This is a genomic window from Streptomyces sp. NA04227 (assembly GCF_013364195.1).
GTDB lineage: Bacteria > Actinomycetota > Actinomycetes > Streptomycetales > Streptomycetaceae > Streptomyces.
Window position 1 is genome coordinate 1,793,029 of sequence record NZ_CP054918.1, and the last position, 56,822, is coordinate 1,849,850.

At 70.7% G+C, this 56,822-nt stretch carries 53 protein-coding genes, 1 tRNA gene and 1 pseudogene (2 of these 55 only partly in view); 27 read left to right on the plus strand and 28 right to left on the minus strand.

Annotated elements, in window-relative coordinates:
- Positions 1–1,266: the 5' portion of an MFS transporter gene (locus HUT18_RS07455; protein ID WP_176098910.1), read on the minus strand. Its footprint begins 897 nt before the window's first position; the window shows 1,266 of its 2,163 coding nt (coding positions 1–1,266); its start codon is at positions 1,264–1,266; its stop codon lies off the left edge, out of view.
- 302 nt (positions 1,267–1,568) lie between these two features.
- On the opposite strand from HUT18_RS07455, the gene HUT18_RS07460 reads away from it, so the two are divergent.
- Positions 1,569–2,561, plus strand: coding sequence for a peptidoglycan-binding protein (locus HUT18_RS07460; RefSeq protein ID WP_176098912.1), 993 nt, complete (start codon positions 1,569–1,571; stop codon positions 2,559–2,561).
- Positions 2,562–2,756: 195 nt separating this feature from the next.
- Here the strand turns inward: HUT18_RS07460 and HUT18_RS07465 are convergent, their stop codons facing one another.
- Positions 2,757–3,428: an HAD-IA family hydrolase gene (locus HUT18_RS07465; protein ID WP_176098914.1), complete on the minus strand. Its 672-nt coding sequence runs from the start codon at positions 3,426–3,428 to the stop codon at positions 2,757–2,759.
- A gap of 314 nt (positions 3,429–3,742) precedes the next feature.
- Complete coding sequence (locus tag HUT18_RS07470) at positions 3,743–4,324, minus strand: TMEM165/GDT1 family protein (protein ID WP_176098916.1); 582 nt, start codon at positions 4,322–4,324, stop codon at positions 3,743–3,745.
- Positions 4,325–4,835: 511 nt separating this feature from the next.
- Between HUT18_RS07470 and HUT18_RS07475 the strand changes: the two genes are divergently transcribed.
- From HUT18_RS07475 to HUT18_RS07490, 4 genes and pseudogenes are all read left to right on the plus strand, one after another.
- A complete protein-coding gene (locus HUT18_RS07475) occupies positions 4,836–5,498 on the plus strand; it encodes an HNH endonuclease family protein (RefSeq protein ID WP_176098918.1) in 663 nt (220 codons plus the stop codon).
- A 381-nt stretch (positions 5,499–5,879) separates the two neighbouring features.
- A complete protein-coding gene (locus HUT18_RS07480; RefSeq protein WP_254878467.1) occupies positions 5,880–7,724 on the plus strand; it encodes an alkaline phosphatase D family protein in 1,845 nt (614 codons plus the stop codon).
- A 568-nt stretch (positions 7,725–8,292) separates the two neighbouring features.
- Positions 8,293–8,778: a DoxX family protein gene (locus HUT18_RS07485; RefSeq protein ID WP_176098921.1), complete on the plus strand. Its 486-nt coding sequence runs from the start codon at positions 8,293–8,295 to the stop codon at positions 8,776–8,778.
- 319 nt (positions 8,779–9,097) lie between these two features.
- A pseudogene (locus tag HUT18_RS07490) lies at positions 9,098–9,700 on the plus strand (DedA family protein); the annotation flags it as partial.
- Between the two features lie 595 nt (positions 9,701–10,295).
- Here the strand turns inward: HUT18_RS07490 and HUT18_RS07495 are convergent.
- Complete coding sequence (locus tag HUT18_RS07495; protein ID WP_176098923.1) at positions 10,296–10,535, minus strand: DUF2277 domain-containing protein; 240 nt, start codon at positions 10,533–10,535, stop codon at positions 10,296–10,298.
- Between the two features lie 278 nt (positions 10,536–10,813).
- On the opposite strand from HUT18_RS07495, the gene HUT18_RS07500 reads away from it, so the two are divergent.
- Entirely contained in the window at positions 10,814–11,176 is a 363-nt protein-coding gene (locus tag HUT18_RS07500) for a hypothetical protein (RefSeq protein WP_176098925.1), read from the plus strand.
- A 281-nt stretch (positions 11,177–11,457) separates the two neighbouring features.
- Here HUT18_RS07500 and HUT18_RS07505 read toward each other — a convergent pair whose 3' ends face one another.
- Positions 11,458–11,700 carry a hypothetical protein gene (locus tag HUT18_RS07505; RefSeq protein WP_176098927.1) on the minus strand — a complete coding sequence of 81 codons (243 nt, stop codon included), beginning with the start codon at positions 11,698–11,700 and terminating at the stop codon, positions 11,458–11,460.
- A gap of 285 nt (positions 11,701–11,985) precedes the next feature.
- Between HUT18_RS07505 and HUT18_RS07510 the strand changes: the two genes are divergently transcribed.
- The gene (locus tag HUT18_RS07510; protein ID WP_176098929.1) at positions 11,986–12,246 is read left to right on the plus strand and encodes a hypothetical protein; all 261 of its coding nucleotides are present in this window, start codon (positions 11,986–11,988) and stop codon (positions 12,244–12,246) included.
- A gap of 102 nt (positions 12,247–12,348) precedes the next feature.
- Here HUT18_RS07510 and HUT18_RS07515 read toward each other — a convergent pair whose 3' ends face one another.
- Both HUT18_RS07515 and HUT18_RS07520 read right to left on the minus strand, forming a co-directional pair.
- Positions 12,349–12,585, minus strand: coding sequence for a hypothetical protein (locus HUT18_RS07515; protein WP_176098931.1), 237 nt, complete (start codon positions 12,583–12,585; stop codon positions 12,349–12,351).
- A gap of 161 nt (positions 12,586–12,746) precedes the next feature.
- Positions 12,747–12,818, minus strand: a tRNA-Val gene (locus HUT18_RS07520).
- Positions 12,819–13,263: 445 nt separating this feature from the next.
- Here HUT18_RS07520 and HUT18_RS07525 point away from each other — a divergent pair.
- The 3 genes from HUT18_RS07525 to HUT18_RS07535 all read left to right on the plus strand — a co-directional run bounded on the left by HUT18_RS07525 (position 13,264) and on the right by HUT18_RS07535 (position 15,668).
- Complete coding sequence (locus HUT18_RS07525; RefSeq protein WP_254878468.1) at positions 13,264–14,589, plus strand: hypothetical protein; 1,326 nt, start codon at positions 13,264–13,266, stop codon at positions 14,587–14,589.
- 248 nt (positions 14,590–14,837) lie between these two features.
- On the plus strand, positions 14,838–15,434 hold the full coding sequence (locus HUT18_RS07530; protein ID WP_176098935.1) for a DUF4383 domain-containing protein: 597 nt from the start codon (positions 14,838–14,840) through the stop codon (positions 15,432–15,434).
- A gap of 9 nt (positions 15,435–15,443) precedes the next feature.
- Positions 15,444–15,668, plus strand: coding sequence for a zinc ribbon domain-containing protein (locus HUT18_RS07535; RefSeq protein WP_176098937.1), 225 nt, complete (start codon positions 15,444–15,446; stop codon positions 15,666–15,668).
- A 16-nt stretch (positions 15,669–15,684) separates the two neighbouring features.
- Here HUT18_RS07535 and HUT18_RS07540 read toward each other — a convergent pair whose 3' ends face one another.
- A complete protein-coding gene (locus tag HUT18_RS07540) occupies positions 15,685–16,320 on the minus strand; it encodes a response regulator transcription factor (protein ID WP_217710470.1) in 636 nt (211 codons plus the stop codon).
- Between the two features lie 238 nt (positions 16,321–16,558).
- Between HUT18_RS07540 and HUT18_RS07545 the strand changes: the two genes are divergently transcribed.
- Complete coding sequence (locus HUT18_RS07545; protein ID WP_176098940.1) at positions 16,559–17,239, plus strand: DedA family protein; 681 nt, start codon at positions 16,559–16,561, stop codon at positions 17,237–17,239.
- On the opposite strand, the gene HUT18_RS07550 is transcribed toward HUT18_RS07545, so the two are convergent.
- The 3 genes from HUT18_RS07550 to HUT18_RS07560 are packed head-to-tail and all read right to left on the minus strand — an operon-like array spanning position 17,151 to position 22,017.
- Positions 17,151–17,993, minus strand: a complete 843-nt coding sequence (locus HUT18_RS07550) for an HAD family hydrolase (RefSeq protein WP_176104349.1) — start codon at positions 17,991–17,993, stop codon at positions 17,151–17,153. The genes HUT18_RS07545 and HUT18_RS07550 overlap by 89 nt on opposite strands.
- Before the next feature lie 56 nt (positions 17,994–18,049).
- Complete coding sequence (locus HUT18_RS07555; RefSeq protein WP_254878469.1) at positions 18,050–20,827, minus strand: phosphoribosyltransferase; 2,778 nt, start codon at positions 20,825–20,827, stop codon at positions 18,050–18,052.
- Complete coding sequence (locus HUT18_RS07560) at positions 20,824–22,017, minus strand: HpcH/HpaI aldolase/citrate lyase family protein (RefSeq protein WP_176098942.1); 1,194 nt, start codon at positions 22,015–22,017, stop codon at positions 20,824–20,826. Before HUT18_RS07560 ends, HUT18_RS07555 begins: the two co-directional genes overlap by 4 nt.
- Before the next feature lie 184 nt (positions 22,018–22,201).
- Between HUT18_RS07560 and HUT18_RS07565 the strand changes: the two genes are divergently transcribed.
- Positions 22,202–22,993, plus strand: a complete 792-nt coding sequence (locus tag HUT18_RS07565; RefSeq protein WP_176098944.1) for a TerD family protein — start codon at positions 22,202–22,204, stop codon at positions 22,991–22,993.
- A 42-nt stretch (positions 22,994–23,035) separates the two neighbouring features.
- On the opposite strand, the gene HUT18_RS07570 is transcribed toward HUT18_RS07565, so the two are convergent.
- The 6 genes from HUT18_RS07570 to HUT18_RS07595 all read right to left on the minus strand — a co-directional run bounded on the left by HUT18_RS07570 (position 23,036) and on the right by HUT18_RS07595 (position 27,862).
- Positions 23,036–23,782: a Tellurium resistance gene (locus HUT18_RS07570; RefSeq protein WP_176098945.1), complete on the minus strand. Its 747-nt coding sequence runs from the start codon at positions 23,780–23,782 to the stop codon at positions 23,036–23,038.
- 251 nt (positions 23,783–24,033) lie between these two features.
- Positions 24,034–25,170: a DUF475 domain-containing protein gene (locus tag HUT18_RS07575; protein ID WP_176098947.1), complete on the minus strand. Its 1,137-nt coding sequence runs from the start codon at positions 25,168–25,170 to the stop codon at positions 24,034–24,036.
- 76 nt (positions 25,171–25,246) lie between these two features.
- Positions 25,247–25,822, minus strand: a complete 576-nt coding sequence (locus HUT18_RS07580; protein WP_176098949.1) for a TerD family protein — start codon at positions 25,820–25,822, stop codon at positions 25,247–25,249.
- A 182-nt stretch (positions 25,823–26,004) separates the two neighbouring features.
- Positions 26,005–26,580 carry a TerD family protein gene (locus HUT18_RS07585; protein ID WP_176098951.1) on the minus strand — a complete coding sequence of 192 codons (576 nt, stop codon included), beginning with the start codon at positions 26,578–26,580 and terminating at the stop codon, positions 26,005–26,007.
- A gap of 112 nt (positions 26,581–26,692) precedes the next feature.
- A complete protein-coding gene (locus tag HUT18_RS07590; protein WP_176098953.1) occupies positions 26,693–27,151 on the minus strand; it encodes a peroxiredoxin in 459 nt (152 codons plus the stop codon).
- Positions 27,152–27,424: 273 nt separating this feature from the next.
- Entirely contained in the window at positions 27,425–27,862 is a 438-nt protein-coding gene (locus HUT18_RS07595; protein ID WP_217710471.1) for a DUF3052 domain-containing protein, read from the minus strand.
- Positions 27,863–28,357: 495 nt separating this feature from the next.
- Here HUT18_RS07595 and aceE point away from each other — a divergent pair, with 495 nt between their 5' ends.
- Entirely contained in the window at positions 28,358–31,102 is a 2,745-nt protein-coding gene (aceE, locus tag HUT18_RS07600) for a pyruvate dehydrogenase (acetyl-transferring), homodimeric type (protein ID WP_176098957.1), read from the plus strand.
- 233 nt (positions 31,103–31,335) lie between these two features.
- On the plus strand, positions 31,336–32,181 hold the full coding sequence (locus HUT18_RS07605; protein WP_176098958.1) for an ion channel: 846 nt from the start codon (positions 31,336–31,338) through the stop codon (positions 32,179–32,181).
- Between the two features lie 37 nt (positions 32,182–32,218).
- On the opposite strand, the gene HUT18_RS07610 is transcribed toward HUT18_RS07605, so the two are convergent.
- Together HUT18_RS07610 and HUT18_RS07615 are read right to left on the minus strand one after the other, a co-directional pair.
- Entirely contained in the window at positions 32,219–32,635 is a 417-nt protein-coding gene (locus HUT18_RS07610; RefSeq protein ID WP_176098960.1) for a peptidase inhibitor family I36 protein, read from the minus strand.
- A gap of 556 nt (positions 32,636–33,191) precedes the next feature.
- Positions 33,192–33,809 carry a carboxymuconolactone decarboxylase family protein gene (locus HUT18_RS07615; RefSeq protein ID WP_176098962.1) on the minus strand — a complete coding sequence of 206 codons (618 nt, stop codon included), beginning with the start codon at positions 33,807–33,809 and terminating at the stop codon, positions 33,192–33,194.
- 362 nt (positions 33,810–34,171) lie between these two features.
- Here HUT18_RS07615 and sigJ point away from each other — a divergent pair, with 362 nt between their 5' ends.
- Positions 34,172–35,089 carry an RNA polymerase sigma factor SigJ gene (gene sigJ, locus HUT18_RS07620; protein ID WP_254878470.1) on the plus strand — a complete coding sequence of 306 codons (918 nt, stop codon included), beginning with the start codon at positions 34,172–34,174 and terminating at the stop codon, positions 35,087–35,089.
- A 92-nt stretch (positions 35,090–35,181) separates the two neighbouring features.
- On the opposite strand, the gene HUT18_RS07625 is transcribed toward sigJ, so the two are convergent.
- Positions 35,182–36,798, minus strand: a complete 1,617-nt coding sequence (locus HUT18_RS07625) for an MFS transporter (RefSeq protein WP_176098964.1) — start codon at positions 36,796–36,798, stop codon at positions 35,182–35,184.
- 144 nt (positions 36,799–36,942) lie between these two features.
- On the opposite strand from HUT18_RS07625, the gene HUT18_RS07630 reads away from it, so the two are divergent.
- The 3 genes from HUT18_RS07630 (at position 36,943) to HUT18_RS07640 (ending at position 39,996) form a co-directional block, all read left to right on the plus strand.
- Complete coding sequence (locus tag HUT18_RS07630; RefSeq protein ID WP_176098966.1) at positions 36,943–37,593, plus strand: TetR/AcrR family transcriptional regulator; 651 nt, start codon at positions 36,943–36,945, stop codon at positions 37,591–37,593.
- A 244-nt stretch (positions 37,594–37,837) separates the two neighbouring features.
- Complete coding sequence (locus HUT18_RS07635) at positions 37,838–39,040, plus strand: alpha/beta hydrolase (RefSeq protein WP_176098968.1); 1,203 nt, start codon at positions 37,838–37,840, stop codon at positions 39,038–39,040.
- 74 nt (positions 39,041–39,114) lie between these two features.
- A complete protein-coding gene (locus HUT18_RS07640) occupies positions 39,115–39,996 on the plus strand; it encodes a DUF4429 domain-containing protein (RefSeq protein WP_176098969.1) in 882 nt (293 codons plus the stop codon).
- 187 nt (positions 39,997–40,183) lie between these two features.
- On the opposite strand, the gene HUT18_RS07645 is transcribed toward HUT18_RS07640, so the two are convergent.
- Together HUT18_RS07645 and HUT18_RS07650 are read right to left on the minus strand one after the other, a co-directional pair.
- Positions 40,184–41,194, minus strand: coding sequence for an aldo/keto reductase (locus tag HUT18_RS07645; protein ID WP_176098971.1), 1,011 nt, complete (start codon positions 41,192–41,194; stop codon positions 40,184–40,186).
- Positions 41,191–41,664 carry a MerR family transcriptional regulator gene (locus HUT18_RS07650; RefSeq protein ID WP_176098973.1) on the minus strand — a complete coding sequence of 158 codons (474 nt, stop codon included), beginning with the start codon at positions 41,662–41,664 and terminating at the stop codon, positions 41,191–41,193. The genes HUT18_RS07645 and HUT18_RS07650 overlap by 4 nt, the downstream gene beginning before the upstream one ends.
- A 128-nt stretch (positions 41,665–41,792) precedes the next feature.
- On the opposite strand from HUT18_RS07650, the gene HUT18_RS07655 reads away from it, so the two are divergent.
- A complete protein-coding gene (locus tag HUT18_RS07655; RefSeq protein WP_176098975.1) occupies positions 41,793–42,602 on the plus strand; it encodes a serine hydrolase in 810 nt (269 codons plus the stop codon).
- A gap of 106 nt (positions 42,603–42,708) precedes the next feature.
- Here HUT18_RS07655 and HUT18_RS07660 read toward each other — a convergent pair whose 3' ends face one another.
- Entirely contained in the window at positions 42,709–43,329 is a 621-nt protein-coding gene (locus tag HUT18_RS07660; RefSeq protein ID WP_254878471.1) for a TetR family transcriptional regulator, read from the minus strand.
- Between the two features lie 116 nt (positions 43,330–43,445).
- On the opposite strand from HUT18_RS07660, the gene HUT18_RS07665 reads away from it, so the two are divergent.
- Entirely contained in the window at positions 43,446–44,402 is a 957-nt protein-coding gene (locus tag HUT18_RS07665) for an oxidoreductase (RefSeq protein WP_176098979.1), read from the plus strand.
- 146 nt (positions 44,403–44,548) lie between these two features.
- Here the strand turns inward: HUT18_RS07665 and HUT18_RS07670 are convergent, their stop codons facing one another.
- The 4 genes from HUT18_RS07670 to HUT18_RS07685 all read right to left on the minus strand — a co-directional run bounded on the left by HUT18_RS07670 (position 44,549) and on the right by HUT18_RS07685 (position 48,511).
- The gene (locus tag HUT18_RS07670; RefSeq protein WP_176098981.1) at positions 44,549–45,430 is read right to left on the minus strand and encodes a hypothetical protein; all 882 of its coding nucleotides are present in this window, start codon (positions 45,428–45,430) and stop codon (positions 44,549–44,551) included.
- A 27-nt stretch (positions 45,431–45,457) separates the two neighbouring features.
- Positions 45,458–45,892: a hypothetical protein gene (locus HUT18_RS07675; RefSeq protein WP_176098983.1), complete on the minus strand. Its 435-nt coding sequence runs from the start codon at positions 45,890–45,892 to the stop codon at positions 45,458–45,460.
- Positions 45,889–47,502, minus strand: coding sequence for a hypothetical protein (locus HUT18_RS07680; protein ID WP_176098985.1), 1,614 nt, complete (start codon positions 47,500–47,502; stop codon positions 45,889–45,891). Before HUT18_RS07680 ends, HUT18_RS07675 begins: the two co-directional genes overlap by 4 nt.
- 292 nt (positions 47,503–47,794) lie before the next feature.
- A complete protein-coding gene (locus HUT18_RS07685) occupies positions 47,795–48,511 on the minus strand; it encodes a pirin family protein (protein ID WP_176098987.1) in 717 nt (238 codons plus the stop codon).
- A gap of 168 nt (positions 48,512–48,679) precedes the next feature.
- Here HUT18_RS07685 and fasR point away from each other — a divergent pair, with 168 nt between their 5' ends.
- From fasR to fabF, 5 genes are all read left to right on the plus strand, one after another.
- Positions 48,680–49,819 carry a fatty acid biosynthesis transcriptional regulator FasR gene (fasR, locus tag HUT18_RS07690; protein WP_176104352.1) on the plus strand — a complete coding sequence of 380 codons (1,140 nt, stop codon included), beginning with the start codon at positions 48,680–48,682 and terminating at the stop codon, positions 49,817–49,819.
- 89 nt (positions 49,820–49,908) lie between these two features.
- Positions 49,909–50,844 (plus strand): ACP S-malonyltransferase, encoded by a 936-nt coding sequence (locus tag HUT18_RS07695; RefSeq protein WP_176098988.1) that lies wholly within the window; start codon positions 49,909–49,911, stop codon positions 50,842–50,844.
- A 17-nt stretch (positions 50,845–50,861) separates the two neighbouring features.
- The gene (locus tag HUT18_RS07700; protein WP_176098990.1) at positions 50,862–51,893 is read left to right on the plus strand and encodes a ketoacyl-ACP synthase III; all 1,032 of its coding nucleotides are present in this window, start codon (positions 50,862–50,864) and stop codon (positions 51,891–51,893) included.
- A gap of 79 nt (positions 51,894–51,972) precedes the next feature.
- On the plus strand, positions 51,973–52,224 hold the full coding sequence (locus HUT18_RS07705; protein ID WP_176098992.1) for an acyl carrier protein: 252 nt from the start codon (positions 51,973–51,975) through the stop codon (positions 52,222–52,224).
- 85 nt (positions 52,225–52,309) lie between these two features.
- Positions 52,310–53,578 (plus strand): beta-ketoacyl-ACP synthase II, encoded by a 1,269-nt coding sequence (gene fabF / locus HUT18_RS07710; protein ID WP_176098994.1) that lies wholly within the window; start codon positions 52,310–52,312, stop codon positions 53,576–53,578.
- 348 nt (positions 53,579–53,926) lie between these two features.
- On the opposite strand, the gene HUT18_RS07715 is transcribed toward fabF, so the two are convergent.
- Positions 53,927–54,421 (minus strand): DUF3145 domain-containing protein, encoded by a 495-nt coding sequence (locus HUT18_RS07715; RefSeq protein WP_176098996.1) that lies wholly within the window; start codon positions 54,419–54,421, stop codon positions 53,927–53,929.
- A 428-nt stretch (positions 54,422–54,849) separates the two neighbouring features.
- Here HUT18_RS07715 and HUT18_RS07720 point away from each other — a divergent pair, with 428 nt between their 5' ends.
- Both HUT18_RS07720 and HUT18_RS07725 read left to right on the plus strand, forming a co-directional pair.
- Positions 54,850–55,770, plus strand: coding sequence for an SGNH/GDSL hydrolase family protein (locus tag HUT18_RS07720; RefSeq protein ID WP_176098998.1), 921 nt, complete (start codon positions 54,850–54,852; stop codon positions 55,768–55,770).
- An 85-nt stretch (positions 55,771–55,855) separates the two neighbouring features.
- On the plus strand, positions 55,856–56,822 hold the 5' portion of the coding sequence (locus HUT18_RS07725) for an aldose epimerase family protein (RefSeq protein WP_176098999.1). Its footprint extends 32 nt past the window's final position; 967 of the gene's 999 nt are visible here — the first part of the coding sequence; it begins with the start codon at positions 55,856–55,858; its stop codon lies beyond the right edge, outside the window.

Consider the following 56,822-nt stretch of genomic DNA (forward strand, 5'->3'; position numbering starts at 1 on the left):
GATGAGCACGATGACCTGCATCACCAGGCCGAGCCCGAAGCCGAACACGAAGAGCGAGGCACCGAGCGCGGCGTCGGTGCTGGACTCGTCGAGACGGCCGAGCAGCAGCAGTCCGAGCGCGGTGATCCCGCCGCCCGCGATGGGGAAGAAGCGCCAGTGCCCGGTGCGGCTGACGAACTGCCCGGAGCCGATGCTCGCGATCAGCGTGCCGATCACCATCGGCAGCATGTGCACCCCGGCCATGGTCGGCGAGACGCCCCGGACGATCTGGAGGAAGGTCGGCAGGAAGGTCATCGCGCCGAACATCGCGAAGCCGACGACGAAGCCGATGACCGCGCACAGCCGGAAGTTGCGGATCCTGAACAGCTTGAGCGGGAGCACGGGTTCGGCCGCCCGCCGCTCCACCACGACGAGCCCCGCGATCAGCACCGCGGCCAGTACGCCGAGGACGAGGATCTGCGGCGACACCCAGTCCCAGGTGTGGCCGCCGAGCGAGGCGATCAGGATCAGGCAGGAGGCGGCGCCCGCGACGAGGACGGTACCCAGGTAGTCGATCCTGTGCTTGGTGCGGTGGACCGGAACGTGCAGCACGGCCGAGATGACCACCAGGGCGAGGGCGCCGAGCGGCAGGTTGATGTAGAAGACCCAGCGCCAGTTCAGGTGTTGCGTGAACAGCCCGCCGAGCAGTGGCCCGAGCACACTCATCGCACCGAACACGGCCCCGAACAGCCCCTGGTACCTGCCCCGTTCACGTGGCGAGACCAGATCCCCGACCAGTGCCATCGACAGCACGATCAGCCCGCCGCCGCCCGCGCCCTGGAGCGCCCGGAAGGCGATCAGCTGGCCCAGGTTCTGGGCGGCGCCGCAGAGCACGGAGCCCAGCAGGAAGACCAGGATCGCGAGCTGGAACAGCCGCTTGCGCCCGAACTGGTCGCCGAGTTTGCCCCACAGCGGGGTGACGGCGGTGGAGGCGAGCAGGTATGCGGTGACCACCCAGGACAGGTGATTGATGCCGCCGAGCTCACCGACGATGGTGGGCAGCGCGGTGGCCACGATGGTCTGGTCGAGCGCGGCGAGCAGCGTGCCGAGCAGCAGCGCGCCGATGGACACCAGAACGCCGCCCCTGACGTGCTCCCGGCCCGTGTGCGGATCCACCACATAGGAGTCCGTGTGCGGATCGTCGTGCGGGTCGTCGTGCGAGTCCGAGCGCGGATCGTCCGGCACGAGCGGCGTCGACCCGCTCGCGCCCTGGGTTCGCTCCGTCATGCCACACCCCGGGGTACTCGGTCGTGGAGGGCCGCCGCACGGCCCTCCGGTGCCCTTCCATCCTCGCGGGTACCGGGCGGGACGGCCTGTTGGGGCGGGAACGCCTGGTCAGTGCCTGGTCAGCGCCGGACAGTGCCTGGTTTGGGCAGGCGGGAGGAGAGGGGGAGTGCGGCGGGTCCGGTACGCCCCTCCGGTACGGACCGTCTCGTCATCCGTCGGCCGCTTCGGCGTAACGGGGAGCCGGTGGGACGGCCACGGAGAGCGAAGGCATAATCACCGGTGTTTCCAGGGAGGGGCCCACGGTGAGTGGACAGCGGGGACCGCAGGGACCGCAGGAAGAGCGCGAAGCGCCGGCCGAGGGGCAGCCGGGACGGCAGGAGCCACACGGAGAACGGGAAGCGCCGGCCGAGGAACAGCCGGGACGGCAGGGACGGCAGGGACCACACGAAGAGCGGGAAGCGCCGGCCGAGGGACAGCGGCAGGCGCGTGCCGAAGAGCACCGGGAGGCACGGGCCGAGGAACACCGGGCCGCCCGGGCCGAGGAGTTGAGCAAGGCGCGGGCCGCCGAAGCCGCCGCGGCCTCCGACTTCACCCCGCTCCGGGTACGGCCGTACGTCTCGCTGCCGGACTCCGAGGAACCGGGCACGCGGCCGGGCGTCGTCGCCCAGCCGCTGCCGCCGCTGGCCGATCCCGCGGCATCGGAGGCGTCCGCCGTGACGGACACGATCGCCCTGCGGGTGCCCGCGCTCGCGGCGCGGGCGGGTCGACGGCCGGGCCGGGACCGGCGGTTCGTCGCGCTCGCGGTCCTCGGCGGTGTCGCCGGAGTCGCCGCGATCGCCCTGCTGACCTCCGCCCTGCTCGACGGCGGCTCGCAGGACGAGGCGCTGCCCGAGACCTCGCCGAGTGCGGCGGTGACGCTCGGACCGCCGCCGAGTCCCAGCGCCTCCACGTCGAGCCCCGCCCCGTCACCGAAGAGCCCCGGCCCCTCCCGCAGCACGGCCGCGCCCGCCGCGCCCGCGCCGCGCCCCGAGCCGACGGTGGGCCGCGACCTGAACCGGCCCAAGGCCCCGTCGAACCCTGAACTGCGCAGGGGCTCCAGCGGCCCCGAGGTGGCGGAACTCCAAAGACGGCTCCAGCAGGCCTTCGTGTACGCGGGCCACGCGGACGGCGAGTACGACGTCCATGTCGAAAACGCCGTACGCGGCTACCAGTTCACGCGCGGCGTACAAGGGGATCCGAAGGGCGTGTACGGGGCGGCCACCAGGAAGAGCCTGGAGGCGAGCACTCGGGGGTGAGGCCGTAGGGCCGGGTAGATCCGGTTCAAATGCCTTGCTCAGGCGACCGGTTCAAGCGGTTGTTCAGGCGTGCAGTTCACGTGCGCGGTTCAAGTGCCCGGCTCAGCAGGTCAGTTCAGACGCACGGTGCAAATGCGCGGCTCAGCAGGTCAGTTCAGGCACGCGAAGTGCAAGTGCCCCGTTCAAGCGCCTGGTTCAGGCACCCGCAGGGCTCACCACCAGGCGATACTCCCCGTCCGCGCCCGCTTCTACGCGTACGGCGGTGAGGTCCTCCACCACCACGTCCGGCCCGTACTCCGCCGCGCGCGGGCCCACACCGACCACGCGCATCCCGGCCGCCTTGCCCGCCGCGATCCCGGCGCCGGAGTCTTCAAAGACCAGACAGTCGCCGGGGGCGACACCCAGTTCCGCGGCGCCCTTGAGGAAGCCCTCGGGCGCGGGTTTGCTGGCGCCCACGGACTCGGCGGTGACCCGCACCGACGGCATCGAAAGCCCTGCCGCGTTCATCCGGGCGGTGGCGAGCGGGACGTTCGCGGAAGTGACCAGCGCGTGCGGCGCCCCCGTAAGCGCGGCGAGGAACTGGGCGGCGCCCGGGACCGGCACCACGCCCTCCATGTCCGCGACCTCGGCGGCCAGCATCCGCACGTTGTCCGCCTGGTTCTCCGCCGCGGAACGCTCGGGGAGCAGCAACGCCATCGAGGCATGCCCCTGCCGCCCGTGCACCACCTTCAACGCCTCGTCGCCGTCGATCCCGTGCTCGGCCGCCCAGCGCCGCCACACGCGCTCGACGACCGCGTCGGAGTTCACAAGAGTGCCGTCCATGTCGAGCAGGAAGGCGCGGACCGGAAGGACGGTGGTGGCCGTCATGAGCGGGACTCCAAGGGTGTCGGAGGAAATCGGGCCGTACAGGAGAGAGCAGCGGTGTTGCCGAGGGCGAGTGAGGCTGTTCGAGCGTGCTCGGCGGCACCATGTCTTTGTTCAACCAAGATACAAACGCTGCCGACCGCCCCGAGCCCGGGGGTCCCGCACCAAAACCACGTCCGGCCACAACCGGACGAGCGGCGGGCCGAGCGGATGACCGGGACGACCGGGACGACCGGGACGACCGGACGACGCGAGGCCGACCCGAGAGCGCGCGAGCAGCGGGCGGCTCTCCCGAGCGCGCGAGCGCGGCAGGCGACTCACGCCGCGACGGCCTCGTACAGGCTCCAGATGCCGAGGCCGAGCATCAGCAGCGCCGCGATACGGGTCACCAGACGCAGCGGAACCCGCTTCATCAGGGCCTTTCCGCCCAGGATGCCGATCGCGGCCACGGACCAGAGGGCCAGTACGGCGCCGATGCCGACCGAGAGCGGGCTGTCGTAGCGGGCGGCGAGGTTGGCGGTCATGATCTGGGTGAGGTCGCCGAACTCGGCCACCAGAATCAGCATGAACCCCGCACCGGAGACCTTCCAGAAGCTCTGGTCACCGGGCTCGCGGACCTTCTCCTCGTCCTCGCCTCCCTTGAGCATGAGCATGGCCGCCCCGGCGAGGAAGAGCGCACCGGTCAGCGCGTGCACGAGGCGCTGCGGCAGCAGGGTCAGGACGCTGCCCGCCGCGACCGCGAGGCTCACATGCACGACGAAGGCGGCGGCCACCCCGGCGAAGACGTACGAAGCGCGGTAGCGGGTGCCGAGTACGAGCCCGGCGAGGGCGGTCTTGTCCGGGAGTTCGGCCAGGAAGACAACGCCAAAGGTGAGCGCAAGGACGCTGAAGGTGATCACGGTTCCTCATATCGGTCGGGCGCTGCCCGGCCGAGAGCTGCTGCGTGCGACGACACCTCGGCAGGGCAGCACACATGGTCGGTCCGCGCCGGAGCGCGGCATGGCACTGCTTGCCGAAGGTCTCGCTGGCGGGCCACGGTCACCGTGGTCCGCTCCGGGCGCCGGCTCAGACGAGCTGAGCAGTATGTCGACGGTCCGGCGAAGAGCTACTCCCCTTCTGCGCCGTCCATCGTACGTGACCGCCCCCGGCGCCCCGCCAGGGTCTTTTGGTCCCCGGCGTACGCCGGGCAAGTGTGCGCCCCCTCACCCGCCGACCCGCCCGGACACCGGGGCTCCGCCCGCCTCTCCTCAACTCGGGCCACTCGGCGAACAGATGACGTATTGCCGTAACCCTTGAGCCTGCGCCCCGTTGACGCGACCCTGTCACCTGGCGCACACCTCCACGAAACCCCGCGCCGACAGCATGACCGGGCCCAACCGGCCAAAACCCCCCACTTCAAGGGAGTTCACAATGCCCGTGCTCTACGCGCGTGGAATCCTGACCAAGCGCCGCCTCGGTGTCCTCGGCGCGCTCACCGCCTCCGCCGCCGCCCTCGCCATGGTGGCCGTCCCGAGCGCCCAGGCCTCGCCCCCGGCCCCCGTCGACGCCGCCACCGCCCGCGCCTACCTGGCCGAGCTGACCGTGGCCGCCGAGGGTTCGCTGGACGGCTACAGCCGCGACAAGTACCCGCACTGGAGCGGCCAGGACGGTTCCTGCGACACCCGCGAGGCCGTCCTGAAGCGCGACGGCAAGGACGTCGAGACCGACTCCAGCTGCAAGGCCACCTCCGGCAGCTGGTTCTCCGAGTACGACGGCGAGACCTGGACGGCCGCCGGCGACGTGGACATCGACCACCTCGTGCCGCTGGCCGAGTCGTGGCGTTCGGGCGCCAATGGCTGGACCAACGACCAGCGCGAGGGCTTCGCCAACGACATGAGCCAGCCGCAGCTCATCGCGGTCACGGACAACGTCAACCAGGCGAAGGGCGACAAGGACCCGGCGAAGTGGATGCCGCCGACCACCTCGTACCACTGCACCTACGTGCGGATGTGGGTCCAGGTGAAGCACCACTACAAGCTGACCGTCGACGAGGCCGAGAAGAGCGCCCTGGAGTCCCAGCTCAGCAACTGCTGAGTCCGCTCTTCGGCACGTGCTGAGTCCGCTCTCCGGCACATGCCGAGTCCGCTCTCCGGCACGCTTCCGCCGCTTGTTGTGTGCGGCGGAAGGTAGGCGCGTGCGGGGCATCGTCGCTTTCGGCGGCGGTGCCCCGTCGCGCATGCCGGGCCCGTCGCGTGTGCGGGGGCTGTCGAGTGAGCGGGGGCTGTCGCGTGAGCGGGGCCCGGGGTGGGCAACCCGTGTGGCGGGCCGCTCGGCCGGGCAGGAGCAAAGCGCGGGTCGGCATGCGCATGCCGGCGCGCACGGGTCGGCACGCGCGGTATGCGGTCGCGGTGGTGGAACGGCTCGGGCGTCTGCGACGTTCCGTACGGTACGGGCCGTCGGAGGAAGGTGATCGCCGTGGCGGATCTGCGCCTGGGGCCGGTGCTGAGGTACGTCGACGAGTCGAGCGCGACCGTCTGGGTCGAGTCGAGCCGCCCCTGTGCCGCGGAAGTGCGCTGCGCCGACGGGGCGGGCGGGACGAGCGACACCTTCTCGGTCGCGGGCCACCACTACGCACTGGTCACGGTCACGGGACTGCGTGCGGGCACCGACACCCCGTACGAGGTCCTCCTGGACGGCCACCCCGTCTGGCCGCTGACCGACGACCGCTTTCCCGCGAGCACCATCCGCACTCTTCCCGAGCCGGGCGACGGCGGCGAGAGCGGAATCCGGAGCGGCAACGGCAACGGCAACGGCAACGGCAACGGGATTGTGGGGCGCACCGGGAGCGGCGGCGAGACCCAGGTGCGTGGCGGGCTGCGGGTCGCGTTCGGTTCGTGCCGGTGGGCGGCTCCGCCCGCGGAGGGGCACGACCGGGTCGGCCCCGACGCCCTCGACACGCTGGCCGCGCGTATCGCGGCCGATCCGGCGGGCGACCGCCCCGACGTACTGCTCCTGCTGGGCGACCAGGTGTACGCGGACGAGACCTCCGAACCCACCCAGGCATGGCTCGCCGCCCGCCGCGACCTCGGCGTCGCGCCCGGCACCCAGGTCGCGGACTTCGAGGAGTACACGCAGCTCTACTACGAGTCCTGGCTCGACCCCGAGGTGCGCTGGCTGCTCTCCACGGTCCCGAGCCTGATGATCTTCGACGACCACGACGTCATCGACGACTGGAACACCAGCGCCGCCTGGCTCGCGCACATCCGCGCCCAGCCCTGGTGGTCCGAACGCGTCCTCAGCGGCTTCATGACGTACTGGGTCTACCAGCACCTGGGCAATCTCGGCCCCGCCCAGCTGAAGAACGACCCGGTCTACGCGGCGGTCTGCGCGACCCCTGACGGCACCGCCGCCCTGCGCTCCTTCGCGGCCCGCGCGGACGCCCGCGTCGCACCGCACCGGGACGCGGTACGGGAAAGTCCCGCCGAGGGCCTGCGCTGGAGCTTCCGCCGCGACTTCGGCCGGGTACGCCTGATCATGATCGACACCCGCGCGGCCCGGATCCTCCAGGAGGACCAGCGCGCGATGCTCGGGCCCGCCGAGGCACAGTGGCTGCGCGAGCAGATCCTGGACGGGACGGACGAGCCGCACGGCCTGGGGGTGGAGGCGGTCGGGGCCGGTGGCTACGACCATCTGCTGGTCGCCACCTCGCTGCCCTGGCTGTTGCCGCACCTCGTCCACGACGCCGAGATCTGGAACGCGGCGCTGTGCCGCGGCGCGCGCGGCGGGCCGGACGGGCGCTGGGCCGGGTTCGGCGAGAAGGTCCGGCAGGCCGCGGACCTGGAGCACTGGGCCGCCTTCCCGGAGTCCTTCACCGAACTGAGCGAGCTCCTGCGCGAGGCGGCCGACGGCCCGGCGGCACCCGCGACGGTGTGCGTGCTCTCCGGCGACGTACACCACGCCTACGTCGCCGAACCCTCCTGGCCGGACCGTCAACCCGCCGCCCGCGTCCTGCAGTTGACGTGCTCCCCCGTACACAACTCCGTCCCCGCCTATATGAAGGCCGGTTTCCGTTTCGGCTGGAGCGCGGTCGGCCGGGTACTCGGCCGTCTGCTGCGACGGCACGGCCGCACCGCTCCCGCGACCGTCAACTGGCGCCGCACCGGCGGCCCGTGGTTCGGCAACCACCTCATGACCCTCGCCCTGCACGGACGCTCGGCCGAACTCACCCTGGAGACGGCCCGTACGACCGGCCGCAGGGGCGGGAAGGGCGACACCCCGCACACCCGGCTGGTGACGGTGGAGAAGACACGGCTTACGTGAGGGGGTCAGGGGCCCGCCGTCACTTCTCCTCCGGGGCGTGGCTCACGTGAGTGAGTGAGGGCCCCTCCGTCACTCTCGCCCGGGGGACGCGGCTCTCCGCTCAGCACATGATCCGGATCACAGGCCGGACGGCTGAACAGTCATGCAATCCATTGCGTATCCCTCGTCGCGGGCCAGGCCCGACAGCGGCACGCGCCGCGCAACCCCCGCGCGACCAGCTCACTTACCCGGCCGCTCCACGCTTGCCATCAATCACCGAGGCAAGTAGGTTGAACTTGCAAGTAAAAATTAGGCTAACCTAACCCTCGAACCCAATCCCCGAACCCAATCCCCGAGCCCCCACTCGATCCCGCTCGTCGGCAATCCCGACCTCCCCCCTCCCCCCTCCCTCTCCCCCGTGCACGGAAGCGTCGCTCGCGCTGCCCACAAGTGCACACGTTTGCGGTACTCCGCGCGCACCACACCGCGCACACCCCCGACGGCATGCCCGCCCTCTCCGCACGCCACGGGATCGCCCCCCGTTCCCTCCCGTTTCACCCCACCCCGTCCCCATTGAAGGAGCACCACCATGTCCCAGTCCCTCAACAAGGCCCAGCCGTACGCGATAGGCGCGTTCCGGGCCGTCGTCGGCCTGCTGTTCGCCTGCCACGGGGCGGCCTCGCTGTTCGGGGTCCTCGGTGGCGCGATGGGCGGCGGGACCATCGACGCGGGCACCTGGCCGGGCTGGTACGCGGCCGTGATCCAGCTCGTCTGCGGCGGCCTGATCCTGCTCGGACTCGGCACCCGCGCCGCCGCCTTCGTGGCCTCGGGTTCGATGGCCTACGCGTACTTCAAGGTGCACCAGCCCGAGGCGCTGTGGCCGCTGCAGAACGGCGGCGAGTCCTCCGCGATGTTCTGCTGGTCCCTGCTGCTCCTCGTCTTCACCGGCTCCGGCGCCTTCGGCCTGGACCGCCTGATCGCCGCCCGCCGCTCCGGCGGCGACACCTCGAACAGCAGCACCCCGGCCGACGGCTCCACGGGCCGGTCCGCCGCGAAGGATTCGGTCACCGCCTGACCCCGCGCCGCTCGTCCACAACGGACGTTCCGAGCCCCCGAGTTGCCGAATCCCCTTGATTCGCCGGGCAGTTGTGCCCGCTCGGGGGCTCCGCCGCGCTCCGCGCAAGGGCGCGGGCCCGCCCCGTCCCGCCACGCCGGGCGAAGGGACTTCCCGCCGTCGCCGGGCCCTTCGTCGCAGGTGAGTGAACGTGACGTAGCGAACAACCGACCCATCGGCGGAAGATCGGCACACGACGCGGCGTAATCTGTAGGGCGATCTGGCCGCCCCTGCCACCTCACCGAGGCAATGCGGCATTTTTGCCGAACGGGGAGTCTCGGTGCTGGAGATGGTGGGCACGCTCGTCGGCAGCCCGTGGATCTACGCGGCTGTCGCCGTCTCCGTACTCCTCGACGTCTTCCTGCCCGTGCTGCCGAGCGGCGTCCTGGTGATCACGGCCGCCACCGCGGCGGCCGGTACGACGGCGACGGCGAGCGGCAAGGTCCCGCACGACGTCCCCGACATCCTGGCCCTGCTGCTGTCCGCGGCGACCGCCTCGGTGCTCGGCGACCTGGTCGCCCACCAGTTGGCCGCGCGCGGCGGCACCCGGCTCGAAAACGCCATCGCCCGTTCCCGTCGCCTGGCCAAGGCGCACCAGAGCCTGGGCGCGGCCCTCGCCCGCGGCGGAGGCGCCTTGGTCGTCCTGGCCAGGTTCGCCCCCGCGGGACGCTCCCTGGTCTCCCTCGGCGCCGGGGCGGCCAACCGCCGGATACGCGATTTCCTCCCCTGGTCCGCGGTCGCGGGCGTCGCCTGGGCCGCGTACAGCGTGGGACTCGGCTACTTCGGCGGGCAGTGGCTCGGCGCGACGTGGCTGGCCACCGGAGTCTCCCTGTTCGCCCTGTTCGCCTCCGGAGCGGGGGCCGCGTACGTGATGCGCAGGCCGAGCCTGGCGGGCGTCGGCCCGACCGCACGCCTTGCGGAGGCGGGCGCGCGGTCCGAGGCGGGCATTCAGTCCGAGGCGGGCACGGGCGGGAGCAACAGGGGTATGAACGGCGGGGACGCGGACTCTGACGACGGGAACGTGAGCGAGAGGGGCGCGCCCGGCGCGGACACCCGCGGCACGGAGGCGGACGTCGTGGGCGCGGACGCCGCGGCGACGCGCGGCACGGGGACGAGCCCGGATGACGAGGCCGCCACCCCGCGATTTCGGCGACAGGGCGGCACTTCGCCCCTCAGGTCCATCGTCCGGGTACCGCGTCAGTCGCGGTCACGGCGCTCACGGGGACATGACCGCCGGGCGCGGCGGGTGGAAGCCGCTGCCGACAGGACAGCGCCGTCGACCCGTGGCTCGGGTGGCGGGTCGGGCGGTGGATCGGGCAGCGCGTCGGGTGGCGGATCGCGTGGCGTCCGCGATTCCGGGAGCTCGCGCTAGGGCACGCGCGCCGGCGGAACGGGGCCTACCGTTACCGGTACGGATCCCCGGGGGCCCTCCCCCCCGCCCCCTCCCCGCCCCTCCCCCTCTTCATCTGCTCAACCGCTCACCCGGCAGCCGCCTGACGAGCCGCGCCCTGCCCCCGCACCTCCAGGCCCGCGAGCAGCGCGCCCGTGGCCTCCGCGATGGCGTCGACGGCCTGGTCGAACACCTCACGGTTGTGGGCGGCCGGTGCGCGGAAACCGGACACCTTCCGTACGTACTGCAAGGCAGCGGCTCTGATCTCCTCCTCGGTCGCCTCTTCCGGGAGGACGGGCGGGCGCAGCGTCTTGATGCTTCGGCACATGCCCCCAGTGTTGCGCAGACCTCCGACAACCGGACGGCCTGTGGATAACCGCCCGCCGCCACCGCGTCCACGCATGCGCAGCGGGTCATGTGGACGACCGGCGGAGGTTCGGCCGCCCTCGACGGAAGGCCACCCACACCATCCGCGCAGGTGACCCACAACCCTTACGGGACAAGGCAGTTGACCTGCCCGGACGCTCCGCACCCGCACACCCACGTTCGAGTGACAGGGCCCAGTTCGACTCGCATCCCGAAATCGAACAGACGTATCATTAGCGCGTGGCTGCGACCTACGACTTCCCGAGCGATCTCCTCGCGGGCCAGGAGGAGCTGCACCGAGTGCGGGCTGAGCTGCTGAGCCTGCTGAAACGACTCCCCTGGTCGGTGGAGCCCCTCGACGGATTCAGCGAGACCCAGGGCTGGCGCAAGGTGGAACGCCCCGCTTCCCCCGGCTGGAGCCCCGACGAACAGGCCCAGGTGGAACTCCTGCGCAAGCGCGAACGCGAACTCGCCGTCTTCGTCACCTGCCACCACTACTGGACCGACGTCCAGGGCCCCGACGCCGTCGACGCCCGCAGCGCGCTCAAACACGCGCCGGCCGCCCCCGTCCCCCTCCGCGAGGGCGCGACCCGGGGAGACTGACCCACCGCTCGACCGGCGGCACCCCGCGCCGGTCCGGTCGAAACCGGACCGGAAACGGAAGAGGCGCGGGCACAAGCGCAGGCACAGGCACAGGCACAGGCACAGGCACAGGCACAGGCACAGGCACAGAAAACGACCGGCCCCCTCGCCTCCCACAGCCGGGAGAGAGGAGGCCGTGAACTTCCCGCCGACTCGCTCCGCACGCCCCAGATCACGCTCTGGACCGTGCAGGCGACTCACATGCGACTCACACCCTGGACCGCGCAAGCGACCCGACCACGTCAGGCAGTCGGCGTGACCTGCTCGACGAACTCCTTGGTACGTGTCGCGGTCACGGTGAAGTCGGGCGAAGTGCTGAGGTGATCCACGAACTTCTGGAAGAGCGCGGCGACTTCGGGCGCCGCCATGTTGTCGGTCTCGGCATCGCACGTGATCATGAGCTTGTACTCACCGACCGACTCCACACTGATCGCGCGTGCCCGGTAGGTACGGCGGCTGGTCTCTTCAGGGGTTCCGTAAGGCATGCGGTCTCTCCGGACATGGGAAACACCCTGGCCGGACGGCAAGGGCAACATGTGGGGGGACATGGATCATGGTACGGGGTGGTGATCAGATGTGCGCCCGTACGGAGACAGCCGGGCGCCAACTGCCTTCCACGAGCGGCCACTCAAGACTGAACCTGGCCAACTCCCCTCACCCCGCCCGATATTCGAGAGGCCGTTCGGCCGGAACCATCCCCAAGAAGGACGGGCACCACGGTCACTTTCCGTACGATGCGACCAACAGCGAGTGTCGGCAGAGGAGTTGCAGTGATCGATCACGAGTCGGACTGTCCGCTCGAAGGTCAGGCGTGGTTGCGAAATGCCGTGGCCGCCGCCGGAGTGCTCACGCATCGGCTGCCGGACGACCTCCTGGACCGACGGTCCGCCGAGATCCTCACCGACACACTGGCTCGCTTCACCGAGCAAGCGGACTGGGATTCGGTCACGTTGAGGGACATCGCGCTCGTCGCGACGTTCGAGAACCGGGAGAAGTACGCCGACGACTGCGATTGCGGCGCGTTCGGCTGAGGGTCCGGCCAGGGACACTCGGCCGGACCCGGAAGGCGGTTCATTCCGTGATGCACAGTGGACCGGCACGGGTGGCGCTTCGAGGCACCTCGGCGGCACCTCTCAGTCGCCAAGTGCCTTGGTGAGCGAGTCTCGTAGGGCGCGTGCCGCGGCAGGTGACAGGAGTGCATCGACGTTGGGGCAGCCGTCGTACAGCGCGAGCCTGATGTGGTCGTGGAATCGCGTGGTGGCGACATCGATGGTGATCGTCGGTTCGCCTTCGGCGTGGAAATTGGCAACGTCCGGGGCGCCGTTGAGCGCCTGGATGTCGGGGCCGTCGACGCTGGACCAGATGCTCATGGTGACCTCTGGGATAGTGCGACCGCAGGCGGGCAACGCCGTCGGGCAACCCGGACTCGGGACCGGCCGTGCGGCAAGGCCCACCACACCCACCGAGGAACGGAAAAGCCCCGACCCTCGCATCACGCGCGAAAATCGGGGCTCTCACCCTGTTCACCGAGTGGGCGCGGACGGTTTCGAACCGCCGACATCCGCCTTGTAAGGGCGGCGCTCTACCGCTGAGCTACGCGCCCGGGTGGCCGACAGCCTACCCTGACCTGGGCGCCACCTCGCAAACTCGTGCCGCCCCGGAGCCCTCGGACCGGTCCTCTGTACCGGCCGGATGCCGTGCTCGGTCGGGGGCGATTCGACGGTGTCTCGACGGTGGCTTGGCGATGTCTCGGCGTTGGATCGGCGCTGGGTCGACGGCGTCAGAACCCCCGCAGCAAGATCACCGCGCCCGGAGCGAACTTTTCGTCCCGTGTGTTCGTCCTTACCGGGTGGGAGAATGACTCGACAGGGCGACGAGCAGCACAGGAGAGGGAAGTGACGGCGAGACCCGGAGAGCCGTACACACCAGACAGGCCGCGCGCCCTGCGCTCCCCCGTTGTCCCGGGCCACTCGGGCCGGCCCGCACGGCGGCCGCACTCGGACCCTGCTGACCTCTCGCGATCCTCGCGGCCGTCCGCCCGTGGCGCGGTGCGGCGTCAACTGCGTGAGCTGGTCGGTCTCGCGGCGCTGCCCGTCCTGGTGGCGGCTCTGCTCCCGGCTGCCGCCGTGGGGGGCGGGAGCAGGCGCTGGTTCGGTGGGCGGTCGGAGGGGCAGCGAGCCCAGGCTCAGGCCGCCAAGGACGCCGCCGCCACCGCCTTCTACGAACTCGACACCGCGCAGCGCGACCTGCGGCTGTCGATAGAGACGATCATGGCGGTCGACGACTCCCCGGCCGCGCGTCGTGCCGCCGAGGACTTCGCCGCGCTCGGTCACCGGATCGACGAGTGCAGCCATGAGTACATCCAGGCCGTCGACAGCTACGACCTCGACCGTGACGACCTGGACGGGAGCACCGCCGCGCAGGCCCGTACGGCGCTGAGCAAGGCGAAGGACGGCCTCGACCGGGTGCGGCAGGATCTGGAGCGCTTCGGGCAGGGGCTCGGTCCGCTGCTCGGCAAGGCCGAGACGCAGCTCGCCCGGCTCGCCCCCGCCGTCGAACAGGCCAGGCAGGGCCTGCTCGCCGCGAGCAACGCACTCGACACGGTGCGTGGCAGCGGCCTGCGGGCCGACGACCTCGCGGCCCGTCTCGCCGCCCTCGGCCCGGAACTGACGCGGCTCAACGAGGGCGCCGGGCGGCACGGTGTCCCGGAGACGCTCAGTCGCGCCGAGCATGTGGCACGCGAGGCCGAGGCGGTGCGCAGCGAGGCCCAGCGGCTGCCGGAACGGGCCGCCGAGATCGACCGCCGTCTGGTCTCCCTGCGCACCCGCGCGCAGGCGCTGACCACGCGTTCCGGACAGGTCGAGCCCGTACTGAGCGAGCTGCGCCGCCGGTTCGCCGCCGCGTGCTGGCAGGACCTCCAGCCGGTCTCCGAGCGCGCCCACGACAACGTCCAGCGGGCCGAACTCAAGCTGAAGGAGGCGCAGTCCGCCCGGGACGAGCAGCGCTGGCCCGACGCGGCCTCCTTCCTGTCCACGGCGCGCGCCCTGCTCAACTCGACCGACGAGGACATCTCGGCCGCGGGCGAGAGGCTGACCCGGCTCAACGCCGTCGCGAAGGATCCCGGGCGGGAGGTCGAGCGCACCCGGTTCGCGATCCGGGACGCGCAGCGCCTGGCCATGGCCGGCCGCAACACCCCCGACCCGCGGCACGCCCGCCCTCTCGACGACGCGGTGGCCCGGCTCGACCGTGCCGTCGCCGGTCTCGAGGGACGTCACCCCGACTACTGGCACTTCCTCACCGAGACCGAGGACATTCGCAAGGCGGCGTCCCGGGTGGTCGGCGAGATCCGCGAGGAGCGCGGCGCGGGCGCCTGACCCGCTCCACGCCCGCCCCTCCCCCTGAGCACTGGAAATCCCCCCGTGCCTGGCGGATGCTGGGTGAGGAGACCCGCACGCGCGGCCGCCGTGTTGCGGCCGGGAGACGCCGGGGGAACCCGGCACCCGGAGTGGCAGGACGGGCCGCGTTGCCACGGACATACGCAACGCACGCACCAGGGGCGTTGGCACCCCCCGACGGCATACGTGCCACGGACAGGCGCTCGCGAGGTGTGAAGGAGGCTGGGATGGCAACCGCACCGCACGATCTCCATCTCAAGGCCAGGCGACGCATCCGGTTCGACGATCATCTGCCGGTCGACCACCGTCTGAACCAGTTCTACCGGGTGGGCGCCGGGCTGATGGGGCTCGCGCTGCTGGCCTTCGGGATCCTCGGCCTCATCGACAAGGTCGGGTTCTTCGACACGCACGGCGACACCGTCGCCGGGATGAACACCAACGGTGCGCTGAGCGTGCTGTCGGTGTGCGTGGGGCTGCTGCTGTTCGTCGGGATGGTGATCGGCGGGAACATCGCCTCCACCCTGAACATGGTGCTGGGCATCGCGTTCATCCTGAGCGGGTTCGTGAACATGGCCCTGCTGGAGACGGACTACAACTTCCTCGCCTTCGAGATCGAGAACGTCCTGTTCAGCTTTGTCGTCGGCGTGCTGCTGATGTTCTTCGGCATGTACGGCCGGGTCGGCAGCAAGCTCCCGCACGACAATCCGTACTGGCGGGCCCGCAACCCCGAGCAGGCCGAGCGCGAGGACCGGCTCCGGGCACTGCGCGCGGGCGGAGCCGCCCAGCCCCTGCGGGGCGGGGAGCAGCCGCCGAAGGCCCGCTAACCTGGGCCCATGCCTCGCTATGAGTACCGCTGCCGTTCCTGCGGCGACACGTTCGAACTGTCCCGGCCGATGGCCGAGTCCTCGGCACCGGCCCAGTGCCCCGTCGGGCACGACGACACCGTGAAGCTGCTGTCGACGGTGGCGGTCGGCGGCTCGGCGGCCGCTCCCTCCCGCGCGCCCGCGCCGGGCCCGTCCGGGGGCGGCGGCTGTTGCGGTGGTGGCTGCTGCGGCTGAGCAGTGCCGCCCGCCCTCAGCTCCCGAGGTAGCGCAGCACCGCCAGAACCCGGCGTGAGTGGCCCGAACTCCGGTTCAGTTCCAGCTTGTCGAAGATCGCGTTGATGTGTTTCTCGACGCCGCTGCGGGAGATGTGCAGGCGCCCGGCGATGGCCTCGTTGCCGTGGCCCTGTGCCATCTCGGCGAGTACGGCGCTCTCGCGGGCGGTGAGCCGGGACAGGAAGTCGGCGTGCTTGCTGTGGCCGACCAGTTGGCGGACCACTTCCTCGTCGAAGGCGGACCGGCCCGCGGCGACCCGTTCCAGGGCGTCGAGGAACTCGTCGACCTCGACCACCCGGTCCTTGAGCAGGTAGCCGACGCCCTGGGACTCGACGGTGAACAGCTCGCGCGCGTAACGCCGTTCGACGTACTGCGAGAGGACGAGCACGCCCACCTCCGGCCACCGGGCGCGGATCTCCAGTGCGGCCCGCAGGCCCTCGTCGGTGTGCGTCGGTGGCATCCGGACATCGGCCACGACCACGTCGGGCTGCTCGGCGGCGACGGCTTCCAGCAGCCGCTCGGCGTTGTCCACGGCCGCCAGGACCTCGTGCCCCTCGTCGACGAGGAGCCGTTCCAGGCCCACCCGCAGCAGTGTGGAGTCCTCCGCCAGCATCAGTCGCACTCTTGCTCCGCAGTGATCGTCGTGGGGCGCTTTCCGAAGGTCCGGCCGGCCGCAGGGCCCACGTCGCACCGCCCGCGTCGTACCGCCCGACGCCCCTCCGGTCACCGTAGCCCGCACGCACCGGGCACCACACTGCGGAAAACCGCAGCATCCCGATGCGGCGCTCCGCATGTGAACCGTGCGGCGCACCGCAGTGTGCGCCCGCGCCCGGATTTCTAGCGTCGGCGGCATGAGCGAAAGCACCGGGCCCCAGTGGCTCGACACCCTCATCGACGAGTTCGGCGCGCCCGGCGCGGGCCTGGCCATCGCCCTGGAGAACCTGTTCCCGCCACTGCCCAGCGAGGTGATCCTGCCGCTGGCCGGATTCGCGGCGAGCACCGGCCGGATGAACCTGTACGCCGCCCTGGTGTGGACGACCGCGGGCTCGGTGATCGGCGCCCTCGCGCTGTACGGGCTGGGCGCGGGCCTGGGCCGTGAGCGGTTGCTGCGCCTCGCGGACCGGCTGCCGCTGGTCAAGGTGCGCGATGTCGAGCGCGCCGAGGCGTGGTTCGCCCGGCACGGGGCCAAGGCGGTCCTGCTCGGGCGGATGATTCCGCTTTTCCGGAGCCTGATCTCGGTGCCCGCGGGTCTGGCGCGGATGCCGCTGCTGCAGTTCCTCGGCCTCACCACGCTGGGCAGCGCGATCTGGAACACCACGTTCGTGCTTGCCGGTTACGCCCTGGGCGAGCGGTGGTCGCAGGTGACCGACGTGGTCTCGGCCTACTCCAAGCTCGTCCTCGTACTGGCGCTGTGCGCCGCCGCCGTCGCCGTGGGCGTACGGGTCATCGGTCCCGGCCGGGGCCGGCGGCGGTCAGGAAGTGGCGCAGGATCCGCTCGCCCGCGGCCACCCCGGTCTCGGGAAGGACGGTGAGGTTCGGGGCCGTCCAGCCCTCGTCGGCCAGTTCGCCGTGTCCGGGGCGCCAGGCCAGGTCGGCCGCGAGCAGGAGGTCGGCGTCCAGCAGCGAGTCGCCCGCGGCGAGGGTGAGCCGGGCCCGGGTGCGGCGGGCGACCTCGCGCATCGCGGCGCTCTTGGTCAGCGGCCCGGGCACCACGTAGATCTTGCGTCCCTGGAGGGACACCGTCCAGCCGCGGTCCTCGGCCCACTCGCCGAGTTCCTTGACCCAGCCCTCGGGCAGCAGCGCGCGCTCCACCACGAGATAGGCGAACAGGTCCTCGGCGACACGTTCCTTGAGCAGCCACTCGGAGCCCGCGGTGGCCCGCAGGTGTGCGCGGATCTCGTCGAGTCCGGCGCACTCGTCGGCCAGGCGGCGGGCCACATGGGCCTGCCAGTCGGGGTCGGTAACGCCGTTCACCAGGATGTGGCCGCCGTTGGCGCAGATCGCGAACTCCGGGGCGGGGCCGGGCAGTTGAATACGCTGGTACTGCTCGCCGGTGCGGGTGGTGGTCGGCACGAACACCGTCGAGGAGGCGAGTTCGCCCAGCAGCCCGGCCGAGGTCTCGGTGAGGTAGGACAGCGGCTTGCTCTCGTACACCTCGACACACAGCAGCCGCGGCGCCCGGGCGTCCGGCATGGTGAGCTGAAGTGCGGCCGCGGAGTAGATCAGCGTCCGGTCGAGGTCGCTGGCCACGACGACGGGCCCGTCGGGGGATGTCGACCGGGCCATCGGCTCGGTCATCGGCTCGGTCGCCGGCTCGGTCATCGGCTTGCTCATGGGCTCGTTCACTTGGCCGCAACCGCCTTTCCGTCCACGCCCGTCGCGCCGCGCGTGAAGCGCGGGTGGATCAGGCCCACGCAGGTGTAGGGCAGGTGGTCGACTTCCTCCACGGGCACGCCGCGCTGCTCGGCGAGGAGGCGTACGTGGTCGAGGTCGGCGCCCGCGCCGGTCCTGGCGAGGATCTTCCACGGCACGCGGCGCAGCAGTACCCGGGTCGTCTCGCCGACCCCGGGCTTGACCAGGTTCACGTCGTGGATGCCGTACTCCTCGCTGATCCGCTCGACGGCTCGCCAGCCCTCCCAGCTCGGGCTGCGGTCGGCCGCGAGGAGCTCCTTCACCCGGGCGTCGACGGAGTCGGCGACCTCGGTGAAGTGGGCGGCCACCGCGTCGACGAAGTCGTGGGAGACGTCGGCGTCCGCCAGCTCCGCGTAGAACTTGGCGCCGTGGAAGTCGCCCGGCCCGACCAGGTCGGCGCGCAGGACGGTACGCGAAATCAGGCCGGAGACGGTCGAGTTGAGGCAGGCGGAGGGGATCAGGTAGTCCTCGCGGGTGCCGTAGGTGCGCACGCAGGAGCCCGGGTCGGCGAGTACGGCGATCTCGGGGTTGAAGCCGGTGATGCCCTCGGTGCGCTCGAACTCCTCCAGGGCCGCGGCGAGTTCGCGGGTGATCGCGCCCTTGCCGGTCCAGCCGTCGACGAAGACGACGTCGGCGGGGTCGTGGTGGGCGGCGAGCCAGCGCAGGGCGTTGGCGTCGATGCCGCGGCCGCGGACGATGGAGACGGCGTAGTGCGGCAGCGAGAGGCCGTGGCGCTGCTCGGCGTAGCGGCGCATCAGGACGCCGACCGGGGTTCCGGCCCTGGCCAGCGAGACCAGCACCGGGCGCGGCGTGGCGGTCGCCTCGCGCGAGGGGAGCCGCGTGCGGGGGAGCTCCGCGAGCACCGTCTCGGTGACCACGCCGACCGCCTCGGCGATACGGGCCGCCGAGGTGTCCAGCGCGGCCCGGAAGAGCTGCTGGTAGGCGGGGCTCGGCTGGTACTCGACGGGCAGCGACTCGGCGTAGTGGGCGCCGCCGCGCTGGATCGCCTCCTCCCGCTCCTCGGTGGGCGCCTCCAGTTCGGTGTGCGACAGGTCCTGCAGCAGCCAGCCCACGTCGTCCGGAGCGTAGGAGGAGAAGGCGGGGCCCCGGAGGGGTTCGGGCAGCAAGGCGGGCCTTTCGGAGGTTCGTTGTTCTGGGGTACGCCGCTTCGCGAGGGCGGGCGCCGGGGCGGCCCGGTGCGCGGGCACGACGGCGAGCACGACGCGGCCGGTGTGCGCGGCGAGTGCGTGCAGCAGACCGTCCGGGGCGTGCAGGGCGGGGGTGTCGGCGACGGAGTCGACCACGGCGACGACCACGTCGAAGCCCGCGCCCGCGACGTTGTACGCGTAGCGCTCGCCGGGGCCGTCGTCCGGATCGTCGTGCGCGGGGAAGGCGAGACGGCTGCGGATGGCGTAGCCCGGGTCGTCGATCGCGAGGACGGGCGACCTGGTGGTGGTGGAGAACCGCACCTCGGCGTCGGGCAGTTGCTCCTGAAGAGCCTCGCCGAGCCGCAGCGGCGCGTACATCAACTCCTCGAAGCCGAGGACGAGTACGCGGGGGCGGGGGCCGGGGATCGTTCGTCCCGTTTCCGGGGCGGGCGCGGACACCGCTTCGGCGAGGCGGGCAGCCATCGCGGGCAGTGCCGCTTCCAGGGCGGCACGGTGGTCGGGGGTGAAGCCGTGGCGTCCGCCGTCGGGGACTCCGGTCGGCCAGCCGAGTTCCACGCGCGCGACGGGGGCTACGGCGGGTTCGCTGCCAGTGCCGGTACCGCTGCCGGTGCCGGGCGTCGCGGCGCCGCTCGTCGCCGCGGTCGTCCCGCTGCCCGCGCGCTCGTACTCCGCCACCAGGGCCTGCCCCTTGGCGAGTACGCCGTCGGGCAGGCTGACGGTGCCGTGGGCCAGGGCCACCAGGTCGACCCGGGCCCCGACCTCGCGCGCGAACTCCGCGAGACGGAGCCGGTCCTCGGGGCCGCGCATGTCGACCAGGGCGACGACGACGTAGTGCTCGCGGGGGTAACGGGCGTGCAGGGCGCGGATGGTGTTGAGGACGGTGTTGCCGGTGGAGAACTCGTCGTCGACGAGGACCAGCGGACCGTCCGCGGCGAGCAGCTTCGGGTCCTCGGGCAGCAGCAGATGGGAGGTCGCGTGCGAGTGGGACTCCTCGAAGCCGCCCGCCCGCTCGACTCCGGGCACCGGCCGCCGCGTCGAGTGCAGATACGGGGCGGTGGCCAGTCCGTCGGCGACGCAGTGGCCGAGGCCCGTGGCCGTCTCCGCATAGCCGAGGACCACGGCGCGGGCGCACTGCTCGGGGCCGAGCAGCGCACGCACCCGCTGCCCCAGGTCCAGGCCCGACTGCCGTACGAGGGACGGGAGTTGGGGCACGTGCTTGCCGAGCACGCCGGACACCAGCAGGTGTGCGCGCTTGGGGTTGCGGCGCAGGGCGAGGCCGAGCAGATCCTTCAGCGTGCCGGGCGGGGTGGCGGTCCCGTCGGCCGCAGGTCCGTCGGCCGCGGGTCCGTCGCCCCCGTCCCCGTGGCGGAGCTCGATGCCGAGCCGCTCGGCCACCCAGGTACCGGTCCAGATGACGTCGTTGTCCGAAGCGACTTCCGCGCCCGAAGCGACCTCCACGTCCCCAGCGCTCTCGACGTCGATCTCGGCCTCCAGAGCATTGTCGTTCATACGGTTGTCGTTCATAGCGTTGTCGTTCACAGGTGTCCGCCTTCGGCCCGGTTGCCCGCGGTGAGCAGTTCGACGAAGCCGACGTCCTCGGCCGCGACCCCGAACACCTCGGCCCGCTCCAGGGTGCGTTCGGCCCAGGCGCGGTGCGGCTTCACCTCGTTCATCTTGTTCGTGTACGCCGAGCGCAGCACGCCACCGTCGAGTTCCGGCCGCAGAATGTCCCGGGCATCGCTGTACTCCTCGTGACTGACCACCGACAGCGCGTGCACCGGCAGCACATGCGAGGGGTGGATGCAGGTCTTGCCCAACAGGCCGTTGGCGCGGTCGAGTTCGATCTCGCGCAGCAGGCCGTCGATGTCGTGCTCGATGAGGGCGGTGCGCAGTTCCTCGGCCTGACCGAGGAAGGGGCTGCGGCGCAGCTGTGGCTTGAACATGCGCTGCTGGACCCGGAAGTACTCCCACACCGGGCCGCTGACGGTGAAGCCGGTGCCGTCCGCGCGGGCGAGCTGGTTCACCACGTCGGCGATGACGGAGGCGACGATCTGGACGTCGTACGCCGTCATGTCGGGGGTGCGGCGCAGGCCGTAGGTGGAGCAGAAGTCGGTGACGCCCAGGCGCAGGGCAAGCACGCGGTCGCGGTACTTGTCCACGGTGCGGGCGATGCCGGTGAGCGTCTCGCGCCGGGTCTCCAGGTGCATCAGCTCGGGCGATTCGAGGACCGGCATCGCGTAGAAGCGGTGGCCGTCGGCGGTCTCGGCGAGCGACTCGGCCTCGGCGACGGCCTCCAGGAAGGGCACGCCGCGTTCCTCGGTGAACTTCGGCAGTACGAATCCGGACAGCAGGCGCGCGGCCGGGCCCAGGCGCCGGGTCAGGTCGGGTATCTGCTCGGGAGTGCGGACGCGGACGAAGAGCAGCGGCGGGTCGTCCGAGGCCCGGGGCAGCTCCGCCAGGGCGGCGAACTGGCGCACGAGGTTCTCCTCGGCGTCGGGCACATCGGCGTCACCGATGGAGTCCTCCAGGCACAGCACCATCGACATCACGCCACGGTCCGCCTGCTTCACGACGTCCTCGGCGAGCCGAGGTCTGGTCGCGGGGCTGTACAGCGTGGCGCCCAGCGCCACGGCGAGCAGCCCGGCCGGGGACTGGGCGGAGAAGGTGCAGGGTTCGCGGTGGAACAGGCGTCGGCGAACCTCGGGGGCAATGTGCCCGAAATGACGCATGGGACTCCCTGGGTCGCCGAGAGGATGGGATGAGATGTGGCCGGTAATAGTACGTAGGGATCCATGTCGGGGGTTCCCACTGGGCATGAAGTTCCGGTAACTCGGCCGTGTCGCGGGCACGCACAAAGGGCGCGGCCGGAACCCCACGTTGTCCGTCGGGACGCCCAGCAGGCAGGATGACCGTATGACGCACGCGATGCTGAAAGGGGCGAACGTCCCGCTCGATGCCACGGCGGTGCGCGCCGTGCTGCGCTGGGCCCCCGGGCAGGGCGCGCCGGACGTCGACGTCTCGGCGCTGCTGCTCGGCGCGGACGGGCGCGTGCGCTCGGACGAGGACTTCGTCTTCTACAACCAGCCGCGCCACCCCTCCGACCGGGTCTGGCGGCTGGGCAAGAAGCGCGCGGGCGACAGCGTCACCGACACCGTGCAGGCGGACCTCGCCCAGATGGGCAGCGAGGTGGACAGGATCCTCCTGGTCGCCTCCGCGGACGATGTGACCTTCGACCGGGTCCGCTCCCTGCGTATCCAGGTACACGACGCGACCGTGGACGGCGAGCCGCTCGCGTACTTCGACATCACCCCGGAGACCGGCGCGGAGACGGCGCTGATCTGCGGCGAGATCTACCGGCGCGGGCCGGGCTGGAAATTCCGCGCGCTCGGCGAGGGGTACTCCAACGGTCTGGTCGGTCTGGCCACCGACTTCGGCATCTCCGTCGACGAGTCCGAGCCCTCGGCGCAGCAGGAGAACCCGGCGCCCGAGCCCGCCGCCCCCACGGCGGCGCCCGCCTCCGGCTACGCCCACCCTCCGGCCCCGCAGGCACCCCCACCGGGGCCCGCCTACGGCTATCCGCCCTCGGCACCCACCAGGCCCGGGCCGCCGCTGGGCGCGCCCGCGGGCTACGGCTATCCGCAACCGGTGGGCGCCGACCCGACGTTCACGCTGCCGCCGCAGGGGCCGCAGTTCATCGGCCGCTGACACGGTGCGCGCGAGCGGCCCGGCCGGTGCTCTGGTCAGGGCCTATCGCCCGGACTTGCTCTGCTTGTAACCGCGGCCCCACTGCAGGCCCCAGCCGTACAGGCGGTCGAGTTCGGACTGGAAGCCGTAGACGAACTTCACCTCGCGGCGGACCATCAACTCGCCCTTGACGTTCTCGATGAGGACGACGGCGCAGGAACGGGCCTGCGGCGCGTGCTCGTCGAGGCTGATCTCGATACGGGGGCCGTTGCCCGGATAGAGCGTCACCTTGGCGTGCGTACGGTCGAACGCGGGCGTCTGGTCGTAGATGTAGACGAAGACCAGCAGCCGCTTGATGGACTCGCGGTGGTCCAGGTTGACGTAGACGGTCTCGCCGGACCCGGACCCGAAACGGTCGTCGCCGCTCAGCTTCACGTACGGCGGGGCGTTGAGGTCGCCGAAGAAGTTGCCGAGCGGCTGTACGACGCCCCGCTCGCCGTCGACGAGTTCGTACAGGCACCCGAGGTCCAGGTCGACGTTGACCACGCCCTGGGTGTGCCCCTGCACCACCTCGGGCTTGAACAGCGACAGCGGGTTGCGTAACAGGCTGCGCCCGCTGCGGGAGCGCCTGCCGAAGTCGGACGTACGCATCTGCCAGGACAGGTTGATCCGCAGATTGCCGGTGGCCGCGCCCTGTTTGGTCAGCGACACCGAGGGGTGCCGCTTGGTCAGTTCGATCGCGTTGCTCGACGCGCTGCCCGACTCGAACTGGTTGGCGCGCCCGCGCCACAGACCGTCCCAGAAGGACATGTGGCCCCCACTCTCCCCGTCATCGGTGACTGCTGTCGGCAAGCCGGCTCGGCTGTCGTGAAGTCGGCTTGTCCGTCGTCAAGTCGGCTTGCCCGTCGTGTCCTTCGATTGTGCCCGCGCGGCGGCCCGGCGGGCACGGCTGCGGGGCGGCCCGAGGAACCATGTCCTCACGACCGCCCCGCACACATCTCTTCCCTCACCGCGGGCCGGATCACACCCGCGGCGCTCGGATCAGGCCGAGACCGCCCGGGTCAGACCGAGACCTCGGCCCGGTCGTCGGAGTCGCCGCCGCCCTCGGCGGCGATGGCCTTGTTGCGGCGCACCGAGGACCAGAACGACCAGGCGATCAGGAGGACGCCGATCGAGCCGGTGATCAACTCGTGGATCTCGTACTGGATGGTCACGAGCAGGATGACCGCGAGCGCGCCGATCGCGTAGTGGGCGCCGTGCTCCAGGTAGACGTACTCGTCCAGGGTGCCCTGGCGGACCAGGTAGACGGTGAGCGACCGGACGTACATGGCGCCGATACCGAGGCCGAGGGCCATCAGCACGATGTCGTTGGTGACGGCGAAGGCGCCGATGACACCGTCGAACGAGAAGGAGGCGTCCAGGACTTCCAGGTACAGGAACATGAAGAACGCGGCCTTGCCGCTCAGCTTGAGGACCGAGATGTTCTTGCCCTCGCGCTTGGCCTCTTCCTCGGCCTCGTGCTCGCGCTCCTCCGCCTCCTCGAGACGGTTCTCGAAGAAGCCGGACAGACCGCCGACGATGAGGTAGGTGATCAGACCGGCGACGCCGGACAGCAGGACCGTCTCCGCCTTGTCGACGTGCGTGCCGCCGTGCTGGTGGGCGTTGGTCGCGAAGGTCATCGCGCTGACGAGCAGGACGATCAGGGCGATGCAGACCGACAGCATGTCGACCTTGCCGAGCTTGGCCAGCGGCCGCTCGATCCAGCCGAGCCACTTGATGTCACGGTCCTCGAAGACGAAGTCGAGGAAGATCATCAGCAGGAACATGCCACCGAAGGCCGCGATCGCCGGGTGGGCGTCGGTGACCAGCTCCTGGTAGTGGTCCTTGTCGTTGAGCGCCAGGTCGACGGCATCGATCGGGCCGATCTGGGCGCTGATCGCGACGATGACGACGGGGAAGACCAGCCGCATACCGAAGACGGCGATGAGAATGCCGATCGTGAGGAAGATTTTCTGCCAGAAGGCATTCATCTTCTTCAGGACTCCGGCGTTCACGACGGCGTTGTCGAAGGACAGCGAGATCTCGAGGACGCTCAGGATCGCGACGAGCCCGAAGGCGGTCCACCCGTCGTAGAGCACCGCCGCGACCAGACCGAGCGCGGTGACCGCGAACGACCAGCCGAAGGTTTTCAGAATCACTGGCTACCCAATCCTGTGTTCGGGGAGAACCCCGGACCGATCCGAGGGGGGATCTTCCCCCTCGCCGTACTCGGCTTTACGAAACGTTGACCCCGAAGTCTAGAGCGATGCCCCGAAGGCCCGACGCGTACCCCTGGCCGACGGCACGGAACTTCCACTCACCGCCGTAGCGGTAGAGCTCGCCGAAGATCATCGCCGTCTCGGTGGAGGCGTCCTCGGACAGGTCGTAGCGTGCCAGCTCCTGACCGTCGGCCTGGTTCACGACCCGGATGAAGGCGTTGCTGACCTGACCGAAGGCCTGGCCCCGGTTGTCCGCGTCGTGGATCGAGACCGGAAAGATGATCTTGTCGCAGTGGGCCGGGACCCCGGACAGGTCGACGAGCAGCGACTCGTCGTCGCCGTCACCCTCGCCGGTCAGGTTGTCGCCGGTGTGTTCGACCGAACCGTCCGGGCTGGTCAGGTTGTTGTAGAAGACGAACCACTCGTCGCCGAGCACCCGGCCCGACTGGCACAGCAGTGCGCTGGCGTCCAGGTCGAAGGGCGCTCCGGTGGTCGAGCGCGCGTCCCAGCCGAGTCCGACCATCACCTGGGTGAGATTCGGTGCGACTTTGGAGAGGGAGACATTGCCTCCCTTGGCGAGCGTGACGCCCATGGTTCGTGGTCCTCCCCGCGTGGTGGTCAATTCCCGTCGCGGCACTGCCCCGGACTGTTGCGAGGCCGCCCTGAACGGTCGCATGCCGCCTTGGTCATGACGGGCTGCTGCCTTGGACAAGCACGTCCGGCGCCGCAGGAGCACGTGCGGCGCCGGACGTCGGTCGTGCGTACGGCTCTGGGTCAGACGTTGACGCCGAAGTCCTGCGCGATGCCACGCAGGCCCGAGGCGTAACCCTGGCCGATGGCGCGGAACTTCCACTCCGCACCGTGCCGGTAGAGCTCACCGAAGATCATGGCGGTCTCGGTGGAGGCGTCCTCCGAGAGGTCGTACCGGGCGATCTCGGCGCCGCCGGCCTGGTTCACCACGCGGATGAACGCGTTGCGCACCTGACCGAAGGACTGCTGGCGGTTCTCCGCGTCGTAGATGGAGACCGGGAAGACGATCTTCTCCACGTCCGCGGGGACACCGGCCAGGTTGACCTTGATCTGCTCGTCGTCGCCCTCGCCCTCACCGGTGGTGTTGTCACCGGTGTGCTCCACGGAGCCGTCGGGGCTCTTCAGGTTGTTGAAGAAAACGAAGTTCTGGTCGCCCGTGACCTTCCCCTCCGAGTTCGTCAGGATGGCACTGGCGTCGAGGTCGAAGTCCGTACCGGTCGTGGTGCGGACGTCCCAGCCGAGACCGACCGTGATGTCGGTCAGGCCCGGCGCCTCCTTGGTCAGCGAGACGTTGCCGCCCTTGCTGAGGCTGACTCCCACGAGTCCTCCCTTGGTGTGCAGGGGCGTTGCCCCCATCGTGCATTGGCTTCTTGAACAACGACTGGATCCTAGTGACGGGTTCCCCGTCACGACCCGCCTTACGGCGGGAGAATCACAGGGTGTCGAGTGCCTTCAGGTACTCGTTCAGGTCACGCGCGTCGGGCAGGCCGTTGACGACGGTCCAGCGCACGACGCCCTCCTTGTCGATGATGAAGGTGCCGCGCACCGCGCAGCCCTTCTCCTCGTCGAAGACGCCGTAGGCGCGGGAGATCTCGCCGTGCGGCCAGAAGTCGGAGAGCAGCGGGTACTCGAGACCCTCCTGCTCGGCGAAGACGCGCAGGCTGAACGGGGCGTCGTTGGAGACGGCGAGCAACTGCACGTCGTCGTTGACGAACTTGGGCAGTTCGTCGCGCAGGGCGCACAGCTCGCCCGTGCAGACACCGGTGAACGCGAACGGGTAGAAGAGCAGCACCACGTTCTTCTCGCCACGGAAGTCCGCGAGCCGCACGGTCTCGCCGTGCTGGTTCCTGAGCTCGAAATCCGGGGCCTTGGTGCCGACCTCGATCGCCATGGTCACGCCATCCCTTCCAGGGGCCGTAGGAGGCTGTTCGGGTGACCCACCCTACGCAGTCCGTCGGCGGCGAGGGCGACTCAGGCCCCGGCCCGGCCCGCCTCCCCCGTCGCGGGGAGGGGCATCACCGTCGTACGGCATACGGCATACGGGACAGCCAGCGCCGCCGCACGGGAGGCCTCCCCTTCCGGAACCCCGGAAACGGCATCGGGCTCCACGACCCGGAGATGTCCTCCCGGTCGCGGAGCCCGATGCGGTGCTCTCGGCCTGCGGCTAGCGCTTCTTGGCGGCCGCCTTGGGGGTGGCCAGACGGCTGCCGGACCAGTCCTTGCCCACACTGACGCTCTTGGACGGGGACAGGCCCGCGGTCCGCGCGGCATCGTTGATGTCGCTCGGCTCGACATACCCGTCTCGCCCGGTCTTCGGCGTCAGCAGGACGAGCGGTGCGCCCTCGTCGATGAGCGTCGTGGCGTCGACCAGCGCGTCCGTCAGGTCGCCGTCGTCGTCACGGAACCAGAGGACCACCGCGTCGGCGACGTCGTCGTAGTCCTCGTCGACGAGCTCGCTGCCAATGGTCTCCTGGATCGCCTCGCGGAGCTCCGAGTCGACGTCCTCGTCGAAGCCGATCTCCTGGACCACCTGTCCGGGCTGGAAACCCAGCCTCGCGGCCAGGCTAGTCCGCTCCTCCGCGTGGTCCGCGGTCGCGCTCACGGGTTGCCTCCTGATCATGTTTCGGAAGTTGTTCGGGCCTCGCGTACGCGAGGCAATGGCCGTAGTCCACACGTGCGGGACGGATCGCGCAAGTACCCGGCCGTGCAGACCGCCGAAACGGTGACGTTCCAGGCCGTGTCACCGCAACTCATGGCATGAGTACACGGTAACCGCTGCCGCGCCCACCCTCGGAATAATCGTTTTCGCGGCTTTCCTCACCCGCCCAGGTCCCACCCGGGCCGGGCCCGGGAAACCTCGCCGCGGCGCCGGGCAACACGCGGGAAAATGCGAACAGAACCCCTATTTCTTCGGCCGCTCCCCGTCTCTCGGCCGCCCACCGGCACAAAGCCCACGGTTACCCCTGAGTAGAGATGACGTGGGCCCCGCCGGGGTCCACGATGGGAGCGGCGCAATCAGCAAACCGGCACCAGCAGTGCTCCCACCAGCGCTCCCGGACATGCCTTCGGGGGCGCTCCCAGACAGTGAAGGAACAGCGTGGCTTCCGGATCAGATCGCAATCCGATCATCATTGGCGGCCTTCCCAGCCAGGTCCCGGACTTCGATCCCGAAGAGACCCAGGAGTGGCTCGACTCCCTCGACGCCGCGGTCGACGAGCGGGGCCGGGAGCGCGCCAGATACCTCATGCTGCGGCTGATCGAGCGGGCACGTGAGCGGCGCGTGGCCGTGCCCGAGATGCGCAGCACGGACTACGTCAACACCATCGCCACCAAGGACGAGCCCTTCTTCCCCGGCAACGAGGACATCGAGCGCAAGATCCTCAACGCCACCCGGTGGAACGCGGCCGTCATGGTCTCCCGGGCGCAGCGCCCCGGCATCGGGGTCGGCGGCCACATCGCCACCTTCGCCTCCTCGGCCTCGCTCTACGACGTCGGCTTCAACCACTTCTTCCGGGGCAAGGACGAGGGCGACGGCGGCGACCAGATCTTCTTCCAGGGCCACGCCTCGCCCGGCATCTACGCCCGCGCCTTCCTCCTGGACCGGCTCAGCGAGGCACGGCTCGACGGCTTCCGGCAGGAGAAGTCCAGGCAGCCCGACGCCCTGTCGAGCTACCCGCACCCGCGCTCGATGCCCGACTTCTGGGAGTTCCCGACCGTCTCCATGGGCCTCGGCCCGCTCGGCGCGATCTTCCAGGCCCGGATGAACCGCTACATGGCGGCCCGCGACATCGCGGACACCTCCAGGTCGCACGTCTGGGCCTTCCTCGGCGACGGCGAGATGGACGAACCCGAGTCGCTCGGCCAGCTGTCCATCGCCGCCCGCGAGGGCCTGGACAACCTGACCTTCGTGGTGAACTGCAACCTCCAGCGTCTCGACGGACCCGTACGCGGCAACGGAAAGATCATCCAGGAGCTGGAGTCGCAGTTCCGGGGCGCGGGCTGGAACGTCATCAAGCTGGTCTGGGACCGCACCTGGGACCCGCTGCTCGCCCAGGACCGCGACGGCCTCCTGGTCAACAGGCTGAACACCACGCCCGACGGGCAGTTCCAGACGTACGCCACCGAGACCGGCGCGTACATCCGCGAGCACTTCTTCGGCGACGACCAGCGGCTGCGCGCGATGGTCGAGAACATGACCGACGACCAGATCCTGCACCTGGGACGCGGCGGCCACGACCACCGCAAGATCTACGCGGCCTTCTCGGCGGCCAAGGCGCACAAGGGCCAGCCGACCGTGATCCTGGCGCAGACCGTCAAGGGCTGGACCCTCGGACCCAACTTCGAGGGCCGCAACGCCACCCACCAGATGAAGAAGCTGACGGTCGCCGACCTGAAGGGCTTCCGGGACCGGCTGCATCTGCCCATCCCCGACAAGGACCTAGAAGACGGGCTGCCGCCGTACTACCACCCGGGCCGGGACTCGGAAGAGATCCAGTACATGCACGACCGGCGCAGGGCGCTCGGCGGGTACGCGCCCACCCGTGTCGTACGCGCGCGGCCGCTCGCGCTGCCCGAGGACAAGACGTACGCAGGTGTGAAGAAGGGTTCCGGTCAGCAGTCGATCGCCACCACCATGGCCTTCGTCCGGCTGCTCAAGGACCTGATGCGGGACAAGGAGATCGGCAAGCGTTTCGTACTGATCGCCCCCGACGAGTACCGCACCTTCGGCATGGACTCGTTCTTCCCGACCGCGAAAATCTACAACCCGCTCGGCCAGCAGTACGAGTCGGTGGACCGTGAACTCCTGCTCGCCTACAAGGAGTCGCCGACCGGGCAGATGCTGCACGACGGCATCTCCGAGGCCGGCTGCACCGCCTCGCTGATCGCCGCGGGCTCGGCGTACGCCACCCATGGCGAACCGCTGATCCCGGTGTACGTCTTCTACTCGATGTTCGGATTCCAGCGCACCGGCGACCAGTTCTGGCAGATGGCCGACCAGATGGCGCGCGGTTTCGTCCTCGGCGCGACCGCCGGGCGAACGACCTTGACCGGTGAGGGACTTCAGCACGCCGACGGGCACTCGCAGCTCCTGGCCTCCACCAACCCGGCGTGCGTGGCCTACGACCCCGCGTACGGCTACGAGATCGCGCACATCGTCCAGGACGGACTGCGCAGGATGTACGGCGAGCCGCACCCCGGCGAGGACCCGGGCGTCTTCTACTACTTGACCGTCTACAACGAGCCCATCCAGCACCCCGCCGAACCCGAGAACGTCGACGTCGAGGGCATCCTCAAGGGAATCCACCGGCTGAACCCGGGCCAGCAGGGGACGGTGCCGGCGCAGATCCTCGCCTCCGGTGTCGCGGTGCCGTGGGCACTGGAAGCGCAGGAACTCCTCGCCCGCGACTGGAACGTACGGGCCGACGTCTGGTCCGCGACCTCCTGGAACGAACTGCGGCGCGAGGCCGTCGAGGTGGAGCGGTACAACCTGCTGCACCCCGAGGAGGACCAGCGCACGCCGTACGTCACGGCCAAACTCGCGGGCAGCGAAGGGCCGTTCGTCGCCGTCTCGGACTGGATGCGTTCGGTGCCGGACCAGATCGCGCGCTGGGTGCCCGGCACCTACCAGTCGCTCGGCGCGGACGGCTTCGGCTTCGCCGACACCCGGGGCGCGGCGCGGCGGTTCTTCCACATCGACGCCCAGTCGATCGTCGTCGCGGTACTCACCGAACTCGCCCGCGAGGGCAAGGTCGACCGCTCGCTGCTCAAGCAGGCGATCGACCGGTACCAGCTGCTGGATGTGGCGGCGGCGGATCCGGGGGCTGCGGGGGGAGATGCGTAGGTGGGGGTTGGGCCAGGGGTGGGGGTGCGGAGGTAGGTGTGGCGAACGCATCGCAGATCCGCGTGCCCCTCTTGCCCCGGCTGCCCCGCCTGCCCCAACTCCCGTGAAGCGTATTGGTGGTGGTAGAGGTGGAGGGGTGAGGGGCGGCGCTTGAGGCTTGAGGGCTTCCCCCTTTCTGGGGCCCCTCCCCCCTCCCCCACCCCACCCCGCCTCCCCTCTCCTACGATTCCCCTGTGAAGGAACAACCCGCCCGCGTCCGCTGGGAGCAGCACACCCAACGGCCGCTTCTGGTCCTCGCGGTCGCCTTCGCCGTCGCGTACGCGGTGCCGATCGCGGCGCCCGACCACGGTGACGCGCTCGCCTTCGGCTGCGCCCTGGTCGAGTGGATCGTCTGGGGCGCGTTCGCCGTCGACTACCTCGTACGTGTCGTACTCGCCGAGCAGCGTGGGCACTTCGTCCGTACGCACTGGCTCGACCTGATCGCCGTCATCCTGCCGATGATCCAGCCGTTCCGGCTGCTGCGGGTGGTCTCCACACTCCTGCTCGTCGGCCGCCGCGCCCGGATGGCTTCACAGGTGCGGCTGACGACCTATGTCGGCGGCGCCGTCGTCGGTCTGCTGATGTTCGGTTCGCTGGCTGTCCTCTCGGTCGAACGGAATGCCCCGGACGGCAATATCCACACCCTCGGCGACGCCCTGTGGTGGTCGTTCACCACGATGACCACGGTCGGCTACGGGGATCACGCGCCCACCACCGGCCTGGGCCGTCTGATCGCGGTCGGGCTCATGCTGTCCGGGATCGCCCTGCTCGGTGTCGTCACCGCCAACATCGCGGCCTGGTTCATCTCCCGCTTCGAACGCGACAACGCCGCCGAGGAACGCCAGACCGCCGCCATCAAGGAGCTGACCGCGCAGGTACAGGCCCTGCGCGCCCAAGTCGCCGCGCTCTCCGGGGAGTCGGCGACGGCCCCGGACGCCGTCGCCCACCCGCAGGTGGTACCGCAGCCCGCCGCCCTCACGGCCACCGCGGGCTCCTCCGCCCCGGTCGGTACGGCACCCGAGACGGGTCAGAGCCCGTAACGCCAGCCCCGCAGCGGCCACCGGGAGCGGCGCTGTCTCACCTCTCCCAGATCTTGAACGCCCGTACCCGGTACGCCGATTCGGGTGTGTAGCTGCCCTTGCCCTTACCGGGGTAGGTGTCGAACTCCCCTGTCTCGGCACACTCGTTGGACTGGTACGTGGTGACCGGCCGCCCCGTGCGGTTGACGAAGGACTGGGCTCCGCCCTTGGCCGGCAGCACGACGCAGCTGTCGATGTCGGTGTTGGAGAGATCGCGGATGTGCGGCTTGCCGCGGAAGTCCGGCCGGTCCCACAGGCACAACTCCCCTGCGGCGCAGGCGGCGAGCGCCTTGGCCGCGGTGGTGCGCGCGGGGTGGTGGGCCGACGCCGAGTGCGCCGGTGTGAGTGCCGCGCAGGACAGCGCCGCGGCGGTCACGGTGAGGGTCAGGTTCCTGCACTTGGTGGTGCGCGTCATGGTGTTTCCCCGTTGGTGAATGGATCGGTCGGTAGACCGACCGTGGTTGGTTCGGTCGTGGATGAATCGGTCGTCGGTGAATCGGTCGTGGATGGATCGTCGTGAGCGGATCGCTTGTGACCGGTTCGCACGCGAGGCGGCTCGGATGTGCGTGGCCTCGGGTCCGGGTGAAGGGACTCGGGCCCGAGCCGGCTCGGGGGTGCGTGGTGCGGTCGGTCCGCGTACGGCACGGCAACCTTCCGGAGCCGTGCCGCCGCTCTCATGGGAGCACTCTGACCTGGCCTTCGAGCGCTGCGGAAGGGGTCGCGGCCATGATCACCCTGATAGGGGAAATGCCCCGCCGACGACCCGGCGGGGCATTTTCCGTGCACGAAGTTGACGCGTTGCGCCAGGAGTTGAGCGGGGTCCGCCGGTTCGGTTCCCGCGTACCTGTCACCGGATCTGACCGTCCTCATGACCTGATTCGGGACGAATCCGCGCCGAATCGGACCCTCGCGGGCCGACTCGCGTCAGCGCCGTACAAGTACCGGACAAGCGGCCCGCAAGCTCCCCCGCCTCACTTGCTGTAGTTCTTGCCCGGCGGCCTGCCGGGGATCGGCTTGGCGATGAGGGCGACCGGGATGAACATGCCGAGGTGGCCCAGCGCGATGGTGAGGTGCCAGATCTCCTCGTCGTTGTAGTGGCGGGACGCCCGGGCGAACAGGTCGTCGGAGACGCGCTCCCCGAACGGGTTCGGGGTGAGGACGGCCTCCGCGAGTTCCAGCGCGATGCGTTCGGCGCCGCTGAAGTAGGGAGCGTCCTGCCAGGTCGCGATGGCGGTGATGCGCCGCTCCTCCTCACCCGCCTTGCGCAGACCGTCGGTTATCCGGATGCAGTGGTACGTGCTGCCGACGATCTGCGCGGCGCGCAGCAGCATCAAGGTGACCGTGCTCTGCGGCACCGGGCCGTTGCGGACGGCCTTGTGCACGGACCCGGAGAGGACCGCCAAGTCGGGGTACAGCGTGGTGAGATCGGGCAGACGCGACTGGAACCCCTCCTGCCGGGGCCCGGTGTCACCGTCCGGGAAGGCATCGCCGGCGGTTCCAGCGCCGGGGACGACGCTCTCCGCGATCGTGCTCTCGGGGATGGCCGCGGCGGAATCGTGGGCGGTTGTGGCGGAGTCATGGGTGGTCATGGCGGACTCGCTCCTTCACGCTCAGGGTGGTGCCCGGCCGGGGAACTCCCCGCGTTCCGGGCGTGGTTGCACCGGTCCGACCGCGCAGCGCGGCGATTTGTGAGGCGCGATCCCGCCCCGCTCGTCACAGATGACCGCGCTGTCCCGTCGGACTGGTGAGGACAGGAGCGGCGGAGGGAGCCCACGGGACCATGTCCACGCGATCCACGGCCGAAGCGATCCCGGTCAGAACCGAAGCAATCCCGGTCGGAGCCAGAACAGCCCCGGTCGGAGCCAGAACAGCGCCGGTCGGAGCCGAAGCGGCCCAGGGTTCAGCCGGAGCGAGGCAGGTCGGTGCCAGAGCGGCGCAGCCCGTACCCGAAGTGGCCCCGGTCATCGGTGAGCGGCGTCAACTGATCAATGTCGCCTACCGGTTGCTCGGTTCGATGGCCGATGCCGAGGACGCCGTTCAGGAGGCCTACGCCCGCTGGTACGCGCTGTCCGGCGGGCAGCAGCGGGCCATCGACTCTCCGGGGGCCTGGCTGACGACGGTCGCCATCCGTGTCTGTCTCAGCCAGCTCGGCTCCGCGCGGGTGCGGCGGGAGCAGTACGTGGGCGAGTGGCTGCCCGAACCGCTGCCCGATCCGGCCGAGTGGAACGGTGGGCGGTCGGACACGATCGCCTTTGACCCGGTCGACCGGGTCACCCTGGACGAGTCGGTGGGGATGGCCCTTCTGGTGGTGCTGGATTCGATGTCTCCGGCGCAGCGCGTCGCGTTCGTCCTGCACGACGTGTTCCGGTATCCGTTCGCTGAGGTGGCCCGGATCGTGGGCCGTACCCCGGCCGCCTGCCGCCAGTTGGCGTCCTCGGCCCGCCGCCGGGTCCGTGCCTCGCGGGCACTGTCGGCTCCGACGGCGCGGGACGCCGCTGTCGTGCGGGACCTCAAGCGGGCGTGGGAGGCCAGCGACATCAACGCCCTGGTCGGCCTTCTCGACCCGCAGGCCACCGCGGTCGGCGACGGCGGTGGCCTGGTGAGCACGCTGCGCCGACCGCTGCGGGGCGGTGAGACGATCGCGCGGCACCTGGTCCGGCTCCCCCGGCGGCCGTCCGGGACCACGCTCGTCGAGTGCACCGTCAACGGGCGGCCGGGACTGGTCGGCCGCGAGGGCGGTGCCGTGGTGACGGTGTACGCCTTCGACGTCGCCCGCGACCGGATCCGCCATCTGTGGGCGGTGCGCAACCCCGAGAAGCTCCGGTCCTGGGCACCGAGCTCCGCGGCGGCGTGGACAACCGTCCCGTAGGGGGCGCCAGTTGGGATCCGCCGCGCAGGAAGCGCCGGTTGGGGTCCGCCCCGTAGGAACCGCCCGGTTGGGACCCGCCCCGTACCCCGCCCTCAGATGTGCCCGCCGCCCGCACCCGCCTCGGCATGCTCGCCGCGCTTGGTCAGGAGTGCCACGAGGACGGCGGCGACGGAGACTCCGGCGGCCACCAGGCAGGCCATGCTCATGCCGGAGACGAAGGTGTCGTGGGCGACGGTGGTGATCTTCTCGGCGAGGGGTCCGGGCGTGCCCGGCGGCACCGGGGCCGCGCCCTGCTGCACCGCTTCCTTCGCCTTGTCCAAGTCCTCGGCGGGCAGGGGCTCGAGCTTCGCCTCGGCCATGTTGCCGGTGAAGTCGCTGTCGACCTTGGAAGCCATGACGGCGCCCAGTACGGCCGTGCCGAGGCTGCCGCCGATCTGCATGGCGGACTGCTGGAGGCCGCCCGCGACGCCGGAGAGTTCCAGGGGCGCGTTGCCCACGATGACTTCGGTGGCGCCCACGAGGACGGGGGCGAGTCCGAGGCCGAGCAGGGCGAACCAGACGGACATGGTGAGGCTGCCGGTGCCGGCGTCGAGGCGGGACATGCCGTACATGGCGAGCGCGGTGAAGGCCATGCCGCCGGAGAGCGGGATGCGCGGGCCGAGCCGGGTGATCAGGGTTCCGGCCAGCGGGGAGCCGACGATCAGCATGCCGGTGAGCGGGAGCAGGTGCAGGCCGCTGTCGACCGGGCTCATGCCGTGCACGTTCTGCAGGTAGAAGGTGACGAAGAACAGTCCGCCGAGGAAGGCGATGGCCATCAGGACCATCAGGACGACACCGGCGGACAGTGCCAGGGAGCGGAACAGGCCGAGCGGTACGAGGGGTTCGGCGACCTTGGTCTCCCAGTACGCGAAGACCGCGAAGCACAGGACGGAGGCGCCGATGAAGGACCAGGTGCCGCCTGCGCCCCAGCCCCATTCCGGTGCCTTGATGAGGGCCCAGACGAGGCAGAACATGGCGCCCGAGAGCAGCAGGATGCCGGGGATGTCGAAGGAGCGCGGGGCCTTTTCGGCGCGGTGGTCGCGGATGATGGCCAGGCCCATCACCAGGGACACGGCGCCCACGGGCAGGTTGATGAAGAAGACGGACTGCCAGCTGACGTGTTCGACGAGCAGTCCGCCGACTATCGGGCCGCCCGCGGTGGAGGAGCCGATGACCATGCTCCAGATGCCGATCGCCATGTTGAGTTTCTCGGCGGGGAAGGTCGCGCGCAGGATGCCGAGGGCGGCGGGCATGAGCAGGGCGCCGAACAGGCCCTGGAGTACGCGGAAGGTGATGACGGAGGCGATGCCGTCGGACAGGCCGATGGCGCCGGAGGCGAGCGCGAAGCCGACGGCGCCGACGAGGAAGGTCTGGCGGTGGCCGAAGCGGTCACCGAGTTTGCCCGCGGTGATCAGGGCGACGGCGAGCGCGAGGAAGTAGGCGTTGGTGATCCACTGCACGTCCGCGAAGGAGGCGTCGAGGTCCTTGGCGATGGCCGGGTTGGCGATGGCGACCACGGTGCCGTCCAGGGCGACCATCGTCACGCCGAGGCCCACCGTGAGGAGGGTCAGCCAGGGGTGGCCGCGCAGGCGTCCGGTGGTGGTCTCCGGTGGGGTTGTCGGCGCGTCGTCAGCCGGTTCCTTGGGGTCGACGGTGGTCTGGCTCGTCATGCCGCGAGGTTAATGTCAGCGACTGACATCAAGCAAACCCGCTTGACTGACCGAGACACAACCGACATCCGCCCGGGCCATCGGCCGGGCATGGGCCAGCACCGCCCTTGCGGGGCGGGCGAGTTGAAGGGAACACAGCAGGAGATGACCACGGAGTCGACCGCCACCGTCCTCGGCGCGCGCCAGCGCAGGAAACAGCGCACGCGCGAAGCCCTGCTGCACGCGGCCCTCGAACTGTTCACGACACAGGGGTACGAGGAGACGACGGTGGACGAGATCTCCGAGGCGGTGGCGGTGTCCCAGCGCACCTTCTTCCGTCACTTCAGCAGCAAGGAGGCGGCGGCGTTCGCGCTGATGGACCTGGTCGAGTCGCGGTTTGTGACCTCGCTCGCCGAACGGCCGCCCGGCGAGAGCCCGTTGGAGGCGATGCGCCGGGCGGTCCTTGACTCCTGGGACCCCCTCGGCGAGGCGATCGAGGCCCAGGTGCCGGTCGAACTGCACATGCGCACCTACCAGTTGATCCAGTCCACACCCTCCCTCCTGGCCACCCACATGCGCCGGTCCGTCGACCTGGAGGAGGTGCTCGCCCGCCTGATCGCCGAACGGGAGGGCCTGGACGTGGACCGCGATCCGCGGCCACGCCTGGTGGTGGCCGCGTTCAGCGGGGTGATGCGGATGACGGGGCGGCTGTGGGGCGCGAACGACGACATGAGCCCTGCGTCGCTGCGCGAACTGACGGCCGCGTATCTCGACGAGTTCGAGTCCGCGCTGGCCCACGACTGGCGCAGCGGCTGACACGCCGGGCGCGGCGGCGGTGCGCGCGAGGGCTCGATCACGGCCCCGACAAGGGCTCACGGACGACCCCGGCAAGGCTCACGCGCGGCCCCGGCAAGGGCTCGCGTACACCCTCGGAGCAGCGGTCGCGCACAGTGACGAGCCATTTGACCCACGTCCGCTATGCGGCAAATAGGGGCCCCGAAACGTGACCCGCACCACTGGGTTCCTGGCTTCGACTCGGGTTCTCCTAGGGTGTCCCGCAGTGACTCCCACCGATACCCCCACGCAGCTCAGCGCCACTCGTGCCCTGCTCGCCCTGGCCGTCGTCTTCGTTCTGCTGACGACGACCGGCTGGACCACCGTGCGTGGTCACGGAGCGGCGTCCTCTCCCGTCGAAGCGTCCTTCGACGCCTGGGAACGCGGCCGTATCGGGGCGAGACCCCTTCCCTCTCACGAGTCCTCGCCACAGCGCCTGCGCGACTTCTTCGAGTCCCTCGACAAGCGCCAGGAGCGGCGGCTGCTGCGCCGGTACGCACTGGCCGTGGGCAACATGAACGGTGCCCCGGTCGAGCTGCGCTACCGGGCCAACCGGATCGCGCTGGAGAAGGCCCGCAAGGCCGAGCTCCGCCGCACGCACGACCCGCGGCTCTCGTCGGTCGGCCAGCACCAGGCGGGCCGGCGCATGCACCGCTTCGAGAACCTGCTCGAACCGCACCGCCGCATCCTCGCCTTCGACCCGCTCGGTCCCGGGCGGGTGGCCGAGGTCTTCGGCAACCTCGAACGGGCACAGCGGGTCTCGGTGGTGGTGCCCGGCGTCGACACGGACCTGCTCACCTTCCAGCGCACCCAGCGCCGTTACAGCGCCCCCGTCGGCATGGCGCAGGCCCTGCACCGTGCCGAACGCCAGACGCGCCCGGACACCCGTACCGCGGTGATCGCCTGGGCCGACTACACCTCCCCGTCCGGCATCGGCGTGGACGCGGTGACCGCGGGCAAGGCGGAGGACGGCGCGGAGCGCCTGAACGCACTGCTGCGCGCGCTGCCGGGCCGGGCACCGGTCGCGCTGTTCTGCCACAGCTACGGAAGCGTGCTGTGCGGCGTCGGCGCCGACGAGCTGCCCTCACGGGTCACCGACATCGCGGTCTCGGGCAGCCCCGGAATGCGGGTCTCCAGCGTCTCCGGCCTGGACACCGGCGCCCGCGTCTGGGCCACCCGGGACAACGACGACTGGATTCGGGAGGTCCCCTTCCTCAAGCTCGGCGGCCTGGGCCACGGCGCCGACCCGGTGTCCGGCTCGTTCGGCGCACGGCGCGTCTCGGCCGAACTGGCGCAGGGGCACACCGGGTACTTCACGCCCGGGACCGACAGTCTCGGCAACTTCGCGGCCATCGGGACGGGCTCCTTCCGCACAGTGACGTGCGCACAGCAGGATCCTGCGTGCCGGGACGGTCTCACGGACGCCTAGCGGCACGAACGCGCGTAGTACCTGCAAGAAGTGCGGTCGCGCAAGAGGCGACGTGAAGGGGCCTCCCGCATACGATGACCCGCATGGGTGACGTACTGGCTGGACTTCATGCCGCCTGGGAGTTCGAATCGGACTCCGTGCTCATCCGCTTCGAACGGGGGATCCGCACGCCGAAACTCTTCCAGGTGCTCGGCGAACGCCGAATCCCCCTGGAGGCGATAGCGGCGGTGACACTGACTCCCGGGCGACGCGGGTCCGTCGTGCTGCACGCCGTGCCCAGACCTGGCGCGGACCCGCTGATGGATGTGGCGGCCGGGCAGCTCAAAGAGGGCTGCGACCCCTACCGCCTGGTGCTGCCCGCGCAACAGGAGACGCTCGCCGAGTACTACGCCGACGAGTTGCGCGCCCTCCTGGACGAGGACGCCGGGCAGGACGCCGAACGCCATCTGGTGGCCCCGCCCGAGCCGCCCCGGCAGTTCAAGGCCTACGACGGCCGGGCCGTGTTCGACGGCGGCGCGGTGTCCTTCCGCTGGTTCTGGACCGGCGCCTCCTCCGCCAAGTGGAAAGCGGGCGACCAGAACTACGAGGTCAGCGAGCTGTGCGGGGTGGAGTGGCGCTCCCCCGAGGTCTTCGAGGGACATCTGCGACTGCGCCGCCGCGGCGAGGAGGAGCAGCCCTCCCAGCCCGACCAGGACCCGGCCGCCGTGGTCTTCGGCCTCGGCTACGGACCGGTCCACGAGTCCCTGCCGTTCGCCGCTGCCGTCCTCGCGGCGATACGTTCCTCCGGCGGCGCCCAGAAGCCCCGCGAAGTCGCCGCACCGGTACCGGCAGGTGCCCGCCGCGACCCGGCCGACATCGCCGAACGCATCCGTCACCTCGGCGAACTCCACCAGGCCGGGCTGGTGACGGACACCGAGTTCAGCACGAAGAAGGCCGAGCTGCTCGCGGAGCTGTGAGCACCGGCCCCCGGCGGGGCGGGCGCTCACAGCTCCGTGCGCAGGACGGACGACGCGGCAGGCGGCAGGCGGCAGGGCAGACGGCCGGGCGGACGGCGGGACGGACGGGGCGTCCGCGTTGGCCGCCGTACGCCCGTATCCGTTACGCCCGTGTCCGTAACTCCCGCCTCCGTTCCTCCTGTACCCGTTACTCCCGTCCGGCCGAAGTGAAGGCCATGTCCGCGTACCGCTGGCCCGCGACCTGTCCCGCGATCGGCTCCAGGGCCGCGAACTCCCCTTCCGTCAGCTCGATCCGGGTGGCCGCCGTGTTCTCCTCGATGCGGCTGCGCTTACGGGTGCCCGGGATCGGTACGACCGTCAGGCCCCGCCTGCTCGCCTGCTGCTGTACCCAGGCCAGCGCGATCTGCGCGGGGCTCGCCTCGTGTGCGCGGGCCACCTCGTGCAGCGGCGTGAGCAGGGCGGCGTTGGCGGCCGCGTTCTCGCCACTGAAGCGGGGCAGCGTACGCCGGAAGTCGTCGTCGCTCAGATCGGTGCGCGCGTCGGCGAACAGGCCCGCGAGGAATCCGCGCCCGAGCGGCGAGTACGGCACCAGGGCGACCCCGAGCCGGGCCGCCTCCGCCACCACCGACTCCTCGATGTCCCGGCTGAACAGCGACCACTCCGACTGCACGGCCGCGATCGGGTGCACGGCGTGCGCGGCGCGCAGTTCGGCGGCGGTCACCTCGCTCAGGCCCAGGTGCTTGACCTTGCCCTCGCGGACGAGCTCGGCCATGGCGCCGACCGACTCCTCCAGCGGGACGCTCACGTCGCGCCGGTGCATGTAGTAGAGGTCGACCGTCTCGGTGCCCAGGCGGCGCAGGCTCGCCTCGATGCTGGAGCGGATGTAGGCGGGGTCGTTGCGGATGCTCCGCCGCTCCATGTTCTGCGGGTCGATGTGCAGGGCGTACTTGGTGGCCAGGACGATCTCGTCCCGGTGGGCGGCGACGAAGGGCGCGAGGAACTTCTCGTTCTCGCCCGCGCCGTAGACGTCGGCGGTGTCGTAGAGGGTGACGCCGAGTTCGAGGGCGCGTTCCAGGGTGGCGCGCGCCTCGTCGGCGTCGGTGGGGCCGTAGGCCCAGCTCATGCCCATGCAGCCAAGACCCTGTATGCCCACCTCGGGTCCGTCGGTGCCCAGTTGTGCGGTCGCGATGCGCGTCATGTGCCCGTGACTCTCTCCGGCATACGGCCGGTGTCGGCGTAGATGCTGATCTTGTGGTCGAGTACCGCGAGGGTGTCCTGGAGTTCGGCGATCCGGGCCAGGACGTCCCTGCGGGTGGTCTCCAGCAGGTCGCGGCGCTCGGCGAAGGTGCCCTCACCGGCGCGCACGAGTTCGGCGTACCGGACCATGTCGGAGACCGGCATCCCGGTCAGCCGCAGCTTGCCGACGAGGTCCAGCCAGTCGAGATCGCGGTTGCGGTAGCGGCGCTGGCCCGTGTGGGAACGGTCCACGTGCGGCATCAGACCGATGCGCTCGTACCACCGCAGGGTGTGCGCCGTCAGCCCGGTGAGCGCGACGACCTCGCTGATCGTGTAGTGGTCCTGCCCGTCGGGCCGCGGATGGACCGGCGGTCGGGGGGAGCAGAGGTCCGCCCGTTCACCGGCCGCGGCCATGGTCTCGGTCACCGTCATGCCTCAACGCTAGAACCTTGGAGTGCACTCCAGGCAAGGGTGGTTTTTGGGGCGGGGCCACGGCCGCGGCGATACGGCTGCCGCCGCCCCCTCCGGCGCCCGTGCGGGCGGCCGATAGGCTCGCCGGTATGCAGAGCCTGGCGTTGACCGAGAACTGGCCCGTTTCGACCGCCGCCGCGGCGGTGGTCCGCGCGGACGGCACCGTGGCGGGCAGCCGCGGACCGGCCGACCACAGGTTCGCGCTGGCCTCGGTGACCAAACCGCTGGCCGCGTACGCCGTACTCGTCGCGCACGAGGAGGGCGCGCTCGACCTGGACGAGTCCGCAGGGCCCGAGGGCGCGACGGTGCGGCACCTGCTCGCCCACACCAGCGGGCTCGCCTTCGACGAGCACCGGATTCAGGCCGCCCCGGGCGAGCGCCGTATCTACTCCAACGCGGGCTTCGAGGTGCTCGGCGACCATCTCGCCAAGGCCGCCGACATCCCGTTCGCGGAGTACCTGCGCCAGGCCGTGCTCGAACCGCTCGGCATGACCGGTACGCGTCTGGACGGCTCACCCGCGAAGGACGGCACCTCCACCCTGTCCGACCTGGTGCGCTTCGCCGCCGAACTCCAGGCGCCCACCCTGCTCGACGCCCGTACCGTCGCCGAGGCCATGACCGTGCAGTACCCGGGCACCAAGGGAGTGCTGCCGGGCTACGGGCACCAGAGCCCCAACGACTGGGGGCTCGGCTTCGAGATCCGGGGCTCCAAGTCCCCGCACTGGACGGGCCGTTCGTCCTCACCGCGCACTTTCGGCCACTTCGGTCAGGCCGGGACCTTCCTGTGGGTCGACCCCGACGCGGGCGCCGCCTGCGTGGCGCTGACCGACCGCGCCTTCGGGCCCTGGGCGATCGAGGCCTGGACGCCGTTCACGGACGCGGTGCTCGCCGAGCTCTGACGCAGCACCGCCGACCGGTGCCGCACCCGCCTCGACAGGCCGCGTTCGTCCATCATGCAGATCTCCCAGATCTGAGAGACCCACCTGTCAACAACGTCCGCCAGGTCTAGACCTGGTCCACCTGATCCAGAGCCGGGGCGAGCATCGCGAAAGCGCGGTCGATCAGGTCGGCGGGATCCTCGGCGCCGTCGCTGGTGCTCCAGCGGCGCAGCACCGTGTGAAAGGCCGTGAGTGCCGCGCCCGCGGCCAGTTGCGGGTACAGGTCGCTCTCGGCGTCGCGGTCCAGACGTGCCGCGAGCTCCGCCGCGAGGTCCTCGCGCCACTGGGCTTGGCGCTCCAGGAAGCGTGCGAGCAGGGCCGGGGTGCGCAGGATCAACTGCACCACCGGCAGTGCCCGCTCCGCGTGGCCGCTACAGGCGGCGAGAGGGACCCGAACCGCGTGCCGCAGTGCCTCTGAGGGGCGCTCGGCGGCCGGGCGGTCGGCCAGTTCGGCACGGATGTCACCGCCCATGTCGGCCAGGAACTGGACGACCACGTCCTCCTTGGACGCGAAGTAGCGGAAGAAGGTCCGCTTGGAGACGCCCGCGCTGAGGGCGATCTCGTCGACGGTGACCGCGTCATAGCCCTTGGCAGCCAGCAACTGCAGTGCCGCCTCGGTCAGTTCGTCCGAGACGAGTTGCCGCTTGCGCTGGGCCAGGCTCACTTCGGGGCGAGGGCGGGAGCTCACCCGGCGATGGTACGTCATGCCTCCCACGACACCCAGGCGCACTATGGCACCCGATGGCAGCATGGCACTCAAATCCCTTCTTGACACTCGGTGACATCAGGGACAGCATGTGCCGCATGACGCGGAAGCAACGGAAGCAGCAGCGGCGCCCCTGGACCTCCGAGCGGATCCCCGACCAGACCGGGCGGCTGTTCGTCGTCACCGGCGCCAACAGTGGCCTCGGCCTGGCGACGACCCGGGCCCTCGCACACCGGGGCGCGCGGGTGATCCTCGCCGTACGGGACGAGTCCAAGGGGCAGCGCGCGGCGGCCGAGATCACCGCCGAGCAGCCCGGCGCCCACCTCGAAGTACGCCGCCTCGACCTCGCCGACCTCGTCTCGGTCCGCGCCTTCGCCGACCGCCTGCACGACGACCACCCGCGCCTGGACGTACTGATCAACAACGCCGGAGTGATGGCACCGCCCCGAACCCTCAGCGCGCAGGGCCACGAGCTCCAGTTCGCCTGCAACCACCTCGGCCACTTCGCGCTCACCGGACTGCTCCTGGACCTGCTGGAGGCGGGCCGGAGCCCCCGTGTGGTCACGGTGAGTTCGGTCAACCACCGCAAGGCCCGCCTTCGCTTCGACGACCTGCACGGCGCACGCCGTTACTCGTCGATGGCCTTCTACAACCAGTCGAAACTGGCCAACGCGGTCTTCGGGCACGAACTCCACCGACGACTGATCGCCTCCGGCAGCCCGGTGCACAGCCTGCTCGCCCACCCCGGGTACACCGCCACCAACCTCCAGTTCAGCGCCCCGGTCGGATTGTGGCGGGTGCTGTTCGGGCACATCGGCGCCCCGCTGTTCGCCCAGCGCCCGGAGCAGGGCGCACTGCCACAGCTGTACGCGGCGACCGAACCGGACGCGCGGGGCGGCGAGTTCATCGGTCCGGACGGCACGGCCGAACTGCGCGGGGCCCCCACCCGGGTGGAACTCTCCCCCGCCGCCGCGGACCCCGGCACCGGCAGCCGCCTGTGGGACGTCTCCGAGAAACTCACCGGCGTCCGCTACGGCTTCACGGCGGCGCGCTGAGCGGCCTCACTCTGAGCGGCCTCGCTCCGAGCGGCCGCGCCCGCACCACTACCGGCCGTCACGAACCGGGCCCTGCCCGAACTCGCTCGGGTGGCTGCCTGGTTGACCGCATGGCTGGCCGCCTGACTGGCCGCCTGGTTGACCGTTCAGCCGGAGCCGGACGCGTAGCAGCCCGCCCCCTGCGGACAGAAGAACCCCAGGGCGGTTCGCAGGGCCTCGATCTGGTCCCCGCTCTCGTCCACCGGCCCGGCCGCGACGACGGCGTACATCGTCCCGTCGGGCGTCGCGAAACGATGGTCGGCGACATGCCGGGGGCCGAACTCGTCGTTGTTGTACGTGTATTGCAGGTCCGCGTAGGGATACGCACCGCCCTCGCCCTCCAGGATGAGGCGCGTGTAGTCCGGCAGGTCCGAGACGAGGCGCTCGGCCTCGACCGCCGAGTCGTAGGGCGTGGGCTCGGGCCCCTCCAGCTCGAAGATCTGGAGGAAAGAGGTACGCGTGGTGGTCGGGTCCTCGGGCGCGTAGTAGACGCTGGTGTCCCGGGTGGTGCGGTACCAGCCCTCGGGAACGGCGAGACGGTAACCGGCCTCGTCGTCCACCAACCGGTAACCGGCCGGGACTTCGGGCTCCTCGGGCTCGGGCTCCGGTTCGGTGGGCTCGTCGGAATTCCCTCCCGACGAGCCCCCGTCCGCGCCCCCGTTCACGCCGCCGTCGCTGTAACCCGGGTCCGGGCCCACACTGTTCGGGCCACCCACGGTGCCGGGGGTTTCGACCGTCCACGGCGGCTTGGTCGTCTCGTCCTCCCCGTCGGCGGCACGTACCAGCAGCCAGATTCCGACGCCGACGAGTGCGAGGGCGGCAACCACGACGACCGAAAGAACCATCCGGCGTTGCACGTTGGGGCCAGGGGCGAGCCGGGGGTCGGGCGGCGGGCCCGGTGCGCCGCCGTTCCCCCGCACCGATCCCGGCGCATGCCCCGGTGGCGGCCGGTCCACCCACTGCTGGCCCTCCGCGTCCCAGTAGCTCATCCCAACCTCCCCCGGCAGGTCCCCTGTTCAGGCCAGCACCTGGGCGATGGCCTGGGTCACCGCCACCGCCGCGGCGAGCCCGCTCACCGCGCCCGCACCGGTCCCGAGCAGTTCGCGCAGCCTGCTCAGCCGCCCCGCGTCGGCCCGGCCGGTCCCGGCGATCTCCTCCTCCACCCGGGCCAGCTCACCGGCCACCCCGGCCGTCTCCTCACTGGGCACGAGCAGTGCGAGCTGCTCACGCAACGTCCTTACGGCGTCGAGGAGTTCGGCCTGTGCCGAGGTGGCGGGCGCCGGCCCGTGTCCCGACATGTCGACGGCCCGCGCCCCGTACCCCGCGGCCACCGCCCCACCGCTCATCGACCCGATGCGCACCACACCGGACCCACCCGTGTTCCCGTTCGCGGCCCCGTCCTCGGCCCTGTTCGCGGCCCCGTCCGCCGCTGCCTCGTCCTCGTACCTCACGATCCGGCACCTCCCCCCTTCTCCAGTACCGTGCTCGAACTGCGGGCCGTGGCCCGCTCCCCCGTCGCGACGGCGCCGCCGCTCATCGACCCGATGAACACTCCGCCGCCGCTGACATTGACGATCTGCTGCTCGAACTCACCGGTCTCGTACCCGGCGGCACTGAGCGCCGAGTGCACCCCGCTCGCGATGCGGTCCTGGACGGTCTTCACATACCGGCTGACGTCCATCTCCTGGAACAGCGAGATCTCCCGTACGCTGCCCAGCTCCCGTACCGAGGCGGCCGGGCCGTCCGGCAGGGCGCGCTGCGGTTCGCCGAGCCACACGCGGAACACGGAGACCAGGGTGCCCAGCGCGGAGACCGCGGCGGCGATGGTCGCGGTCGGTGCGGTGAGCAGGGCGCGTACGCCCTCGCGTGCCACGTTCTCGGCGCCCCGGTTGACGATCACGTCGACGGCCCTGAACTCCGGCCGCATTGGGGTGAGTACGTGCGGGACCACTTCCAGGACCAGCATTCCGCCCTGGGTGTGCACCCGCACCAGGACCGAGACCACCAGGTTCTCGTCCCAGGCGCCGATCCGGATGCGCAGGAAGTGCCGTCGCGCCTCGCCGCCCTCGTCGACGGCCTCGCGCAGATGCGCGGCGACCGTCCCCTCGTCGTAGCCGACCCGGAAGCGCGGCGGGCCGACCGGCAGATACACGAACTCGTCGATCTCCAGCTCGCACAGCCGGTCCCTGCTGGTCCGCGCCGCCGCGTCGCGCAGCGCCTCGATGCGCGGCCGGATCAGGTCGATGACCGCACGCGCGGTCAGCCGGCCGGCGTCCGTCCCGCCACCGCTCCGCTTGAGTTCCAGCGCCAACGACCAGGGTTCGTACGGCTTTCCGGCGCCGATGAACGGGCGGAGCGGGTCGTAGATGGTGAGCGGCGCGTGCTGTTCGCGGTCGATGTTCGCCTGGATGCGGCGCAGCCGTTCGGCGCCTCGCGGAACGGCGCGCGCCAGCCGGGCGAAGGCGCTTCGGCTCAGTTCCTCGCGCAGCACGGCGGCCACCCGCGCCCGGTGGATCCAGACGGGAAGCACGAGCAGCAGCGGGAAGATCACCGCGGGCCATACGTTCAGGCCCGCGACGAGGGCGTAGAACACCAGGAACCAGTAGCCGAGGGCCAGAAACCGCGGACCGTAGGAGAGCACCTTGCGCCGCCCGCGCACCGCCTCTCTCAACGTGGCCGTGTCCAGGGTGTAGACGGCGGTGCTCAGGCCCGCGGCGCCCCGGCCCGCGTACAGGGCCAGGGCGACGGCCGCGTACACGGCGAACGCCGGAAAGCCCATCAGGCGGCTGGTGCCCTGGGTGATCTCGACGGTGACGAACAGCACCCAGATCGCCAGCGTCAGCAGCGCCGTCCCGACCTCCTGGGCGCGGGCGCGCAAGGCGTGCGCGAGCACGGGTACGACATCCACCCCGAGCGAGGGAGCCACCGGACGCTCCTCGTGCTCGGACAGTTCCTCCACGACCCGGCGGCGGAACTCCGCGTCCAGGTAGGCACCCGCGCACAGCAGACGGGTGGCCTCGCTCCGCGAGAATCCCTCGGACGACCGCACCGGAGTGTCCACGCAACCTCCCCCGAGCCCTGAACTCCCGTGTTCTCACGGGGAGTTGGAGTGCGTACGTATGGGCCGGTACTCAAGGTAGGACGAATGGACAGAGGGTGGCAGTTCTGAACCAGCCAGACTTTTAGCCCTCAACTATCCAGATAGGTAAAGGGAGTCAACAGTTGAGCAAACCGAGTCGACTCGGTCAACACCGGTCAACTCAACCCTCTCCAGTCAATCCGATCAACTCAATCAACTCGGGCCACCTGCGATCAACTTGGTCAACCCGGTCCACCCACACGATGAAGATTGATCAAGATGATGCAGGCGATCCAGTCGGTCCAGACGATGCAGACGATGCGCGCTGTGCAGCCATCTCCCACAGCAACACCTCCGCGGCCTCCGCGGCCGCGACCTCCACCCCCCGCGCACCCGTGATCCGAGCCGCGTCGCCGGGCCCCAACTCCACGGGCTCCTCACCCCCGAGCCGGACCCGGCCGCGTACGACGTGCAGATAGACGAAATCCGCGTCCGGTACGGCGCTCCGCGCGCCCGCGGTCAGGCGGCGGGTGTGCAGCATGGCGCCGGCGGCGGGCAGCGCGTACGGAGTGGAGTCGGCTATGCCGCGCACGATCCGGTAGCCGGGCTCGCCGCCCGGCCGGAGCGGAGCCAGCCACATCTGGACGAAGACCAGGGGCTCGGTGCCGTCGTTGCGCTCCACGTGCCGCACCCCGTCGCCCGCGCCGAGGTGCTGAACGTCACCGGGCCGCACCAGCGACTCGTGGCCCGCCGAGTCACGGTGGGTCAGCTCGCCCTCGACGACCCAGGTGACGATCTCGGTGTGGCTGTGCGGGTGTTCCTCGAACCCGGCGCCGGGCTCCAGACGCTCCTCGTTGCAGGCGATCACCGCGCCGAAGCGCAGGTTGTCGGGGTCGTAGTACGGCCCGAAGCTGAAGGCGTGCAGGGTGGTGATGCCCTCGTCCGGGCTGCCGCCGCGATAGCGCTCACCGGCGCGCCGTACGTCAATCACACCGACCACGGTAACGGCAAGCCCTCACCCCGCCGCCGCAGAAGCTTGCCCCGATGAGGCAGTCTTGTCCCCGTGCCCGAACCCGATGACAGTTCCCTCTCTCATGGCTCTCCCGGCTCTCACGGCTCCACCGGTTCACCCAAGGGGGGCCATCCGCACGCCGGAACGCTGAAGCGGCTCGAGAAGTCCTCAGGGTCGCTCGCCGCGCAGGCCATCGCGCGGATGGACGAGACGCTGCCGTGGTATCGCGCCATGCCACCGGAGAACCGGTCCTGGATCGGGCTCGTCGCGCAGGCCGGTATCGCGGCCTTCACCGAGTGGTTCCGGCGGCCCGACGCCCCGCAGGCCATCTCCACCGACGTCTTCGGCACCGCACCGCGCGAGCTGACCCGCGCCATCACCCTGCGGCAGACCGTCGAGATGGTGCGCACCACGATCGAGGTCATGGAGTCCGCGATCGAGCAGGTCGCGGCGCCCGGCGACGAGTCCGTACTGCGCGAGGCGCTGCTCGTGTACGCCCGCGAAATCGCCTTCGCCACCGCCCAGGTGTACGCGCAGGCCGCCGAGGCCCGCGGCGCGTGGGACGCCCGCCTCGAATCGCTGGTCGTCAACGCCGTGCTGTCCGGCGAGGCCGACGAGGGCGCCGTCTCCCGCGCCGCCGCCCTCGGCTGGAACTCTCCCGAGCATGTGTGCGTGGTCCTCGGCACCGCGCCGGACGGCGACAGCGAGCTGACGGTGGAGGCCATCCGGCGGGCCGCCCGGCACGCCAAGCTGCAGGTCCTGACCGGGGTGCTCGGCGACCGGCTCGTCGTCATCGCGGGCGGCAGCAACAATCCGCTGCAGGTGGCCAAGGCGCTGATCGGCCCGTACGCGGCGGGTCCGGTGGTGGTCGGGCCGATCGTGCCCGACCTGCTGGCCGCGACCCGCTCCGCGCAGGCCGCCGCCGCCGGGCTCAAGGCCTGCTCGGCCTGGCAGGACGCGCCCCGGCCGGTACTCGCGGACGATCTGCTCCCGGAGCGCGCGATCGCCGCCGATCCCTCCGCGCGAGAGCAACTGGTGGAGGAGATCTACAGACCACTGGAAGAAGCGGGCTCGGCGCTCCTGGAAACGCTGAGCGTCTATCTGGAGCAGGCAAGCAGCCTCGAAGGGGCCGCCCGGATGCTCTTCGTCCACCCCAACACCGTGCGCTACCGGCTCCGACGTGTGACTGACGTCACCGGATGGTCACCCTCGGATGTACGCTCGGCCTTCACGCTGCGCATCGCCCTCATCCTCGGGCGTCTGGCCGACAGGGACACCCAACCCTAGGTTTTTGTTGAAGCTCCACAATTACCCCTACGGTTCTTCGTCCCTGTCCCCACGGGCGGGCGAGGCCGTCCTCAAGAGAGAGTGTGAGAGTGCTCGTACTCGTCGCTCCCGGCCAGGGCGCCCAGGCCCCCGGCTTTCTGACCCCCTGGCTCGAACTGCCCGGCGCCGCCGACCGCATCGCGGCCTGGTCGGACGCCATCGGTCTCGACCTCGCCCACTACGGAACCGAGGCCGACGCCGACGCCATCCGTGACACGGCCGTCGCCCAGCCACTTCTGGTCGCCGCCGGACTGCTGTCCGCCGCCGCGCTCGGCGAGCTGACGCCGGGCGCCGTCGCCGGACACAGCGTGGGCGAGATCACCGCCGCCGCGTACGCCGGCGTCTTCGACGACATCGCCGCCCTGAAGTTCGTACGGGCCCGTGGCCTGGCGATGGCCGAGGCCGCCGCCGTCACCGAGACCGGCATGGCCGCGCTCCTCGGCGGCGAGCCGGACGTGGTCCTGCCGCACCTGGAGAAGCTCGGCCTGACCGCCGCCAACGTCAACGGCGCCGGACAGCTGGTCGCCGCCGGTACCACCGCGCAGATCGCGGAGCTGGTGGAGAACAAGCCCGAGGGCGTACGCCGCGTCGTGGCGCTCAAGGTCGCGGGCGCCTTCCACACCCAGCACATGGCCCCGGCGGTCGAGAAGCTGGAGCAGGCCACCCGCGAACTCACCGTGAACGACCCGAAGTTCACCTATGTCTCGAACCGGGACGGGCAGACCGTGGCCACCGGCGCGGAGGTCGTCGAGCGGCTGGTCGGCCAGATCGCCAACCCGGTGCGCTGGGACCTGTGCCTGGAGACGTTCCAGGAGCGGGGCGTCACCACGCTGATCGAGGTGTGCCCCGGCGGCACGCTCACCGGTATCGCCAAGCGCGCCCTGCCCGGCGTGCGCACGCTCGCGCTCAAGACCCCGAACGACCTGGACGCCGCTCGCGAGCTCATCGCCGAAGCGGCAGCCTCCGCCGGACCGGCCGAGGCGTGACAAGGAGCCCCGAGAGCATGGCCAAGATCCGCGCCGCCAAGGGCGCCCCTTACGCACGCATCCTGGGCGTCGGCGGCTACCGCCCGGTCCGCGTCGTCCCCAACGACGTCATCCTGGAGAGGATCGACTCCTCCGACGAGTGGATCCGTTCCCGCTCGGGCATCGCGACGCGGCACTGGGCCAGCGACGAGGAGACCGTCGCGGCGATGTCCGTCGAGGCGTCCGGCAAGGCGCTCGCCGCCGCCGGAGTCTCCGCCGAGCGGATCGGCGCGGTCGTCGTCTCCACCGTCTCGCACTTCGCCCAGACCCCGGCCGTGGCGACCGAGATCGCCGACCGGATCGGCACCGACAAGGCCGCCGCCTTCGACATCTCCGCGGGCTGCGCGGGCTTCGGCTACGGCCTCACGCTGGCCAAGGGCATGATCGTCGAGGGTTCGGCCGAGTACGTGCTCGTGATCGGCGTCGAGCGGCTGTCCGACCTGACCGACCTGGACGACCGCAGCACCGCCTTCCTGTTCGGTGACGGCGCGGGCGCGGTCGTCGTCGGCCCGGCCACCGAGCCCGCCATCGGCCCCACCGTGTGGGGTTCGGAGGGCGACAAGTCGGAGACCATCAAGCAGACCGTGCAGTGGTCCGACTACCGCGTCGGCGACGTGGCCAAGCTGCCCCTCAACGAACAGGGCGAGGTCAAGTTCCCCGCCCTCACCCAGGAGGGCCAGGCGGTCTTCCGCTGGGCCGTCTTCGAAATGGCGAAGGTCGCTCAACAGGCCCTCGACCAGGCCGGGATCACCGCGGCCGACCTGGACGTCTTCATCCCGCACCAGGCCAATATGCGGATCATCGACTCGATGGTGAAGACCCTGAAACTGCCGGAGCACGTCACGGTCGCCCGCGACGTGGAACACACCGGCAACACGTCGGCCGCCTCGATTCCGCTCGCGATGGAGCGGCTCTTGGCGACCGGCGAGGCGAAGAGCGGTGACACCGCTCTCGTCATCGGCTTCGGGGCGGGTCTCGTCTACGCTGCCACGGTAGTTACTCTCCCGTAGACGGCGTACGGATCATCTTCCGCATGTCCCACCGTGCAAGTCGCCACACCTTGTGAACACACACCGAAGGAGTGCCACAATGGCCGCCACTCAGGAAGAGATCGTCGCCGGTCTCGCGGAGATCGTCAACGAGATCGCCGGCATCCCGGTCGAGGACGTCCAGCTGGACAAGTCCTTCACCGATGACCTGGACGTCGACTCGCTGTCGATGGTCGAGGTCGTCGTCGCCGCCGAAGAGCGTTTCGACGTGAAGATCCCGGACGACGACGTCAAGAACCTCAAGACCGTCGGCGACGCGACCGACTACATCCTCAAGAACCAGAAGAGCTGAAAGCTCGCCGGGCCTGGCCCGGCGCTCCGCCACCCGGCGGTGGCGCCGCTTCCGTCCCTCCTCACCTTGGAGAAAGTGAATTCCTGTGAGCTCGACCAATCGCACCGTGGTCATCACCGGTATCGGCGCAACTACACCGCTGGGTGGCGACGCGGTTTCCACCTGGGAGGCCCTTCTCGCCGGACGCAGCGGGGTCCGGCTCATGGCCCACGAGTGGGCGGCCGACCTGCCGGTCCGTATCGCCGCCGAGGCGGCGGTCGACCCGGCCGACATACTGCCCCGGCCCCAGGCCCGAAAGCTGGACCGGTCCGCGCAGTTCGCTCTGGTCGCCGCTCAGGAGGCATGGAAGGACGCCGGGTTCTCCGGCCGCGCCGGTGACGAGGAGGCGAACGTCGACCCGACGCGTCTGGGAGCGGTCATCGCCTCCGGCATCGGCGGTGTGACGACCCTCCTCGCCCAGTACGACGTACTGAAGGAAAAGGGCGGCCGCCGCGTCTCCCCGCACACCGTGCCGATGCTGATGCCGAACTCCCCGGCCGCCAACATCGGCCTGGAGGTCAACGCCCGGGCGGGCGTGCACACTCCGGTGTCCGCGTGTGCCTCCGGCGCCGAAGCCATCGGCTACGCGATGGAGATGATCCGCAGCGGCCGCGCCGACGTCGTCCTCGCGGGCGGCACCGAGGCCGCGGTCTGCGCGCTGCCCATGGTCGCCTTCGGCAACATGATGGCGATGTCCAAGAACAACGAGGACCCCGAGGGCGCCTCCCGCCCCTACGACGTGGCCCGCAACGGCTTCGTCATGGGTGAGGGCGCGGGCGTCGTCGTCCTGGAGTCCGAGGAGCACGCCAAGGCGCGCGGCGCCGCGATCTACGCGGAGGCCGTCGGCCAGGGCATCTCGGCGGACAGCCACCACATCACGCAGCCCGAGCCCGAGGGCAACGGCATCGCCCACGCGCTGCAGAACCTCCTCGACTCCTCCGACCTCAAGGCCTCCGAGATCGCGCACGTCAACGCGCACGCGACCTCGACGCCGCTGGGCGACGTCGCCGAGATCAAGGCGCTGCGCCGGGTCTTCGGCACCGACGTCGACCACATGGCGGTCTCGGCCACCAAGTCGATGACGGGCCATCTGCTCGGCGGCGCCGGTGGCGTGGAGAGCGTGGCCACGGTCCTCGCGCTGAAGAACCGCGTCGCCCCGCCCACCATCAACCTCGACAACCTCGACCCCGAGGCGGACGCCGACATCGTTCGCGACAAGGCCCGCGCCCTGCCGGAGGGCAGCATCACCGCCCTCAACAACTCGTTCGGCTTCGGCGGCCACAACGTGGTGCTGGCGTTCAGAACCTACGCCTAAACCGGCTGTCCTTTGCGCCTAAACCGGCGCCGCTCTCGCGGAGCTGGTTGCTGAGCGTCGTGGTTGCTCAATTGATGGTTGCGGTGGTTCTCGTTTGAAGAATCGTTCGCCTTCCGTCCGGCCTCAAGTGGGCGTGTGGCGCAGGCAGTTGGGCTGGGACCGCAGGAGATTGGCAGGGCTCGTAGGGACGGCGAGGGTCTGCACGGAGAAGTACGTACGGAGCGGCTCGTACAGAGAAGTTCGTACGTGGATGGCCCGCTCGGAGAGTTCTCCGGGCGGGCCATTGCTGTTGGCGGTTTTCCCGGTGTGCGCGATGTTCGCGCGGAGAAGCAGTGCGCGTGTGCGAGGTCAGACGACTTGGTGGAGCCAGCGGACGGGGGCGCCCTCGCCCGCGTAGCGGAAGGGTTCGAGTTCGTCGTCCCAGGGCTTGCCGAGGAGCTGGGTGAGTTCGGACTCCAGGTCGCTCTCGCCGCGGCGGGCGCGGGTGAGCGCGGCGCGCAAGCGGTCCTCGGGCACCAGGATGTCGCCGTGCGGTCCGGTGACGGCGCGGAAGATGCCGAGCTCGGGGGTGGAGCTGTAGCGCTCGCCCTCGTGGCCGTCCGCGGGTTCGGCGGTGACCTCGAAGCGGAGCAGGTCCCAGCCGCGCAGCGCGGAGGCGAGCCGGGAGGCGGTGGCGGCCTCGCCGCGCCAGGAGAACTCGGCTCGCCAGGTGCCGGGCGCCGCCGGCTGACGGATCCAGTCGAGGTTCACCCGCGTACCGAGCACACCGGCCAGGGCCCATTCGACGTGCGGGCACAGCGCGCGCGGTGCGGAGTGCACGTACAGAACTCCACGTGTCGTCACCGGTACCTCCAGTCGGTACGAGGTGCGCCCTCCCGAGCGGCCCCGCGACCGTGCCGAGCGATATTCCCCAAAAGGGACATACTTTCCGTCATGTAACTTAGCGGAACCGGCACGATGTGGCGTCACCGTTCCGGGTGGCCTCTTCACCGCCATGGTGACGAACGGTCAGCCAGGACGGGGTGCGAGCCAGGCCCGCGGCCTTGCGCCGAGGCTACCGTGTGGCGGCATCGGCGAGGTCACGTACGGCCGGTCCCGTTACCCGCGGACACCAGCATTCACCCGGCAGGATGTGCACAGCGCGCGGTTTGTGTGAAGTGCTGGTGAGAAAGACCGTACGCGGGGCAGGAACTCCTGGTGCCGCCCAGACGTCAGGCTGGACGACGGGCGGTACGGAGGGCACGGAGGGTACGGACGGATTTGGGATGCGCATGCGAATGAGCCGTGGGCACACCGCTGTTGGCACCACCGCCCTGCTCGCCGCCGTGAGCGTGACGGGCTGCGGACTGATCGGCGACGACGCGCCGGACTCCGGCCACTCGACCACCCGCCCGGACCAACCCACCCGCCGGGCACCGGTCTGGGACCCCTCACCGGCTTCGGTGGCCGCGGTCGGCGACTCCATCACCCGCGGCTTCGACGCGTGCAGTGTGCTCAGCGACTGTCCCGAGGTCTCCTGGTCCACCGGAAGCGACAAGGGCGTACGCAGTCTCGCGGTGCGTCTGCTCGGCCGGACCGGGGCCGCCGAACGCAGCTGGAACCACGCCCGTTCGGGCGCCCGAATGGCCGATCTGAACGGCCAGATGCGCCGGGCCGCCGCCCACCGGCCCGGCCTTGTCACGGTCCTCGCCGGGGCCAACGACGCCTGCCGTGACACCGCCGCCGCGATGACCCCGGTGAGCGATTTCCGCAGCCAGTTCGAGACGGCGATGCGGACGCTGCGCCGCGCGTCGCCGCGGACCCAGGTGTACGTGTCCAGCGTGCCGGACCTGAAACGGCTGTGGTCCGAGGGGCGCGCGAACCCGCTCGGCAAGCAGATCTGGAAGCTCGGCATCTGCCCCTCGATGCTGGCCGACGCGGACGCCGTCGACGCCCGCGCCACGCAGCGGCGTGACAGCGTCCTGAACCGGGTGGTGGAGTACAACACGGTGCTGCGCGAGGTCTGCGCGGCCGACCAGCGGTGCCGTTTCGACGACAACGCCGTCTTCGACTACCGCTTCGGCACCGGCCAGTTGAGCCCCTGGGACTGGTTCCACCCCAGCAAGAACGGCCAGTCGAGGCTCGCCGAGATCGCCTACCGCGCGGTCACCGCGAAGACTCCCGCCGACAGCGCCGCCCCGCCCGCCCCCTGACGGGCAGTCGGCCGGTGCGGCGACACGGGCCGACCGGGCCGGGGCGCACGGTGTGGTGCCCGGCGCCCACGCTTAGGCTCACCCCATGCGCAGCGAAGAATTCGGCACCCTCGACGACGGTACGACCGTCCACCGCTGGACCCTGGAATCGGCGGGCGTGCGGGTACGCGTCCTGACGTACGGCGGAATCGTGCAGTCGGCCGAGGCCCCCGACCGGCAGGGCGACACGGCCGAGGTGGTCCTCGGCTTCCCCTCCCTGAAGGGCTACCTGGACGCGCCGGGGTTCTACTTCGGTGCGCTGGTCGGGCGGTACGCGAACCGGATCGCGGGCGGCCGGTTCGAGCTCGGTGAGCGGACGTACCACCTGGCCCACAACGACGGCGAGAACAGCCTGCACGGCGGCGAGCGCGGTTTCGACAAGCGGATGTGGGAGGCCGAGGAGGTCGACGGCGCGCTGCGGCTGTCCCGCGTCAGCCCGCACGGCGAGGAGGGCTTCCCCGGCCGCCTCGAGGTCTCCGCGACGTACTCGCTGGACGAGAACGGCGCCCTGCACATCGCCTACGAGGCGGTGAGCGACGCGCCGACCGTGGTGAACCTGACCAATCACTCGTACTTCAACCTCGGCGGCGTAGGCCCGGACGGGGTGCGGCGGGACGCCCGGGAGCACGAACTGCGGCTCGTCGCCTCGCGGTTGACGATGCCGGGCGAGGACCGTATCCCCACCGGGGAACCGGCCGAGGTGGCGGGCACCCGCTTCGACTTCCGCGCGCACCGCCCGGTCGGCTCGGGAATCGACCACAACTTCGTGCTGGACAAGGGGGTCACGCCGGTGCCCGAGGAGTTCGGTGAGCTGTACGACGCCGGTTCGGGCCGGACACTGACGGTGTCCACCACCGAGCCCGGGGTGCACGTCTACACGGCCGACCACTTCGGCGGCGATCCGTACGGCCCCTGCGACGGCGTCGCCCTGGAGACCCAGCACTTCCCCGACTCCCCCAACCGGCCGGACTTCCCCTCCGCGGTGCTCAGCCCCGACGAGGTCTATCTCTCGG

Bases quoted from the DNA above. Each gene is read 5' to 3' on its own strand.
- HUT18_RS07465 (WP_176098914.1), bottom strand. From the start codon at position 3,428: ATGACGGCCACCACCGTCCTTCCGGTCCGCGCCTTCCTGCTCGACATG.
- HUT18_RS07645 (WP_176098971.1), bottom strand. From the start codon at position 41,194: ATGACGCGCATCGCGACCGCACAACTGGGCACCGACGGACCCGAGGTG.
- HUT18_RS07515 (WP_176098931.1), bottom strand. From the start codon at position 12,585: ATGAGCATCTGGTCCAGCGTCGACGGCCCCGACATCCAGGCGCTCAAC.
- HUT18_RS07485 (WP_176098921.1), top strand. From the start codon at position 8,293: ATGTCCCAGTCCCTCAACAAGGCCCAGCCGTACGCGATAGGCGCGTTC.
- HUT18_RS07720 (WP_176098998.1), top strand. From the start codon at position 54,850: ATGCGAATGAGCCGTGGGCACACCGCTGTTGGCACCACCGCCCTGCTC.
- HUT18_RS07580 (WP_176098949.1), bottom strand. From the start codon at position 25,822: ATGGGCGTCACGCTCGCCAAGGGAGGCAATGTCTCCCTCTCCAAAGTC.
- HUT18_RS07530 (WP_176098935.1), top strand. From the start codon at position 14,838: ATGGCAACCGCACCGCACGATCTCCATCTCAAGGCCAGGCGACGCATC.
- HUT18_RS07565 (WP_176098944.1), top strand. From the start codon at position 22,202: ATGACGCACGCGATGCTGAAAGGGGCGAACGTCCCGCTCGATGCCACG.
- HUT18_RS07655 (WP_176098975.1), top strand. From the start codon at position 41,793: ATGCAGAGCCTGGCGTTGACCGAGAACTGGCCCGTTTCGACCGCCGCC.
- HUT18_RS07535 (WP_176098937.1), top strand. From the start codon at position 15,444: ATGCCTCGCTATGAGTACCGCTGCCGTTCCTGCGGCGACACGTTCGAA.
- HUT18_RS07560 (WP_176098942.1), bottom strand. From the start codon at position 22,017: ATGCGTCATTTCGGGCACATTGCCCCCGAGGTTCGCCGACGCCTGTTC.
- HUT18_RS07625 (WP_176098964.1), bottom strand. From the start codon at position 36,798: ATGACGAGCCAGACCACCGTCGACCCCAAGGAACCGGCTGACGACGCG.
- HUT18_RS07475 (WP_176098918.1), top strand. From the start codon at position 4,836: ATGCCCGTGCTCTACGCGCGTGGAATCCTGACCAAGCGCCGCCTCGGT.
- HUT18_RS07670 (WP_176098981.1), bottom strand. From the start codon at position 45,430: ATGAGCTACTGGGACGCGGAGGGCCAGCAGTGGGTGGACCGGCCGCCA.
- HUT18_RS07700 (WP_176098990.1), top strand. From the start codon at position 50,862: ATGGCCAAGATCCGCGCCGCCAAGGGCGCCCCTTACGCACGCATCCTG.
- HUT18_RS07615 (WP_176098962.1), bottom strand. From the start codon at position 33,809: ATGACCACCCATGACTCCGCCACAACCGCCCACGATTCCGCCGCGGCC.
- HUT18_RS07665 (WP_176098979.1), top strand. From the start codon at position 43,446: ATGACGCGGAAGCAACGGAAGCAGCAGCGGCGCCCCTGGACCTCCGAG.
- HUT18_RS07630 (WP_176098966.1), top strand. From the start codon at position 36,943: ATGACCACGGAGTCGACCGCCACCGTCCTCGGCGCGCGCCAGCGCAGG.
- HUT18_RS07610 (WP_176098960.1), bottom strand. From the start codon at position 32,635: ATGACGCGCACCACCAAGTGCAGGAACCTGACCCTCACCGTGACCGCC.
- HUT18_RS07590 (WP_176098953.1), bottom strand. From the start codon at position 27,151: ATGGCGATCGAGGTCGGCACCAAGGCCCCGGATTTCGAGCTCAGGAAC.
- HUT18_RS07540 (WP_217710470.1), bottom strand. From the start codon at position 16,320: ATGCTGGCGGAGGACTCCACACTGCTGCGGGTGGGCCTGGAACGGCTC.
- HUT18_RS07505 (WP_176098927.1), bottom strand. From the start codon at position 11,700: ATGCCTTACGGAACCCCTGAAGAGACCAGCCGCCGTACCTACCGGGCA.
- HUT18_RS07570 (WP_176098945.1), bottom strand. From the start codon at position 23,782: ATGTCCTTCTGGGACGGTCTGTGGCGCGGGCGCGCCAACCAGTTCGAG.
- HUT18_RS07640 (WP_176098969.1), top strand. From the start codon at position 39,115: ATGACCCGCATGGGTGACGTACTGGCTGGACTTCATGCCGCCTGGGAG.
- HUT18_RS07550 (WP_176104349.1), bottom strand. From the start codon at position 17,993: ATGGCCCGGTCGACATCCCCCGACGGGCCCGTCGTCGTGGCCAGCGAC.
- HUT18_RS07495 (WP_176098923.1), bottom strand. From the start codon at position 10,535: ATGTGCCGAAGCATCAAGACGCTGCGCCCGCCCGTCCTCCCGGAAGAG.
- HUT18_RS07705 (WP_176098992.1), top strand. From the start codon at position 51,973: ATGGCCGCCACTCAGGAAGAGATCGTCGCCGGTCTCGCGGAGATCGTC.
- HUT18_RS07545 (WP_176098940.1), top strand. From the start codon at position 16,559: ATGAGCGAAAGCACCGGGCCCCAGTGGCTCGACACCCTCATCGACGAG.
- HUT18_RS07650 (WP_176098973.1), bottom strand. From the start codon at position 41,664: ATGACGGTGACCGAGACCATGGCCGCGGCCGGTGAACGGGCGGACCTC.